This is a genomic window from Streptomyces taklimakanensis, from assembly GCF_009709575.1.
Classification (GTDB): Bacteria; Actinomycetota; Actinomycetes; order Streptomycetales; family Streptomycetaceae; genus Streptomyces; species Streptomyces taklimakanensis.
In genome coordinates this window covers 5,203,304-5,260,244 of record NZ_WIXO01000001.1, presented here as the reverse complement: position 1 = coordinate 5,260,244, position 56,941 = coordinate 5,203,304, and the positions used below count along the sequence as shown (strand labels likewise).

Annotated in this window: 51 protein-coding genes and 2 pseudogenes; 33 read left to right on the top strand and 20 right to left on the bottom strand. The window is 72.5% G+C overall.

Annotation, left to right across the window (positions count from 1 at the left end):
• Positions 1-178: 178 nt before the first annotated feature.
• Positions 179-499: an L-rhamnose mutarotase gene (locus tag F0L17_RS23140; RefSeq protein WP_162466598.1), complete on the bottom strand. Its 321-nt coding sequence runs from the start codon at positions 497-499 to the stop codon at positions 179-181.
• A 243-nt stretch (positions 500-742) separates the two neighbouring features.
• Here F0L17_RS23140 and rhaI point away from each other — a divergent pair, with 243 nt between their 5' ends.
• The 7 genes from rhaI (at position 743) to F0L17_RS23105 (ending at position 9,923) form a co-directional block, all read left to right on the top strand.
• Positions 743-1,906, top strand: a complete 1,164-nt coding sequence (gene rhaI / locus F0L17_RS23135) for an L-rhamnose isomerase (RefSeq protein ID WP_155072557.1) — start codon at positions 743-745, stop codon at positions 1,904-1,906.
• An 8-nt stretch (positions 1,907-1,914) separates the two neighbouring features.
• Positions 1,915-3,957 (top strand): bifunctional aldolase/short-chain dehydrogenase, encoded by a 2,043-nt coding sequence (locus F0L17_RS23130; RefSeq protein WP_155072556.1) that lies wholly within the window; start codon positions 1,915-1,917, stop codon positions 3,955-3,957.
• A gap of 115 nt (positions 3,958-4,072) precedes the next feature.
• Positions 4,073-5,590, top strand: a complete 1,518-nt coding sequence (locus F0L17_RS23125) for a rhamnulokinase (RefSeq protein WP_338018185.1) — start codon at positions 4,073-4,075, stop codon at positions 5,588-5,590.
• A complete protein-coding gene (locus F0L17_RS23120) occupies positions 5,581-6,357 on the top strand; it encodes a (Fe-S)-binding protein (protein ID WP_155072555.1) in 777 nt (258 codons plus the stop codon). Before F0L17_RS23125 ends, F0L17_RS23120 begins: the two co-directional genes overlap by 10 nt.
• Positions 6,354-7,850, top strand: coding sequence for a lactate utilization protein B (locus tag F0L17_RS23115; protein ID WP_155072554.1), 1,497 nt, complete (start codon positions 6,354-6,356; stop codon positions 7,848-7,850). Before F0L17_RS23120 ends, F0L17_RS23115 begins: the two co-directional genes overlap by 4 nt.
• Positions 7,847-8,503, top strand: coding sequence for a LutC/YkgG family protein (locus F0L17_RS23110; RefSeq protein WP_155072553.1), 657 nt, complete (start codon positions 7,847-7,849; stop codon positions 8,501-8,503). The genes F0L17_RS23115 and F0L17_RS23110 overlap by 4 nt, the downstream gene beginning before the upstream one ends.
• A gap of 115 nt (positions 8,504-8,618) precedes the next feature.
• Positions 8,619-9,923, top strand: a complete 1,305-nt coding sequence (locus F0L17_RS23105; protein ID WP_155072552.1) for an exo-beta-N-acetylmuramidase NamZ family protein — start codon at positions 8,619-8,621, stop codon at positions 9,921-9,923.
• A gap of 51 nt (positions 9,924-9,974) precedes the next feature.
• Here the strand turns inward: F0L17_RS23105 and F0L17_RS23100 are convergent, their stop codons facing one another.
• The 4 genes from F0L17_RS23100 to F0L17_RS23085 form a co-directional block, all read right to left on the bottom strand.
• On the bottom strand, positions 9,975-12,077 hold the full coding sequence (locus F0L17_RS23100; protein ID WP_155072551.1) for a hypothetical protein: 2,103 nt from the start codon (positions 12,075-12,077) through the stop codon (positions 9,975-9,977).
• Between the two features lie 39 nt (positions 12,078-12,116).
• Positions 12,117-12,674 carry a hypothetical protein gene (locus tag F0L17_RS23095; protein WP_162466597.1) on the bottom strand — a complete coding sequence of 186 codons (558 nt, stop codon included), beginning with the start codon at positions 12,672-12,674 and terminating at the stop codon, positions 12,117-12,119.
• Positions 12,675-12,858: 184 nt separating this feature from the next.
• Positions 12,859-13,374 (bottom strand): O-acetyl-ADP-ribose deacetylase, encoded by a 516-nt coding sequence (locus F0L17_RS23090; RefSeq protein WP_155072549.1) that lies wholly within the window; start codon positions 13,372-13,374, stop codon positions 12,859-12,861.
• 68 nt (positions 13,375-13,442) lie between these two features.
• A complete protein-coding gene (locus F0L17_RS23085; RefSeq protein WP_155072548.1) occupies positions 13,443-14,153 on the bottom strand; it encodes a ThuA domain-containing protein in 711 nt (236 codons plus the stop codon).
• An 87-nt stretch (positions 14,154-14,240) separates the two neighbouring features.
• Between F0L17_RS23085 and F0L17_RS23080 the strand changes: the two genes are divergently transcribed.
• Together F0L17_RS23080 and F0L17_RS23075 are read left to right on the top strand one after the other, a co-directional pair.
• Positions 14,241-14,630: a VOC family protein gene (locus F0L17_RS23080; protein ID WP_155072547.1), complete on the top strand. Its 390-nt coding sequence runs from the start codon at positions 14,241-14,243 to the stop codon at positions 14,628-14,630.
• Positions 14,627-15,061: an NUDIX domain-containing protein gene (locus F0L17_RS23075; protein ID WP_162466596.1), complete on the top strand. Its 435-nt coding sequence runs from the start codon at positions 14,627-14,629 to the stop codon at positions 15,059-15,061. The genes F0L17_RS23080 and F0L17_RS23075 overlap by 4 nt, the downstream gene beginning before the upstream one ends.
• A gap of 52 nt (positions 15,062-15,113) precedes the next feature.
• On the opposite strand, the gene F0L17_RS23070 is transcribed toward F0L17_RS23075, so the two are convergent.
• Positions 15,114-16,970 (bottom strand): ABC transporter ATP-binding protein, encoded by a 1,857-nt coding sequence (locus F0L17_RS23070; protein WP_155074069.1) that lies wholly within the window; start codon positions 16,968-16,970, stop codon positions 15,114-15,116.
• 298 nt (positions 16,971-17,268) lie between these two features.
• Here F0L17_RS23070 and F0L17_RS23065 point away from each other — a divergent pair, with 298 nt between their 5' ends.
• Complete coding sequence (locus F0L17_RS23065; protein ID WP_155072546.1) at positions 17,269-19,131, top strand: ABC transporter transmembrane domain-containing protein; 1,863 nt, start codon at positions 17,269-17,271, stop codon at positions 19,129-19,131.
• Positions 19,128-20,909 carry an ABC transporter transmembrane domain-containing protein gene (locus F0L17_RS23060; RefSeq protein ID WP_162466595.1) on the top strand — a complete coding sequence of 594 codons (1,782 nt, stop codon included), beginning with the start codon at positions 19,128-19,130 and terminating at the stop codon, positions 20,907-20,909. Before F0L17_RS23065 ends, F0L17_RS23060 begins: the two co-directional genes overlap by 4 nt.
• A 71-nt stretch (positions 20,910-20,980) precedes the next feature.
• On the opposite strand, the gene F0L17_RS23055 is transcribed toward F0L17_RS23060, so the two are convergent.
• Positions 20,981-21,775 (bottom strand): metal-dependent hydrolase, encoded by a 795-nt coding sequence (locus F0L17_RS23055; protein WP_155072545.1) that lies wholly within the window; start codon positions 21,773-21,775, stop codon positions 20,981-20,983.
• A 121-nt stretch (positions 21,776-21,896) separates the two neighbouring features.
• Between F0L17_RS23055 and F0L17_RS23050 the strand changes: the two genes are divergently transcribed.
• Both F0L17_RS23050 and F0L17_RS23045 read left to right on the top strand, forming a co-directional pair.
• Positions 21,897-24,410, top strand: coding sequence for a DUF3516 domain-containing protein (locus F0L17_RS23050; RefSeq protein ID WP_162466594.1), 2,514 nt, complete (start codon positions 21,897-21,899; stop codon positions 24,408-24,410).
• A 34-nt stretch (positions 24,411-24,444) separates the two neighbouring features.
• The gene (locus F0L17_RS23045) at positions 24,445-25,350 is read left to right on the top strand and encodes an acyl-CoA thioesterase (RefSeq protein WP_155072543.1); all 906 of its coding nucleotides are present in this window, start codon (positions 24,445-24,447) and stop codon (positions 25,348-25,350) included.
• Here the strand turns inward: F0L17_RS23045 and F0L17_RS23040 are convergent.
• Both F0L17_RS23040 and F0L17_RS23035 read right to left on the bottom strand, forming a co-directional pair.
• Positions 25,284-26,228, bottom strand: coding sequence for a DUF6397 family protein (locus F0L17_RS23040; protein WP_155072542.1), 945 nt, complete (start codon positions 26,226-26,228; stop codon positions 25,284-25,286). The two genes, F0L17_RS23045 and F0L17_RS23040, sit on opposite strands and share 67 nt — an antisense overlap.
• Positions 26,229-26,370: 142 nt before the next feature.
• Entirely contained in the window at positions 26,371-26,763 is a 393-nt protein-coding gene (locus F0L17_RS23035) for a roadblock/LC7 domain-containing protein (protein ID WP_155072541.1), read from the bottom strand.
• Positions 26,764-27,049: 286 nt separating this feature from the next.
• Between F0L17_RS23035 and F0L17_RS23030 the strand changes: the two genes are divergently transcribed.
• On the top strand, positions 27,050-27,859 hold the full coding sequence (locus F0L17_RS23030; RefSeq protein ID WP_338018184.1) for a hypothetical protein: 810 nt from the start codon (positions 27,050-27,052) through the stop codon (positions 27,857-27,859).
• Between the two features lie 39 nt (positions 27,860-27,898).
• On the opposite strand, the gene F0L17_RS23025 is transcribed toward F0L17_RS23030, so the two are convergent.
• From F0L17_RS23025 to F0L17_RS23010, 4 genes are all read right to left on the bottom strand, one after another.
• Positions 27,899-28,084: a hypothetical protein gene (locus F0L17_RS23025; protein WP_155072540.1), complete on the bottom strand. Its 186-nt coding sequence runs from the start codon at positions 28,082-28,084 to the stop codon at positions 27,899-27,901.
• 554 nt (positions 28,085-28,638) lie between these two features.
• On the bottom strand, positions 28,639-29,445 hold the full coding sequence (locus F0L17_RS23020; RefSeq protein WP_155072539.1) for an SGNH/GDSL hydrolase family protein: 807 nt from the start codon (positions 29,443-29,445) through the stop codon (positions 28,639-28,641).
• Positions 29,446-29,830: 385 nt separating this feature from the next.
• Entirely contained in the window at positions 29,831-30,865 is a 1,035-nt protein-coding gene (locus F0L17_RS23015; protein WP_155074065.1) for a DUF6745 domain-containing protein, read from the bottom strand.
• A gap of 57 nt (positions 30,866-30,922) precedes the next feature.
• Positions 30,923-31,249 (bottom strand): hypothetical protein, encoded by a 327-nt coding sequence (locus F0L17_RS23010; protein ID WP_162466593.1) that lies wholly within the window; start codon positions 31,247-31,249, stop codon positions 30,923-30,925.
• A gap of 167 nt (positions 31,250-31,416) precedes the next feature.
• Between F0L17_RS23010 and F0L17_RS23005 the strand changes: the two genes are divergently transcribed.
• The 7 genes from F0L17_RS23005 to F0L17_RS22975 all read left to right on the top strand — a co-directional run bounded on the left by F0L17_RS23005 (position 31,417) and on the right by F0L17_RS22975 (position 37,796).
• Positions 31,417-32,379, top strand: coding sequence for an STM4015 family protein (locus tag F0L17_RS23005; RefSeq protein ID WP_162466592.1), 963 nt, complete (start codon positions 31,417-31,419; stop codon positions 32,377-32,379).
• A complete protein-coding gene (locus F0L17_RS23000; RefSeq protein WP_155072538.1) occupies positions 32,360-33,535 on the top strand; it encodes an STM4014 family protein in 1,176 nt (391 codons plus the stop codon). Before F0L17_RS23005 ends, F0L17_RS23000 begins: the two co-directional genes overlap by 20 nt.
• A gap of 52 nt (positions 33,536-33,587) precedes the next feature.
• Positions 33,588-34,400 (top strand): STM4013/SEN3800 family hydrolase, encoded by an 813-nt coding sequence (locus F0L17_RS22995; protein ID WP_155074062.1) that lies wholly within the window; start codon positions 33,588-33,590, stop codon positions 34,398-34,400.
• On the top strand, positions 34,397-35,764 hold the full coding sequence (locus tag F0L17_RS22990; protein WP_155072537.1) for an STM4012 family radical SAM protein: 1,368 nt from the start codon (positions 34,397-34,399) through the stop codon (positions 35,762-35,764). Before F0L17_RS22995 ends, F0L17_RS22990 begins: the two co-directional genes overlap by 4 nt.
• A gap of 9 nt (positions 35,765-35,773) precedes the next feature.
• Positions 35,774-36,661, top strand: a complete 888-nt coding sequence (locus F0L17_RS22985; RefSeq protein ID WP_155072536.1) for an STM4011 family radical SAM protein — start codon at positions 35,774-35,776, stop codon at positions 36,659-36,661.
• 176 nt (positions 36,662-36,837) lie between these two features.
• Entirely contained in the window at positions 36,838-37,326 is a 489-nt protein-coding gene (locus F0L17_RS22980) for an ATP-binding protein (protein ID WP_162466591.1), read from the top strand.
• A 206-nt stretch (positions 37,327-37,532) separates the two neighbouring features.
• On the top strand, positions 37,533-37,796 hold the full coding sequence (locus F0L17_RS22975; protein WP_155072535.1) for an SGM_3592 family protein: 264 nt from the start codon (positions 37,533-37,535) through the stop codon (positions 37,794-37,796).
• A 135-nt stretch (positions 37,797-37,931) separates the two neighbouring features.
• Here F0L17_RS22975 and xylA read toward each other — a convergent pair whose 3' ends face one another.
• Positions 37,932-39,104 carry a xylose isomerase gene (gene xylA, locus F0L17_RS22970; protein WP_155072534.1) on the bottom strand — a complete coding sequence of 391 codons (1,173 nt, stop codon included), beginning with the start codon at positions 39,102-39,104 and terminating at the stop codon, positions 37,932-37,934.
• 77 nt (positions 39,105-39,181) lie between these two features.
• Between xylA and xylB the strand changes: the two genes are divergently transcribed.
• The 6 genes from xylB to F0L17_RS22940 all read left to right on the top strand — a co-directional run bounded on the left by xylB (position 39,182) and on the right by F0L17_RS22940 (position 46,813).
• Positions 39,182-40,609, top strand: a complete 1,428-nt coding sequence (gene xylB, locus F0L17_RS22965; protein ID WP_155072533.1) for a xylulokinase — start codon at positions 39,182-39,184, stop codon at positions 40,607-40,609.
• A gap of 101 nt (positions 40,610-40,710) precedes the next feature.
• Positions 40,711-41,931 carry an ROK family transcriptional regulator gene (locus F0L17_RS22960; protein WP_155072532.1) on the top strand — a complete coding sequence of 407 codons (1,221 nt, stop codon included), beginning with the start codon at positions 40,711-40,713 and terminating at the stop codon, positions 41,929-41,931.
• A gap of 317 nt (positions 41,932-42,248) precedes the next feature.
• Positions 42,249-43,040 carry a hypothetical protein gene (locus F0L17_RS27150; protein ID WP_202917922.1) on the top strand — a complete coding sequence of 264 codons (792 nt, stop codon included), beginning with the start codon at positions 42,249-42,251 and terminating at the stop codon, positions 43,038-43,040.
• A gap of 91 nt (positions 43,041-43,131) precedes the next feature.
• Positions 43,132-43,899 (top strand): bestrophin-like domain, encoded by a 768-nt coding sequence (locus F0L17_RS22950; protein ID WP_155072531.1) that lies wholly within the window; start codon positions 43,132-43,134, stop codon positions 43,897-43,899.
• A 90-nt stretch (positions 43,900-43,989) separates the two neighbouring features.
• The gene (locus F0L17_RS22945; protein ID WP_162466590.1) at positions 43,990-45,462 is read left to right on the top strand and encodes an AMP-binding protein; all 1,473 of its coding nucleotides are present in this window, start codon (positions 43,990-43,992) and stop codon (positions 45,460-45,462) included.
• Complete coding sequence (locus F0L17_RS22940; RefSeq protein ID WP_162466589.1) at positions 45,455-46,813, top strand: carboxyl transferase domain-containing protein; 1,359 nt, start codon at positions 45,455-45,457, stop codon at positions 46,811-46,813. The genes F0L17_RS22945 and F0L17_RS22940 overlap by 8 nt, the downstream gene beginning before the upstream one ends.
• Before the next feature lie 166 nt (positions 46,814-46,979).
• Here the strand turns inward: F0L17_RS22940 and F0L17_RS22935 are convergent, their stop codons facing one another.
• The gene (locus tag F0L17_RS22935) at positions 46,980-47,618 is read right to left on the bottom strand and encodes a recombinase family protein (protein WP_155072529.1); all 639 of its coding nucleotides are present in this window, start codon (positions 47,616-47,618) and stop codon (positions 46,980-46,982) included.
• Positions 47,619-47,978: 360 nt separating this feature from the next.
• Between F0L17_RS22935 and F0L17_RS22930 the strand changes: the two genes are divergently transcribed.
• From F0L17_RS22930 to F0L17_RS22905, 6 genes are all read left to right on the top strand, one after another.
• A complete protein-coding gene (locus F0L17_RS22930) occupies positions 47,979-48,305 on the top strand; it encodes a PadR family transcriptional regulator (protein ID WP_155072528.1) in 327 nt (108 codons plus the stop codon).
• Positions 48,302-48,658: a DUF1048 domain-containing protein gene (locus tag F0L17_RS22925; RefSeq protein WP_155072527.1), complete on the top strand. Its 357-nt coding sequence runs from the start codon at positions 48,302-48,304 to the stop codon at positions 48,656-48,658. The genes F0L17_RS22930 and F0L17_RS22925 overlap by 4 nt, the downstream gene beginning before the upstream one ends.
• A 1-nt stretch (position 48,659) precedes the next feature.
• On the top strand, positions 48,660-48,986 hold the full coding sequence (locus F0L17_RS22920) for a DUF1048 domain-containing protein (RefSeq protein WP_162466588.1): 327 nt from the start codon (positions 48,660-48,662) through the stop codon (positions 48,984-48,986).
• Between the two features lie 171 nt (positions 48,987-49,157).
• Positions 49,158-50,150, top strand: a complete 993-nt coding sequence (locus tag F0L17_RS22915; protein ID WP_202917921.1) for an ATP-binding cassette domain-containing protein — start codon at positions 49,158-49,160, stop codon at positions 50,148-50,150.
• Positions 50,147-50,932 (top strand): ABC transporter permease, encoded by a 786-nt coding sequence (locus F0L17_RS22910; protein ID WP_155072525.1) that lies wholly within the window; start codon positions 50,147-50,149, stop codon positions 50,930-50,932. The genes F0L17_RS22915 and F0L17_RS22910 overlap by 4 nt, the downstream gene beginning before the upstream one ends.
• A 60-nt stretch (positions 50,933-50,992) precedes the next feature.
• Positions 50,993-51,178, top strand: coding sequence for a hypothetical protein (locus tag F0L17_RS22905; protein WP_155072524.1), 186 nt, complete (start codon positions 50,993-50,995; stop codon positions 51,176-51,178).
• A gap of 96 nt (positions 51,179-51,274) precedes the next feature.
• On the opposite strand, the gene F0L17_RS27805 is transcribed toward F0L17_RS22905, so the two are convergent.
• From F0L17_RS27805 to F0L17_RS22890, 5 genes and pseudogenes are all read right to left on the bottom strand, one after another.
• Positions 51,275-52,141, bottom strand: a complete 867-nt coding sequence (locus F0L17_RS27805; protein ID WP_338018183.1) for a Tn3 family transposase — start codon at positions 52,139-52,141, stop codon at positions 51,275-51,277.
• 491 nt (positions 52,142-52,632) lie between these two features.
• A pseudogene (locus F0L17_RS28555) lies at positions 52,633-52,686 on the bottom strand (hypothetical protein); the annotation flags it as partial.
• Between the two features lie 58 nt (positions 52,687-52,744).
• Positions 52,745-52,927, bottom strand: a pseudogene (locus F0L17_RS28550) (DUF4158 domain-containing protein); the annotation flags it as partial.
• A gap of 138 nt (positions 52,928-53,065) precedes the next feature.
• On the bottom strand, positions 53,066-55,720 hold the full coding sequence (locus F0L17_RS22895; protein WP_202917918.1) for an NACHT domain-containing protein: 2,655 nt from the start codon (positions 55,718-55,720) through the stop codon (positions 53,066-53,068).
• Between the two features lie 154 nt (positions 55,721-55,874).
• Positions 55,875-56,909, bottom strand: a complete 1,035-nt coding sequence (locus F0L17_RS22890) for an MsnO8 family LLM class oxidoreductase (RefSeq protein ID WP_155072523.1) — start codon at positions 56,907-56,909, stop codon at positions 55,875-55,877.
• Positions 56,910-56,941 lie beyond the last annotated feature (32 nt).

Sequence of the window (56,941 nt, the reverse complement as noted above, 5' to 3'; positions counted from 1 at the left end):
GTCCCCCTGACCTCTTGTCTGCGCGGCGCCTGGCCCGGGGCCGCGCGCCCATGCTACGCATCCGATCCCGATCCGGCGGCCGTCCGCCCCGGTGGGCCCTCCGCCGGCCGCCGCCCGGAGCACCGCGCGTTCCGTCCGGTCACGCCCCTCCCCGGTGGAGGCGGTTGCCGAGCGCTCCCTAGTCGAGGTGGAAGACCTCGGTCAGGGGGCGCATGGCCTCGTCCGGCCGCTCGCCGTCCAAGGACTCGAACAGGCCCGCCATCTCCGCCTGCCAGCGGGCGTTGACCTCCGTCGCCTCCATCGCCGCCCTGGCGGCCTCGAAGTCCTCGGTCTCCAGGTAGCCGACGAGCAGGCCGTCCTCGCGCAGGAAGAGGGAGTAGTTGTGCCAACCGCTCTCGCTCAGGGCCCGCAGCATCTCCGGCCAGACGGCCGCGTGGCGTGCGCGGTACTCCTCGATCCGGTCGGCGCGGATCTTCAGCAGGAAGCAGACGCGCTGCACTGGCTCCTCCTCGTCGAAACACGGACCGCAGGGGCGTGAAAGGTTTCAAGCAGATCGCAGGGACGCTAGGGCCCTCGGACGACACCCGTCAATGCCCGGAGCGAGAAAAACCGAACCCGACCGGAAACGGCGACGGCGCCGCGGTGGCACCCCGTCCGCCCCCTTGACACCCCGTCCGGTCCCCCATAGCTTTCCCGCGATGAAACGATTCATGAAGCCGTTCGGCACCAGGAGCTCTGACGCATGACCGCCGCCGTATCCGCCGTGAAGGCGGCCCTCAGGAACCAGGCCATCGAGACCCCCTCGTGGGCCTACGGCAACTCCGGAACGCGCTTCAAGGTCTTCGCGCAGCCCGGCGTCCCGCGCACCCCGCGGGAGAAACTCGACGACGCGGCCCGGGTGCACGCGCACACCGGTGTCGCACCGTCCGTGGCACTGCACATCCCCTGGGACAGGGTCGACGACTACGCCGCCCTGGCCCGGCACGCCGAGGAGCGCGGACTGCGCATCGGCGCGATCAACGCCAACGTCTTCCAAGACGACGAGTACCGGCTCGGCAGCGTCTGCCACCCCGACGCGGCCGTGCGGCGCAAGGCGCTGGACCACCTGCTGGAGTGCGTCGACATCATGGACGCCACCGGCTCGGGCGATCTGAAGCTGTGGTTCGCCGACGGCACCAACTACCCCGGCCAGGACGACGTCCGCGCCCGCCAGGACCGGCTGGCGGAGGCCCTGGCGGCGGTGTACGAGCGCCTCGGCGAGGGGCAGCGGATGCTGCTGGAGTACAAGCTCTTCGAGCCCGCCTTCTACACCACCGACGTCCCCGACTGGGGAACCGCCTACGCCCACTGCCTCAAACTGGGCGAGAAGGCACAGGTGGTGGTGGACACCGGCCACCACGCGCCGGGCACCAACATCGAGTTCATCGTGGCCGTGCTGCTGCGCGAGGGGAAGCTGGGCGGGTTCGACTTCAACTCCCGTTTCTACGCCGACGACGACCTGATGGTCGGCGCCGCCGACCCCTTCCAGCTCTTCCGGATCATGTACGAGGTGGTGCGCGGCGGGGGCCACGAGTCACGGACCGCCTTCATGCTCGACCAGTGCCACAACATCGAGCCCAAGATCCCGGCGATCATCCGCTCGGTGATGAACGTCCAGGAGGCCACCGCCAAGGCGCTGCTGGTCGACCGGGAGGCCCTCTCCGCCGCCCAGGCCGAGGGTGACGTGCTCGCCGCCAACGCCGTGTTGATGGACGCCTACAACACCGACGTACGACCGCTGCTGGCCGAGGTCCGCGAGGAGATGGGGTTGGACCCGGATCCGATCGCGGCCTACCACCGCTCGGGCTGGGCCGAGCGGATCACCGAGGACCGCAAGGACGGCCGGCAGGCCGGCTGGGGGGCGTGAGGGACACCATGACGGATCGGAACGAAACGGTCGAGGCGCTGCTGGCGCGCTCCCACCGGTTGGGCGCCGACCCCCGCAACACCAACTACGCCGGCGGCAACACCTCCGCCAAGGGCACCGCCGTCGACCCCGTCACCGGCGGTGAGACGGAGCTGCTGTGGGTCAAGGGCTCCGGAGGCGACCTGGGCACGCTCACCGAGCGGGGACTGGCGGTGCTGCGCCTGGACCGGCTGCGCGCCCTCAAGGACGTCTATCCGGGCGTGGAGCGCGAGGACGAGATGGTCGCCGCCTTCGACCACTGCCTGCACGGCAGGGGCGGCGCGGCCCCGTCCATCGACACCGCGATGCACGGCCTGGTGGACGCCGACCACGTGGACCACCTCCACCCCGACTCCGGCATCGCGCTGGCCTGCGCGGCCGACGGGGAAAAGCTGACCGCCGAGTGCTTCGGCGACCGCGTGGTGTGGGTGCCCTGGCGCCGGCCCGGCTTCCAGCTCGGGCTGGACATCGCCGCCGTCAAGGAGACCAATCCGCAGGCGATCGGCTGCGTCCTGGGCGGACACGGCATCACCGCCTGGGGCGCCACCTCCGAGGAGTGCGAGCGCAACTCGCTGGAGATCATCCGCACCGCCGAGGCGTTCCTGACCGAGCGCGGCAGGGCCGAGCCGTTCGGCCCGGTGCTGGACGGCCACGAGCCGCTGCCGGACGCCGAGCGGCGCGCCCGCGCCGCCGCGCTCGCCCCCCATGTCCGCGCCGTCGCCTCGACCGACCGGCCGCAGGTCGGCCACTTCACCGACACCGAGGTGGTGCTGGACTTCCTCTCCCGCGCCGAACACCCGCGGCTGGCCGCCCTGGGCACCTCCTGCCCGGACCACTTCCTGCGCACCAAGGTCCGCCCCCTGGTTCTGGACCTGCCGCCGACCGCGCCCCTGGAGGAGGCCGTCGCGCGTCTGAAGGAGTTGCACGAGGAGTACCGCGCGGAGTACCGGGCCTACTACGAGCGGCACGCCACCGCGGACTCCCCGGCGATGCGCGGCGCGGACCCGGCGATCGTCCTCGTCCCCGGCGTGGGGATGTTCTCCTTCGGCAGGGACAAGCAGACCGCGCGCGTGGCGGGCGAGTTCTACGTCAACGCGATCAACGTGATGCGCGGCGCGGAGGCCGTCTCCACCTACGCCCCCATCGAGGAGTCGGAGAAGTTCCGCATCGAGTACTGGGAGCTGGAGGAGGCCAAGCTGCGCCGGATGCCGGCGCCGAAGGCGCTGGCCACCCGGATCGCGCTGGTCACCGGGGCGGGTTCCGGCATCGGGAGGGCCATCGCGCACCGACTGGCCGCCGAGGGCGCCTGCGTGGTCGTCGCGGACCTCGACGGCGGGAACGCCGAGAAGGTCGCCGAGGAGATCGGCGGGCCGGACAGGGCCGTGGCCGTGACGGTGGACGTCACCGACGAGGAAGGGATCAAGGCGGCCCTCGCCGAGGCCGTCCTCGCCTTCGGCGGTGTGGACCTGGTGGTCAACAACGCCGGCATCTCCGTCTCCAAGCCGCTGCTGGAGACCACCACCGAGGACTGGGACCGCCAACACGCCATCATGGCCCGCGGCTCCTTCCTGGTCTCCCGCGAGGCCGCCCGCGTCATGATCGAGCAGAAGCTGGGCGGCGACATCGTCTACATCTCCTCCAAGAACGGTGTCTTCGCCGGCCCCAACAACATCGCCTACGGCGCCACCAAGGCCGACCAGGCCCACCAGGTGCGGCTGCTGGCCGCGGAGCTGGGCGAGCACGGCATCCGTGTCAACGGCGTCAACCCCGACGGGGTGGTGCGCGGCTCGGGCATCTTCGCCGGCGGCTGGGGTGCCCAGCGCGCGGCCGTCTACGGCGTGCCGGAGGAGAAGCTCGGCGAGTTCTACGCCCAGCGCACCCTGCTCAAGCGCGAAGTGCTGCCCGAGCACGTCGCGAACGCGGTCTTCGCCCTGACCGGCGGCGACCTGAGCCACACCACCGGACTGCACATCCCGGTGGACGCGGGCGTCGCCGCGGCCTTCCTCCGCTGACGTCCCGGCCGGCCGTGAGGGCGCGACGCGCCCTCACGGCCGGCGGCGGGCACCGCCCCCCTTCCCCCGTTCTCCCGTCCTCCTGCCCGTTCCGTCCGCGTCCCGCGAGGTCCCCGTGTCCCCTCCCCCGACCGCCCGTTCGTCCGCCGGCCCCCCGACCGGTCCGCTCTCCTTCGCCGCCGTCGACCTGGGCGCCTCCAGCGGACGCGTCATGGTGGGCACGGTCGGCCCCGACACCCTGGAGCTGCGCGAGGCACACCGCTTCCCCAACCGCCCGGTCCGCGCCGCGGGCACCCTGTACTGGGACGTCCTGGACCTGTACCGGGGCGTGCTGGACGGGCTGCGGGCAGCCGGACGCGCCGCGCCCGACGGGCGGCTCGCGTCCGTCGGCATCGACTCCTGGGCGGTGGACCACGGGTTGCTGGACGCCTCGGGCACGCTGCTGGGCAACCCGGTGCACTACCGCGACGGCCGCACCGACGGCGCCGCCGAGCGGGCCGCGGCCGTCATGTCGCCGAAGGAGCTGTACGCCGCCACCGGCCTGCAGTACCAGCCGTTCAACACCCTTCATCAGCTGGTGGCCGCCCGCGGCTCCTCCGCACTGACCGCCGCCCGGCGCCTGCTGCTGATCCCCGACCTGGTGACGTACTGGCTGACGGGCCGGATGGGCACCGAACTGACCAACGCCTCCACCACCCAGTTGCTCGATCCGCGCACCGGTGACTGGGCCCGACCGGTGGCGGACGCCTTCGGAATCGACCTGTCGCTGTTCCCACCGCTGCGCCGCCCCGGGGACGGGGCCGGCGAGCTGCTTCCGGAGGTGCTGGAGGAGTGCGGACTCGCCGGGCCGGTGCCGGTCACGGCCGTCGGCTCGCACGACACCGCCTCCGCCGTGGCCGGAGTGCCGGCCGAGGGCGGCCGGGCGTTCGCCTACGTGGCCACCGGCACCTGGTCGCTGGCCGGGGTGGAGTTGGAGGCCCCGGTGCTCACCGAGGAGTCCCGGGCCGCCAACTTCACCAACGAGCTGGGCGTGGACGGCACGGTCCGCTACCTGCGCAACATCATGGGTCTGTGGCTCCTCCAGGAGTGCCTGCGCGACTGGGAGGCGGACGGGCTGCGGCCGGAACTGGAGACGCTGCTGCGCGAGGCGGCGAAGGCCCCCGGGCTGCGGTCGGTGGTGGACGCCTCCGATCCGGTCTTCCTGCCGCCGGGGCGGATGCCGGAGCGGATCGCCGAGGAGTGCCGCCGCACCGGGCAACCGGTCCCGCGCGACATGGCCGAGACGGTCCGCTGTGTGCTGGACTCCCTGGCCCTGGCCCACCGCAGGGCGGTCGCCGACGCCCAGCGGTTGTCGGGACACGAGGTGGAGGTGGTGCACATCGTCGGTGGCGGAGCCCGCAACGAGCTGCTCTGCCGGCTGACGGCCGACGCCTGCGGGCTGCCGGTGGTCGCCGGACCGGCGGAGGCGGCGGCCTTCGGCAACGTCCTGGTCCAGGCGCGCGCCGCCGGGGCCGTCCGCGGCGACCTGACCGCACTGCGGTCGTTGCTGCGCGCCACCCGGCCGCTGCGGCACCATGAGCCCGTGGGCGATCGGGGAGCCTGGGACCGGGCGGAGGCCGCGATATGCGGGTAGCGCTGTTCGTGACGTGCGTGACCGACACGCTCTACCCCGGCACCGGGCGGGCCACGGTCGCCCTGCTGGAGCGGTTGGGGGTGGAGGTGGACTTCCCGGCGGAGCAGAGCTGCTGCGGGCAGCCGCAGTTCAACACCGGTTACCGGCGTGAGGCCGAGCCGCTGGTGCGCCGCCACGCGGAGGCCTTCCGCGGCTATGACCACGTCGTCACTCCGTCCGGTTCGTGCGCCGCGATGGTGCGGGAGAACCATCCGCGGATCGCCGCCCGCTCCGAGGACGCCGCGTTGGAGCGGGCGGTGGCCGAGGTGGCGCCCCGGACGTACGAGCTGAGCGAGTTCCTGGTGGACGTGCTGGGCGTGACGGACGTCGGCGCCCACTACCCGCACACCGTCACCTACCACCCCACCTGCCACGGGCTGCGGACACTGGGGTTGGGCGACCGGCCCCGACGGCTGCTGGAGCGCGTGCGGGGACTGGAACTGGTGGAGCTGCCGGGCGCGGCGGAGTGCTGTGGTTTCGGCGGCACGTTCGCGGTGAAGAACGCGGCCGTCTCGGCGGCGATGGGCGCGGACAAGGCGCGCGACATCGAGGGCACCGGCGCCGAGGCGGTGTGCGCGGTCGACAACTCCTGTCTGATGCACATCGGCGGCATCCTCGCCCGGCGGGGCTCGACCGTCCGCCCCGTCCACCTCGCCGAGATCCTGGCAGCCACCGACAGCACCCACAACGCCGACGGCCCCGGCCACGACGGGAGGAGGACGCGATGAGCGGCCGTACCCACCTGGGCATGCCCGCCTTCCCCGAGGCCGCGACCTCGGCCACGCGCGACGCCCGGTTGCGCCGCAACCTGCGCCACGCCACCGGCACCATCCGCGCCAAGCGCGCCGAGGCCGTCGCCGAACTGCCCGACTGGGCGGAGCTGCGGGCCGCCGGCGCGGCGATCAAGGACCGCACCCTGCGCCACCTCGACCACTACCTGGAGCAGTTGGAGGAGGCCGTCACCGCCGCGGGCGGCACCGTCCACTGGGCGGCCGACGCCGCCGAGGCCAACCGGATCGTCACCGAACTGGTGCGCGCCACCGGCGAGACCGAGGTGGTGAAGGTCAAGTCGATGGCGACCCAGGAGATCGGCCTCAACGCGGCGTTGGAGAAGGCCGGGATCCGCGCCTACGAGACCGACCTGGCCGAGCTGATCGTCCAACTCGGCGACGACCTCCCCTCACACATCCTGGTTCCCGCCATCCACCGCAACCGCGAGGAGATCCGCGACGTCTTCCGGGGCCGGATGAGCCGTTGGGGGCGCCCGGCGCCCGAGGGCCTGACCGACGATCCGGCCGAGCTGGCCGAGGCGGCCCGGCTCCACCTGCGGGAGAAGTTCCTCCGGGCGAAGGTGGGCGTCTCCGGCGCCAACTTCATGGTGGCCGAGACCGGCACCCTGGTGGTGGTCGAGTCCGAGGGCAACGGGAGGATGTGCCTGACCCTGCCCGAGACGCTGATCTCGGTGGTCGGCATCGAGAAGGTGGTGCCCACCTGGCGGGATCTGGAGGTCTTCCTCCAGCTGCTGCCCCGGTCCTCCACCGCCGAGCGGATGAACCCCTACACCTCGATGTGGACCGGCACCACGGACTCCGAGACGGCCGACGGGCCGCGCGACTTCCACCTGGTGCTGCTGGACAACGGCCGCACCGACGCCCTCGCCGACACCGTCGGCCGCCAGGCGCTGCGCTGCATCCGGTGCTCGGCCTGTCTGAACGTCTGTCCGGTCTACGAGCGGGCGGGCGGCCACGCGTACGGCTCGGCCTACCCGGGTCCGATCGGCGCGATCCTCACCCCCCAACTGCGCGGCACCACGACGGAGCTGGACGCCTCGCTGCCGTACGCCTCCTCGCTCTGCGGCGCCTGCTACGAGGTCTGCCCGGTCGCCATCGACATCCCGCAGGTCCTGGTGTACCTGCGGGAACGCGTCGCCGAGGGCGGTGAGGTGACGGTGCGCGGACAACGGACGACCATCCGCCCCGCGCGGGGGCACGCGGCCGAACGGGCCGCGATGCGCGCCGCCCGCTGGGCCCTGGACCACCCCGGTGCGCTGCGGGCCGGGCAGCGACTGGCCGCCCGCACCCGGCGGCTGCACCCGCGCCGCCTGCCGGGTCCGGGCCGCGCCTGGACGGCGAGCCGTGACCTGCCCGCCGTCCCGGCCGAGTCCTTCCGCGACTGGTGGCGACGCACCCGGGACGACCGGGCGGAAGGAGACCGACGATGAGCAGCCGCGAGACGGTGCTGGGCCGGGTCCGCCGCGCCCTGGCCGACGTACCGCGCACGGAGGGGCCGGACGACGTTCCCGTACCCCGCCGGTACGAGCACACCCACATGCCGACCGAGGGGCCCGGGGCGACCGGAGCACCGGTCGACCTGCTGGCCGAGAACCTGATCGACTACCGCGCCGTGGTGCACCGCGCCGACGCCGACGGCCTGCCGACGCTGCTGTGCCGGCTGCTGGCCGAACGCGGCAGCACCGAGGTGTTGGTGCCGCCCGGCCTGCCGCCGTGGTGGTTGGCGGCCGCCGACCCGGTGCGGATCCACGACCGGGCGGCCTCCACACCGGACGAGCTGGACACGGTGGACAGCGTGGTGACCGGCTGCGCGGTGGCGATCGCGGAGACCGGCACGATCGTGCTGGACGGCTCTCCCGACCAGGGGCGTCGCCGCATCACCCTGATCCCGGACCACCACGTCTGCGTGGTCCGCGTTCCCGGGCAGGTGGTGGCGTCCGTCCCCGAGGCGCTGGAGCGGCTGGACCCCTCCCGCCCGCTGACGTGGATCTCCGGCCCGTCGGCCACCAGCGACATCGAGCTGAGCCGCGTCGAGGGCGTCCACGGCCCCCGCACCCTGGAGGTCGTCCTCCTGACGGAGTGAACGTTCCGCCCGACGGGGCGGAACGTTGCTCTGTCGGGGCCCGGTCATTGCTCTACACCTGTGTCACCGTGCGTGGCCCCTTGTCGCCCGCGGCGCGCACGGATAGCTTCCCGCCATGCCTTCCCGCCGATCGCTTCTCGCAGCCGGCACGGCCGCCGCGCTGGCCGGCCCGCTCGTTCCCACCACCGCCACCGCCGACGACCGGCCCGACGGCCGACCCGAAGAACGGAACCGCGGCCGTGACGTCGTTCCCGGCGCGGACGTCGCGGCCGCCCGAGGCTGGTCCGTGTTGCGCGGCCGCAGGGTGGGAGTGATCAGCAACCCCACCGGAGTCCTGCGCGACGCCACCCACATCGTGGACTCCATGGCCGCGCACGACGGGCTGGACATCGTCGGGGTGTTCGGCCCCGAACACGGCTTCCGGGGCAGCGCGCAGGCCGGCGAGTCCGAGCCGGAGTTCACCGACCCGCGCACCGGCCTGACGGTGTACGACGCCTACGGCGCGGGCGCGGCGACGATGGCCGAGCTGTTCACCAAGGCGGGGGCGGACACGATCGTCTTCGACATCCAGGACGTCGGCGTCCGCTTCTACACCTACATCTGGACCATGTACAACGCGATGGTCGCCGCCCGCTCGATCGGCGCCCGCTTCGTGGTGCTGGACCGCCCGAACCCGATCGGGCGCCGGGCCGACGGCCCGCTGATGACCGAGGAGTTCACCTCCGGCGTCGGCGCCGAGGTGATCGTGCAGCAGCACGGGATGACGGTGGGCGAACTGGCCCGCTACTTCAACGGCGAGCTGCTGCCGAAGGAGGGCGCGGGCGGGAAGGTAGCGGAGCTGGAGGTCGTGCCGGTGCGCGGCTGGGACCCGTACTCCACCGCGCACGAGAGCGGCCTGCCGTGGGTGCCGCCCTCCCCGAACATGCCGACCCCCGACACGGCCGTCGTCTACGCCGGAACCGGTTACTTCGAGGGCACCAACCTCTCGGAGGGACGCGGTACCACCCGCCCGTTCGAGTTCGTCGGCGCGCCGTACCTGGACCACCGCTACGTCGACCGGCTCAACGCCCGGAAGCTGCCGGGCGTGCGGTTCCGCGAGGGGTACTTCGTCCCCACCTTCGGCAAGCACACCGGCGTCACCTGCGCGGGCGTCCAGATCCACGTCACCGACCCGCGCCGCTACGAGCCGATCCCCACGGCGGTGGCGATGCTGGTGGAGGCGCGCCGCCACCCCGACTTCGCCTGGCGCCGGGACTCCTGGGACACCAGGCGCCCGTTCTGGATCGACAAGCTCTCCGGGTCGCCGCGGCTGCGGGAGATGATCGACGCGGGCAGGGACGCGGACGAGGTCGTGGCCGCCTGGCGGGACGAGGTCCGCGCCTTCGAACGGACGCGGCGGGCGTACCTGCTCTACCGCTGAGGACCACGCCGCGCCGCCGGCCGGATCCGGCCGGCCGAGTCCGCCGTCCGTTCAGCGGCGCGGTCGCTCACAGTCGGTTCGACCGTCCTCTTTGGCGCCCTGGCAGCGGAACACCTCCCGGGGGCGTTCGTCGACATCGGTGATGTTCTCGACCCTCATGAAGGAGATCGCCCGGCCGATCGGCTCTCCCCCGTCCCGGTGGAACTCGATCCTGCCCGTGGCCCCCCAGAAGGGGTTGTGGCCGTTCTGGTGCAGCACCTCGGTGTGGACCGCCGTCGGGGTGATCAGACGCGGGTTCCAGGAGTCGTCGGAGAGCCGAATCCGCGCGGTCAGCGTCTCGACGGCCCGCAGCAGCAGTTTGGCCGAGTCGTAGGCGAGCCCGACGCGCTCGCCCACCGGTTCGTCCGGGGCGTCGCTCCCCCCGCCCGCGCAGCGTGGTGGATCGAGGGTCCCGCCGTCCCTGTCCTCACCGATCAGACGGAGGAACGTGCCCGCCGCCCGGTCCCGCCCCTCCCGCGCCCGGGAACGCAGTTCCTCGCAGGTGGCCAGGGGCGCCTTCGAGGCGAAGACCAGCGGCAGACCGGCCGGTGCGCTTCCGCGCAGCAGGGGGTTGGCCATGTAGCGGTTGACCGAGTCGTCGGCCACCAGGTGGTGCGGCTGGTCGTCGCCACAGGACCTGTCCAACTTCCTGAGGAAGTCGGGGAACTCCGACCACCGCCCGGCGAAGAACAGCATGCCGCGGTAGCCGCACTCCCTGGTCAGCCCCCTGCCCGTGAACTCCTCGGTGTACTCGAGGTTGTCGACCTGCTTCCTCAGTTCCGCGACGAGGGTCGACACGTAGAGGTCGTCGGGGAGCTTGGACCGCTCGCCGACGGTGTAGTAGACCCGTGTGCCCGGGAGGGACAGCGCCTTCCCGTACTCGTCGACCATCCTGGCCTGTTCCCGGTTGGGAGAGGCGATCTGGAGGTAGAGGGGGGAACTCTTGTACATGCCCTCGCCGGAGAGCGTCGGGGCGACCGCGGGGATTCCCACCCGGCCCAGTCGCTCCAGCGCCTCGACCGTGCTCGTCCGGCTCTCCACCAGTCCCACGACACCCACGACGGGAGCGTCCCGCTCCTCGCGCGCCAGGTCCGCGATCATGTCGACCACCGGATCGGCGTGTTCCATCTGGAATCCGGCATTGGCGACGACGATGTGCAACAGCGGTACGTCGTAGGCGGTGCCCGACTCCTGCAGGCCGTGGTACTGGGCGATCGCCAACCCCTCCAACTCCTGCCGCTCGGCGGCGTACGCCTCCTCCTTCCGGGAGGTCTCGCGGCCCGTCAGGGTGCCCAGGTAGACGAGCGTGACGTAGGGGCGGCGCCTCTCGCTGCGCTCCCAGGCGTCACGTACCTCCCGGTTCTGGGCGAAGATCTTCTTCTGGACCTGCTGCAGCTTCTCCTGCCCGGCCTGGTCGTTGAACCTGAAGGCGTCGCTGTCGCTGTAGCCGACGCATTCGTCGGCCATACTGCGGACGGAGACCTGCCCGGAGAACGGACGGTACAGGCAGTCCGGTCCTCCCAACCGGTACCCCACCCAGCCGAGGAGGGGCACGAGAAGCGCGAGGCACGACACGACGGCGAACGCCCGGTGGGCGTACCACGGGGGCGGGGGCGCCTCGACCGGCCGGTACCGGCCGGCCTCCCCGGTGCCGCCGGTGTCGCCCGGCTCCGACAGCTCCACCGGCCGGTACCAGGCCGTGGGCGGATGCGGGGAGGGTCTCCAGTCCGGCTCGTCCTTCCCTGCCGCCCGGCCCGGCCCGGTGGTGTCCAGGTCCTCCAAGGGGAGGACCAAAGGGGCCTCGGGGCCGGCCTCGGCGATCCGCGCGGACGGCCGGGCACCGGCGTACACGACCAGCAGCGGGTCCCACTCCCCGGTCTCGACGCGCACGTCGTTGACCAGTTCGAGCAGCCGCTCCCCCGCGTCCTCGCCATCGCCGGGCGCCGCACCGTCGATCAGCGCCACGGGGTACGCCGTGCGCCGTCTGCCCCGGACGCTCCAGAACGGCCGGGCATACGCCTGGCGCAGATCCTCCAGGAAGGCGTGGACGAGGAGTTTGTCGATCTCCTCCGAACGCCCGCCGTTCCGCCCCGCGGCGACGGTCCGCTCGGCCACGGTCAGGAAGGCGCGCGGCGGGTGCGGCCCGGGGTAGCGCTAGCGGTAGGTGCGGCCGATGCCGGGGATCCGCTCGGAGAGCGCGGCACGGAACAGCATCGCGGGGATCACCCGCTGGGCCAGGAACCACAGGACGTGGTGCACCGTGCCCAGGGTGGCGAAGGGGCTGGGCTCGGCGGCGGCCTCCCCTCGGGGACGGCGGTGTTCCCGCAGCCGACGGACGAGTTCGGTGGGGACGTCGTCGACGTGCCTGCCCGCGATGTCCTGGTGGAGCAGCCACCTCAGCAGTCCGTAGTGGCGGAACCGCAGCCGGTCGGCACCAAAGCGCTGCCCCGGTAACGCGTCACAGAGCCCGGTGAGCAGGTCGAGAAGATCGGGGAGGTCGGGACCGGTCCGCCGACCCGCCGCGTCCCGGACCGGCACCCGTGCGTAGGGCACCGGGTTCCGGGCGCCGCGCAACCGGCCTCCCAGGACGTCGAGAACCGCTTCCGCCCCGTCCCCGGTGATCCGCAGCAGAGGGAGGGGGCGGTCCCTGCGGCGCTCGCGGACCACGAGCCGACGGACCAGTTCCACGAATCCCTCAGTGCCCTTCGGCACCGTGCTTCCGTCGCTCACGCCGCCCCCTCGTCTCGCCGCGCTCCCTTCCGTTCTAGCAACAACGGTGGGCGGCCGGAGGTGAATCGACGATTCCCCCTCGGCGGTGTCCCCGACACCCCTCCCCGGGAACGCTTCGGCCGCTCACGTCGGCGCCGGCGCGTTCACCGGCGGCTCCACCGTGCCCTCACAGCGCCCGGGTGAAGGCGTCGTAGGCCCCCTCCCCGAAGAGCACGAAACGGATCTCCTCGAACGCGTCGTCCCGTTCGGTCTCCTCCCGTACCGCGGCGAGCGCGACGCGGGCCCCGTCCTCCAGCGGCCAGCCGTAAACACCGGTGGAGATGGCGGGGAACGCGACGGTGCGGGCGCCCAGTTCACGTGCCACCCGCAACGACTCGCGGTAGCAGGAGGCCAGTTGGGGGGAGCGGTCCTCCGAGGCGGACCAGACCGGCCCGACCGTGTGGATCACCCACCGTGCGGGCAGCCGCCCGGCGGTGGTGGCGACCGCCTCTCCGGTGGGCAGCACCTTGCCGTACCGGGAGGCCCGCAGGGCACGACACTCGGCGAGGATCTCCGGGCCGCCCCTGCGGTGGATCGCCCCGTCGACTCCGCCGCCGCCCAGCAGCGAGGAGTTGGCGGCGTTCACCACCGCGTCGACGGACTGCTCGGTGATGTCGCCCGGGATGAGATGGATTGTGACCATACAGCCATCCTGCCACCGTGCCGGCGCGGGCCCCCTCCGGTGCGCGGCGTCCCGGCCGGCGGGCCGCCTCAGGACGACCGCGGCCCCACGGACGACGGGGAGGACGGGGACGGCAGGGGGAGCCGGGCCGCCCAGGTCAGCCCGCCCAGCAGGTGACGGCGGAAGACGGGGTCGGCGTAGGACTCCTCGGTGTGCCCCAGAGCGGTGTAGAAGACGCGGCCTCCGGCGTTCCGGTGACACCACGCCAGCGGATGGTCCTCCCCCATGCCGCCGCCCTCGTACGTGCTCTCGTCGGCGGAGAGCAGCACCCGGACCCGACCACGCGGGTTGGAGCGGAAGTCGTACCACTCGTCGGTGAACGGCCAGGAAGCGTCCAGGTGCGCGGTGGCCGGGTGATCGCGGTCCTCGACGAGGACGACGCCCGGCTGGAGCGCGGGGTGCCGGTCGAAGCGGGCGCCGAGCAGCTCGCCGTACCACGGCCAGTCCTCCTCGGTGGTGGTCGCGGCGTGGACACCGACGAAGGCCCCGCCCCCCTCGACGTACGACCGCAGGGCCCGGCGACCTTCGGCCGTGAGCACCACGCCGCTGGTGGAGAGGAAGACCACCGCCCGGCAGTCCTCCCCGCGGAGGGCGGCGACGAGTTCCTCGGGGTCCTCGGTGGCGGTGACGTCGAGTCCGACGGTCGCGGCGAGATCCCGGAAGGCGTCGACACCGTGCGGGATGGAGTCGTGTCGGTAACCGGTGGTCCGAGTGAAGACGGTGATCCTGGCTGGGTCCATGGCCCCATGGTCCCCCACCGCGCCCACCGCTGCGTACGGTCGGCGTGCCCGGGACCGCGACGGGCGGCCCCGGGCTACGCTCGACACATGCCCGCACGCATCAAGGACCTGGTCGTGGACGCGGTCGACCACCAGACGCTGGCCGACTGGTGGTGCACCGCGCTGGGATACGAGCGTCGGAGGCCCCTGGGCTACCCTCCTCCACCGCCCGAGTGGCCCGTGGCCATCCACCACCCGCACGACGCCGGCCCGGTGATCTGGTTCACCCCCGTGCCCGAGGTGGAGGGCGGACGGAACCGGGTGCGTTTCGAGGTCTGGGGCGACACCGACGAACTCCTCGCGCTGGGCGCCACCCTGGTGCGGCGGCGCGACCGGGACAAGGAGTGGGACGTCCTGGCCGACCCGGAGGGCAACGAGTTCGGCGTGTTCACCCCGCGCAGATCGGTGCCGGCCTTCGGAGGGGACGGGGCTCGGTGACGACCTCCGCGAGGGACACGGCCGGCGGTGGGCCGGACCTCATCGACACGGTGGCGTGGGTGTACCTGCGCGACGGGCTGATCCTGGGGGCCCGGACGCGCGGCAGGGACCTGTTCTACATCCCCGGCGGCAAGCGCCACGAGGGCGAGAGCGACGAGCAGACGCTGTTGCGGGAGGTCGAGGAGGAGCTGACGGTGGCGATCCTGCCCGACAGCATCGCCCACGTCGGCACCTACGAGGCGCCGGTCGAAGCGCACGCGTCGGCCCCGGTGGTCCGGATGGCGTGCTACACCGGCGACTACCGGGGCGCACTCGCCGCCGCCGGCGAGATCGAGGAGATCGCCTGGCTGTCGTACGCCGACCTCGGCCGAGTGCCGCCGGTGGACCGGTTGGTCTTCGACGAGCTGCACGCCGACGGGCGACTCGTGTGAGCGCCGCCCCGACCGGCCCCGCGTCCCCGGGACGGCCCTCGTCCTCGACCGTTCAGGTGGAGGCCGTCTCCACCGCTCCGGGGTCCGCCGTCCCGGTCCCGGCTCCGGGTGGCAGGACGGTGTCGCGCCGCAGCAGGGCCGCGTAGCGCCCGCCGTGGGCCAGCAGTTCCTCGTGGGTACCTCGCTCGGCGATCCGGCCGCCGTCGAGGACGACGATCTGGTCGGCGTCGCGGACGGTGGAGAGCCGGTGGGCGATCGTCAGGGTGGTGCGTCCTTCGGCCAGGGTGTCGATGGCCCGCTGGACGGCCTGCTCGGTACGGGTGTCCAGGGCGCTGGTGGCCTCGTCCAGCACGAGGACGGGCGGGTCGCGCAGGATCGTGCGGGCCAGGGCCAGTCGTTGCTTCTCACCACCGGAGAAGCGGTAGCCGCGCTCGCCCACGAGGGTGTCGTACCCCTGCGGCAGGGAGACGATGTGGTCGTGGATCTGAGCGGCGCGGGCCGCCTCCCTGATCTCGGCGTCCGTGGCGTCGGGCCGCGCGAAGCGGAGGTTGTCGGCGACGGACGCGTGGAAGAGGTAGGTCTCCTGGGACACCACGCCCACCGTTCGGGCCAGGGAGTCGAAGTCCAGGTCGCGCACGTCGATCCCGTCGATGGTGACCCGTCCCGCGGTGACGTCGTACAGCCGGGGCACCAGGTAGCCGAGTGTGCTCTTGCCCGATCCGGTCGCGCCGACGATGGCGAGGCTGCTGCCCGCGGGAACGGTCAGGTCGATGCCGTCGAGGGTGGGGGTGGTGCTGTCCGGGTCGTAGGAGAAGGCGACACCCTCGAAGCGGACCTCGCCTCGGGCACGCTCCAGCCGCACCGGACGGGCCGGTTCGGTGATGTCCACCGGCAGGTCCAGGTATTCGAAGATGCGCTGGAAGAGGGCGAGGGAGGTCTGCATCTGCACGCCGGTGCTCAACAGGGAGACGGTGGGGCGCAACAGGCCCTGCTGGAGGGTGACGAAGGCGACCAGGGTGCCGAGTGAGAAGGCCGGCCCGCCCATGTGCAGGAGCAGACCGGCGGTCCAGTAGAGCAGGGCCGGAATGGCCGCCATGACGATGCCGATGACCGACATCCGCCAGCGGCCGGCCATGTTGGAGCGGACCTCCAGGTCCACCAGGCGTTCGGACTCCTCGGTGAAGGAGCGGGTGAGGGAGTCGGCACGACCCATGGTGCGGCCCAGCAGGATGCCGCTGACCGACAGCGACTCGGTCACCATCGCCGACATCACGGCCATCTGTTTCTGACGCCGCGTGGCGATCTTCTTGCGCTCGTTGCCGACCCGTCGACTGATCCATACGAACAGCGGCAACAGGACCAGGGAGACGATCGTGAGCCGCCAGTCCAGCACCAGCATGGCCACCACCGTCGCCACCACGCTGGTGAGGTTGGAGACCAGGGAGGTCGCGGTGGAGGTGACGGTGGCCTGCATGCCGCCGATGTCGTTGGCGATGCGGGACTGGACCTCGCCGGTGCGCGTGCGGGTGAAGAACGCCAGGGACATCCGCTGGAGCTTGGCGTAGACCTCGGTGCGCAGGTCGTGCATGACGCGCTGCCCGACCGTGGTGCTGATCAGTGTCTGGAGGACGTTGAAGACACTGGTGAGCACCGCCGTGGCGATCATGCCGAGAGCCAGCAGGGACAGCAGGCCGGTGCGCTGCTGGGGCAGGGCCACGTCGAGTATCTCGCGGAGCAGGAACGGCGAGGCGACCGAGACCAGCGAGGAGGCGCCCACCAGCAGCCCGACGACGGCCAGCCGTCCGCGGTAGGGACGGAAGAGGCGCAGGATGCGGCGGATCTCGGCGGGCGGCTGTGCGGGCCCCTGCTCGCGGGGCGGCGGGGTCCAGGCGGGTTCGTCGTGGTGCAACGCGCTCCTCGTCGGCGGTCGGGTTCCGTTCTCGGCCGCGTGCCCGGCACGGCCGGTGTCCGCGGCGCCGGTCACCAGCCTACGGTCGTCCGCCGGCGGGCTCGGGAGGCCAGGCTCTCCCGGTTCCCCGACACGGCTCGACCGCCTGTCCGCGTCGTCCCGCTCCCGCCGCACGTCGTCCGTGCCCGCCGACCGTGGCCGGTCGCACACGGCCGGTTGGAAAACCCTTTGCCCCCGTCGGTGGCGGAGGGGAGTCTTACACGGTCGCACCCGCCCACGAGACCGCCCTGGGACGCCCATGCAGATCCGCGACCTCCCGTATCCCGACCCCGGTGTTCCCGACGTACGGTCCGGATTCCGTCTCCTCGTCTGGCTGTGGCGCGCCCAGCTCGGCGGGCAGGCGAAGTCGTTGGCCTGGGGCACGCTCCATATGGCGGCCATCGCCTCCTTCCCCGTGGTGGTGGGCATGGCGGTGGAGGCCGCCACCACGGGTTTCGGGGAACGGCTCGTCCCGGTGGGGGCTTTGACGGCGGCGCTCGGTCTGGTGGTCATGGTCGGTGACACCATGCTGCACCGCACCGCCGTCACCAACTGGATCACCGCCGCGGCCCGGGTACAGCAACTGCTGGCGCGCCGGACCGCGGAGCTGGGCGCCACGCTGACCCGGCGGGTGGCGGCCGGTGAGGTCGTCGCCGTCTCCACCGGTGACATCGAGAAGATCGGCTGGTTCGTGGAGAGCGTCTCCCGCTTCGGGGCGGCACTGCTGAGCACGGTCGGGGTGTGCGCGGCGCTGACGGTGTACGAGCCCCTGCTGGGGGGTGTGGTGACGCTGGGCGTGGTGGTGCTGGTCCTGGCCGTGCTGCCGCTGCTCCCACCGGCCACCCGGAGGGCGGACGCGCAGCGCGCGAAGGCCGGACGCGCCACCGAACTGGCCGCGGACACGGTGGCCGGTCTGCGGGTGCTGCGTGGCATCGGTGGCGAGGAGTTGTTCCTCGACCGGTACCGGAAGGCTTCGCAGGAGACGCGCCGGGCGGCGGTGCGCACCGCCCGGATGTGGTCCCTGATCGACGCCGTGCAGGTGGTGCTGCAGGGGTTGCTGCTGCTCTCCGTGCTCTGGTTCGGCACACGGCTGGCCCTGGAGGGCCGGGTCGCGGTGGGCGAGCTGGTCACGGTGTACGGGGCCGTGACCTTCCTGCTCTTCCCACTGCGGCTCTTCCAGGAGGTCGCCATGGCGTACTCCTTCTCCAAGCCGTCGGCGAGGCGGGCGGCCCGTGTCCTGGCGCTGCGCCGGGAGGGCGCCGGACGCCACGCCGGGGGCGGCGGGGACACCGAGGAGCCCCGGGAGCCGCACGGTGACCTGTACGACCCCGCGAGTGGGCTCATCGCACCGACCGGCGCCCTGACCGCGGTGGTGTGCGGCGATCCCGACACCGCCGGGCGGCTCGCCGAGCGGCTGGGCGGGCATGCCGTCGACTCCGACCCCGAGGTGCCCTCGGCGCTGCTGGGTGGTGTCGCCCTGGACGAGTTGCCGCTGGAGACCGCCCGTGCGGCCGTACTGGTGCAGGACAAGGACCCGGTGCTGCTCTCGGGCACGCTGGGCGAACTGCTCGACGTGCCGTCGTCCGGCGCCGTCACGGCCCGGCAGGCGCTGGACGCCGCCCAGTGCGGTGACGTGCTGGACGCCCTGGCCCGGTCCACCGCCGACCCCGGAGGCGAACCGATGGAGGCCCGGATCACCGAGCGCGGTCGATCGTTGTCGGGGGGCCAACGCCAGCGGCTGGCGCTGGCGCGCTCGCTGGTGGCCGACCCACGGGTGTTGGTGCTGGACGAGCCCACCAGCGCGGTGGACTCGCACACCGAGGCCCGCATCGCCGAGGCACTGCGCCGTGTCCGCGCGGGCCGCACCACCGTGGTGTTCTCCTCCAGTCCGTTGCTGCTGGACCGGGCCGACCGGGTGGCGTTCGTGCGGGACGGCACGGTGGTGGCGACCGGCACGCACCGCGGCCTCCTCGCACGAGAACCGGAGTACCGCGCGGTGGTCACCCGCGACACCACGGACACCACGGACACCACCGGTGCCGACGGCACGGCCGAGGACGTGGCCCGGAACGCGGGAACGTGCGGGCCGCACCGGCACGAGCAGATGGAGGAAACCGCGTGATCGGCGTCGCACCGCCTTCCCATGATCCGGCCGCGTCGGAGTCGGCCACCACCCTGCCGGTGGGGGCGCCACGGACCGTGCGCGCCTACGTCGGCGAGCTGGGCCGGCGACACCGCGGCGCGTTCGCGACCCTGGTGGCGGTGAACGCCACCGCGGTGACGGCCTCCATGGCGGGCCCCTACCTGCTCGGACGTCTGGTGGAGGACCTCGCCGCGGGAGTGCGCGACCTCCACCTGGAACGCACCGCGGCACTGTTCGCCCTCGCCCTGGTCGTCCAGGCCGTCTTCACCCGGCAGGTGCGGCTTCGAGGGGCCGTGCTGGGCGAGCGGATGCTGGCCGACCTGCGCGAGGACTTCCTGGTCCGTTCGGTGCGACTGCCGCCGGGCGTGTTGGAGCGGGCCGGCACCGGGGACCTGCTCTCCCGGATCACCACCGACATCGACCGACTGGCGGGCGCGATGCGCGAGGCGGTGCCCCAACTGGCCGTCGGCGTCGTCTGGGCGGGACTGCTGCTGGGCGCGCTCACCGCCACCGCTCCCCCGCTGGCCCTGGCCGTCGTGATCGCCGCGCCGCTGCTGCTGGCGGGCGCCCGCTGGTACTACCGGCGCGCACCCGCCGCCTACCGCTCGGAAGCCGCCGGATACGCCGCCGTCGCCGCGGCGCTGGCCGAGACCGTGGACGCCGGACGGACGGTGGAGGCCCACCGGCTGGGTGCCCGCCGCGTATCCCTCTCCGAGCGCCGTATCGCGGAGTGGACGCGGTGGGAGCGGTACACGCTGTGGCTGCGGACGGTGTTCTTCCCCACCGTCAACGGCACGCACGTGCTGGTCCTGGGATCGGTGCTGGTTCTCGGGGGTCTCTTCGTGGAGCGGGGCTGGGTCTCGGTGGGCGAGTTGACCACGGGCGCGCTGCTCGCCCAGATGCTGGTCGACCCGATCGGACTGATCCTGCGCTGGTACGACGAACTCCAGGTGGCCCAGGTGTCCCTGGCCCGGCTGGTGGGGGTACGGGAGATCGAGCCGGACTCCGGTGATGCCACGACGGTGCCGAACGGCCGGGAGGTGCGCGCGGACGCGGTGCGGTTCGGTTACCGGGCGGGCGACGACGTGCTGCACGGGGTGTCGTTGAACGTGCCGCCCGGCACACGGGTGGCGCTGGTGGGCCCGTCGGGCGCGGGCAAGTCCACGCTGGGGCGCCTGCTGGCGGGCATCTACGCGCCCCGGGCGGGCGAGGTCACGCTCGGCGGGGCCGAACTGGCCCGGATGTCCGCGGAGCGGGTGCGCGAGCACGTGGCGCTGGTCAACCAGGAGCACCACGTCTTCGTCGGCACGCTCCGCGACAACCTGCTGTTGGCGAACGCCGGTGTCGGTGACGACGAGTTGTGGGGCGCCCTCGCGGCGGTGGACGCCGCCGACTGGGCGCGTTCTCTGCCCGAGGGGCTGGACAGCGAGGTCGGTTCCGGAGGAACCTCCGTCACCCCCGCCCAGGCCCAGCAGATCGCGTTGGCCCGGCTGGTGCTGGCCGACCCCCACACCCTGGTGCTGGACGAGGCGACCTCGCTGCTGGATCCGCGTGCCGCCCGCCACCTGGAACGCTCGCTCGCCCGGGTGCTGGAGGGACGCACGGTGGTGGCGATCGCGCACCGGTTGCACACCGCGCACGACGCGGACCTGATCGCGGTCGTGGAGGGCGGCCGGATCAGCGAGCTGGGCGGCCACGACGAGCTGGTCGCCGCGGACGGCGCCTACGCCGCGCTGTGGCGCTCCTGGCACGGCTGACCGCGTGACCGTCCCGCCCGTCCCCGTCTCCTCCCGGCCGGCGTACCGCCCGGCCGGGAGGGCGGGGGTCGTCAGCCGAGGTACCCCAGGGCCCACAATCCGCTCACGCCGCCGGTCAGCATGAAGCCGGGCATCAGGACCTGTACCTCCAGCCAACTGCCGGCCTTGAAACGCATGGCCTTGGGCGGGCCCACCGGGTACCAGCGCTTGCCGGCCACGGGGATCGGCCACAGGATCGGGCAACCGGAGACCGTGATGGCGTCGCCGAGGTCGTGGACCAGGGAACCGAGCACGATCGGCAGGCCCAGCCACAGATACTCCTGGCCGGCCCCGGTGAACAGCCAGTCCGCCCCGTTGCCGGGCTTGTTCAGGACGTCCGCCAGTATCCACGCGCTGGTGGCGCCGAGCAGCCACACCAGGATGTCGCTGGAGACCCGCGCGGCCCGCCACAGCAGCCCCTCGACCGCCAGCACCATGTGGACGAAGAGGATGCCCAGCACCGCCCAGCGGCCACCCGACGCCGCCAGGGCCGAGAAGCCCGCTCCCATCAGCACCGCCCACAGCCAGGTGTGGGTCAGGGTCCGGTGCCCCCCGGCGCGCCGGGGGTCGCCGGGCTTGCGGGTGGCCTTGTAGACCGCGCTCGACAGTTCCTCGATCACCATGCAGAGCCACTTGGACAGCGGTCCGAAGGCGCGGGAGATCGTCGCCGACTTGTGGTCGAGGTCGGGGGCGAGGGCCGCACCCGCGCAGATCAGCGCTCCGGTCACCAGGACCGGCCACGGCATCGGCCGGTCCAGGGCGTGCGCCACCGCTCCCACCCCCAGCCACGCTGCCGCTCCCGACAGCGAGTGTGCCGGTCCCATCATGTGTGTCCCCACCCCATCGTGCTCGTCCCGCCGTCCTGCCGGCGACACAGCGTAGCGTCGATGATCTTCGGGGCGTCGGCCGGTTCACACCGGGGAGGGGTCGGCAGGCAGTATGGAGGACGTGACCCTTATCGATCAGATGCCGAGCACCGCCGATCCCGACACTCTCTACGACGCCTTCTCCGGCTGGGCCGAGGGCAGGGGCATCACGCTCTACCCCGCCCAGGAGGAGGCCCTGATCGAAGTGGTCTCCGGGGCGAACGTCATCCTGTCCACTCCGACCGGCTCCGGCAAGAGCCTGGTGGCGGCCGGGGCCCACTTCGCCGCGCTCGCCCAGGACAAGGTCACCTTCTACACCGCCCCGATCAAGGCCCTGGTGTCGGAGAAGTTCTTCGATCTGTGCAAGCTCTTCGGTACCGAGAACGTCGGCATGCTCACCGGTGACGCCTCGGTCAACGCCGACGCGCCCATCATCTGCTGCACCGCCGAGGTGCTCGCTTCCATCGCCCTGCGCGACGGGGCGGACGCCGACATCGGCCAGGTCGTGATGGACGAGTTCCACTTCTACGCCGAGCCGGACCGGGGCTGGGCGTGGCAGATCCCGCTGTTGGAACTGCCGCAGGCACAGTTCGTCCTGATGTCGGCCACGCTCGGTGATGTGAGCCGGTTCGAGGAGGACCTGACCCGGCGCACCGGGCGCCCGACCACCGTGGTGCGCTCGGCCACCCGGCCGGTTCCGCTGAGCTACGAGTACCGCACCACGCCACTGACCGAGACGCTGACGGAGCTGCTCCAGACCCACCAGGCTCCGGTGTACATCGTGCACTTCACCCAGGCGCAGGCGGTGGAGAGGGCCCAGGCGCTGATGAGCATCAACATGTGCTCGCGCGCCGAGAAGGACGAGATCGCCAAGCTCATCGGCGACTTCCGTTTCACCACCCGGTTCGGTCGGAACCTCTCCCGCTACGTCCGGCACGGCATCGGGGTGCACCACGCCGGGATGCTGCCGAAGTACCGACGGTTGGTGGAGAGGCTGGCCCAGGCCGGTCTGCTGAAGGTGATCTGCGGCACCGACACCCTGGGGGTGGGCGTCAACGTCCCCATCCGTACGGTGCTGTTCACCGCGTTGGCCAAGTACGACGGCAACCGGGTGCGGGTGCTGCGGGCGCGGGAGTTCCACCAGATCGCCGGGCGGGCCGGGCGGGCCGGTTTCGACACGGCCGGCCTGGTCGTCGCGCAGGCCCCCGAGCACGTGATCGAGAACGAGAAGGCCCTGGCCAAGGCCGGTGACGATCCGAAGAAGCGCCGCAAGGTGGTGCGGAAGAAGGCTCCGGAGGGCTTCGTCAACTGGAGCGAGAAGACCTTCGAGAAACTGATCGCCTCCGAGCCGGAACCGCTCACCTCCCGATTCAGGGTGACCCACGCGATGCTGCTGTCCGTCATCGCCCGACCCGGCGACGCCTTCCGGGCGATGCGCAAGCTGCTGGAGGACAACCACGAGGACCGGCGCAGCCAGCTGCGTCACATCCGGCGGGCGATCGCCATCTACCGTTCGCTGCTGGACGGCGGAATCGTCGAGCGACTCGACGCCCCGGACGCCGAGGGGCGCACCATCCGGCTGACCGTCGACCTCCAGCAGGACTTCGCCCTCAACCAGCCGCTGTCCACCTTCGCGCTGGCGGCCTTCGAGCTGTTGGACCCCGAATCGCCCTCCTACGCCCTGGACATGGTCTCCGTCGTCGAGTCGACCCTGGACGATCCGCGGCAGATCCTCGCGGCCCAGCAGAACAAGGCCAGGGGCGAGGCCGTCGCGCAGATGAAGGCGGACGGTGTCGAGTACGAGGAGCGCATGGAGCGGTTGGCGGACATCGGCCACCCCAAACCACTGGAGGAACTGCTCTTCCACGCCTACGGCCTCTACCGCAAGAGCCACCCGTGGGTCGGCGACCATCCGCTGTCCCCGAAGTCGGTCGTCCGCGACATGTACGAGCGAGCGATGACCTTCGGGGAGTTCGTCTCCCACTACGAGCTGGCCCGCACCGAGGGCATCGTGCTGCGGTACCTGGCCGGCGCCTACAAGGCGTTGGAGCACACCGTGCCGGACGACCTGAAGTCCGAGGACTTCCAGGACATCGTCGAGTGGCTCGGCGAGATGGTCCGCCAGGTGGACTCCAGCCTGCTGGACGAGTGGGAGCAGCTGGCCCATCCCGAGGACGAGACGGCCGAGGAGGCCCAGGACCGCGCCGACCAGGTCAAGCCCGTCACCGCCAACGCCCGGGCCTTCCGCGTGCTGGTGCGCAACGCGATGTTCCGGCGGGTGGAGCTGGCGGCGTTGGACAAGGTCGAGGAGCTGGGCGAACTGGACGGCGAGGCCGGCTGGGACGCCGACGCCTGGGCCGAGGCCATGGACGGCTACTGGGAGGAGTACGACGACCTGGGCACCGGGCCGAACGCCCGCGGTCCGAAGTTGCTGCGGATCGAGGAGCGCCCCGAGGACGGCCTGTGGCGGGTCCGGCAGACCTTCGACGACCCGAACGGCGACCACGACTGGGGGATCTCCGCCGAGGTGGACCTCACGGCCTCCGACGCGGAGGGTCGCGCGGTGGTCAAGGTCGTCGATGTCGGCCGGTTGTGACGGCGGCCCGGGAGAACGTGAAGGAGCACGGACGATGAGCGAGACCCCGGGGCCGGACCGGTCCGGCCCGACGGCTCCGGCCGACGCGGCCGAGCGGCTGGTCGACCTCCTCGACCTGGAGCGGATCGAGGAGAACATCTTCCGCGGGCACAGCCCCGACGAGTCGCTGCAGCGCGTCTTCGGCGGCCAGGTCGCCGGGCAGGCGCTGGTGGCGGCCGGGCGCACCACCGACGGGAAACGCCCGGTGCACTCGCTGCACGCGTACTTCCTGCGCCCGGGGGTTCCCGGGGTGCCGATCGTGTACCAGGTCGAGCGGGTGCGGGACGGGCGTTCCTTCACCACCCGCCGTGTGGTGGCCGTGCAGCAGGGCCGTACGATCTTCAACCTGACCGCTTCCTTCCATCGTGGTGAGCCGGGTTTCGAGCACCAGTTGCCGATGCCCGGGGTGCCGGACCCCGAGTCGCTGCCGAAGCTGGCCGACGAGCTCCGCGAGCATCTGGGGTCGCTGCCCGAACCGCTGGAGCGCATGGCGCGTCGGCAACCGTTCGACATCCGGTACGTGGAGCGGCTGCGCTGGTCCCGGGAGGAGCTGCGGGGAGTGGATCCGCGCAGCGCGGTGTGGATGAGGGCGGTGGGGCCGCTGGGCGACGATCCCCTCGTCCACACCTGTGCCGTCACCTACGCCAGCGACATGACGTTGCTCGACGCGGTGCGCCTGCCGGTCGAACCGCTGTGGGGGCCGCGCGGCTTCGACATGGCCTCTCTGGACCACGCGATGTGGTTCCACCGACCGTTCCGGGCCGACGAGTGGTTCCTCTACCAACAGGAGTCACCTGTGGCGACCGGTGCCCGCGGGCTCGCCCGAGGGCTGCTCTACGACCGGTGGGGACGGTTGATCGCCTCGGTGGTGCAGGAGGGGTTGTTCCGGGCGGTGGATTGAGGTGCCGACCCGCTCCCGTCCTCCGTCCGCGAGGTCAGGGGACGTGCCGACCGCGCCGTCCCCAACGCCAGCGTCAACCCCAGTCGGTGCCACAGCGTCTCCTCCTCGCCGTCGGCGGTGAGCAGGCCGCGGACGACCCGTCGGGCCTGCGGTGAGTCGGGCCGGACGGTGACCAGTTCGGGCCGCAGCTCCGCGAGCCGGGCTCGTTCGAGCGGATCCGGCACGGCCTCCGCCAACACTTTCGGCGCGAGTACGGCGGCATGGGCGGCGGCAGCGGCCCACGGGTCGGCCGTGTGACGCGTGACGTGGGCGATCCGCCGGTTGCGCCAGTGGCGCGGACGCCAGTCCTCCCCCTGCTCCACCAACCGCCGCACCCCCTCCGGCAGGGGTCCGCGGAGCAGGGCCGGCTGGTGCTCGGCGACCTCCCGCAGCTCGGTGGCGCGGTAGAACCAGATCACGGCCCGGTACCGGTTGAGGGAGAAGCGGGCGGGGCCGAAGCACCCGGCACGGGCCAGCCGCGCGAACCGCGCCCGGCTGATCCCCATCAGGTCGGCGCCCTCACCGGCACCGACCAGACGCGTCCGCTCACGCAGAGTGGCCGGAAATCCCTCCTCGGTACGGAGCCGGACCAGTTCCGCCACCGGAATCAGACGGCCACGGCGGCCGCGCACCGAGGGTGTCGGCGTCACCGCCTCGATCTCTCCGAACTCGACGGCGAGCTCCAACTCCCTGGGTTTCAGCCCCAACGCCCGACGGGCCGCCGCCATCGACACCGCCTCCCGCGGGGAGCCGGCGGGCGGTTCCCCCGCCGGCGGACTCCCCGGGACGCTCCGTGCCGCCGCTCCCGCAGCCGTCTTCCAGACCACTCCGACCGACATGCCGTTCTCCTCCGCACCGTCGCGATCACTGAGTGCGACGACGTTAGCTCGCCGTCACATCGCCCGGCGGAGGCTGTGGAAAACTCGGAGAACGCCCTGGTCGTACCGTGCTCGACGGATGGCGACAGACGGCGGCGGGCGTTCAGCGGCCGTTGCGCGTGGCCACCCCCAGGTGCTCGCCGACCCGACTCACCAGCAGGGTCGTCTCATAGGCCAGCAGGCCCATGTCGGCCTCCGGCGCGGCCAGCACGCACAGACAGCTCCCGTCTCCGGCCGCCGTCACGAAGAGGATTCCCTCGTCGAACTCGATCACGGTCTGCCGCACCCGGCCCACCCGGAAGTGCTCCCCCGTGCCTCTGGCCAGGCTGTGCAGGCCGGAGGCGACCGCGGCCAGGTGCTCGGCCTCGCTCCGCTCGAGTCCCTGGCTGGTTCCGGTGACCAGTCCGTCGTTGGAGAGCACCAACGCGTGCCGAACCGACGCCATCCGCTGCGTCAAATCGTCCAACAGCCAGTCCAGCCCACTGTTCAGAGCCATTCGCGGTCCCCCTGTCTGGTGGTCATGCCGTGCCACCCTTACCCAGGACGGCCGTCGGGGCAACCACTGTTCTCGGCCTCCCCGACGAAACCGGGAACGGAAGGCCGAGAAGACGGGAGGAGGGGCAGGGCCGAGGCCGGGACGGAGGCGGCCGCCGTCGCCCGACGCGGTCCGTACGCGTCCGGCCTCGTCCCCCGTCGGGCGTGTGTTCCCCGTCTCTCGACTCCGCCTCCTTCCCTGGCTAGGGTGCGCGCACGATGTCCGGTTGGCCCGAGAGGAGGCCGGTGTGGTGGAAACGCGGAGCGGGAGCGGCGAGGACGACGACGCCCTGTACGTACTGACCGCGGTGCTGCTCACCCCCGCGCGGTTCCCGAGCGTCCTCGGCGACGACTACCCGGAGGCGTGCGCCGCGCTCGGGTTGGAGCCGTACGCGGAAGGTTACGGCCTCGTCCTCGGCCAGGACGGCGAGGGCGCCCGCTGGACCGTCGCCACGGAGGACGTCTCCCTGGTGGCGTGTGCGGTCGCCGCCTGGGACTGCGGCATGGAGTACGACCTCTCGCCGGACGAGCGGACGGTCGCCGCGGTACTCCCCGGTTGGCCGGTGGCCGTGGCCGTGGCCGCTCCGGGTGTCCCGGCACCGCACGACCCCGAGCCCGACCCCGATCCGGGCGGCGGCCGCGCCCCCCTCGCGCCGCCCGACACCACCACCTGGGGACCGGCGCAGCGCCGACTCGGCGCGGACGAGATCGCGCTCCGGTGGGCGGAGTGGCGCGCGCAGGTCGACGCGGACGTGACCTTCGTCGACCCCGGCGAAGCCTCCGGCGGCAAGGCGCGTCGCGCCCTGGAGGAGGCACGCGGCTATGTGCGCTCCCCACCACCTCCCGGCCGCGTCCGCTCGGCGTTCGCCTCCGACGAGGCCCGGACGCTGCGTGTGGACGGCCCCGGCTGGAGCCTGGTGGCGCGGACCGACGACATCGCGTTCGTCCTGCTCGACGACGAGCCGGGCGAGGTGCTTCCGGTGGGCCGCGGTCCGGAGCTGCCGGGCCTGCTCAGGGCACTGGACGAGTTGGCGGTGCGGCCGGACGCGGTCCTCTGAGGCTTCCGCGCGCCGCTGCCCTCACACGACTCGCCCCGGTCAGCGCCCCAGTTCCTTGCGCCCGATCCGTCGCACCTTCCGGCGCTGCGAGGGGTCGAGCGCCAGATAGGCGATCGCCGGGATCCCGACGACCACCACCAGCGCTATCAGGAAACTGCCGGTCAGCGCCCACAGGAGCAGTCCCAGCGCCACTCCGCCGACGGCGACCTTCCCCTGGTTGCTCATCCTCAACGCCTCCTCGTGCGGCGGTGCGACCGCCACTTGCCTCTGGAACGTCTCCGCGGTCCGGTGTGTTCCCTTCCACGGCCTTCCCGCGGCTCCCCACCGCCCGCCCGTCCCCCTGCGCGCTTCCCGCCCCTCAGGCGCGCAGTGGTCGCGCCGACCGCGCGCCCGTGGCGGCGTCGGCGGCCCTGCCCCGCCGACCACGGCACCCGGGGGCTCGCCACCTTCCGTCCGCCGGTCCGAACACGGTCGCGGGTGCGGGTGCGGGGACGGGGATCGTTCCGGGGGTGTGGCCTCCGGTCGGCGGTTCGGACGTCGGCGTCGACCCGACCGACCACAGGGACCGGGAGGGATGCCGACCATGGCGCCGGCCCCGGCGCATGGTGTCCCGGCGCCCCCGGTGCCCTGGGGAGGTCCCCGCCCCCTCCTCGGTCGGCTCGGCGAACGGTCGGGGCTTCGGCACCCACACCGGTGGTGGCCGCCCCGGAAAGAGCGCGGCCGGTGGTGGCCCGCGGGATCCGCGGGCCACCACCGGCCGCCGTTCCACCCGAGTCGGGTCAGGCGAGTCCCTCCATCACGGGGTAGTAGCCCCCGGACTGACCGGCCGCCTTGGGGTGGTACGAGTTGGTGATGTTGAGCCAGTCGACGCTGTGCAGCCAGGAGTCACCGGAGCAGATCTCGTGACCGGTGAAGCGGCCCCGCACGTCGCCGAAGGTGAAGCCGTGGTCGGCGACGCGCTTGGCGATGACGTCGCTGAGGTGGTCGGCCGCCGCGTTGATGGCCGCGCGGGAGGTCTCGCTGAGGCCGACCCAGCAACTGCCGTTGAGCTTGTAGAAGCGGGGGTAGTTCAGCACCACGATCCGGGCGTTGGGCGCCTTGGCGCGGATGGCGTCGTAAACGGCGTCGAGCCGCCCGGGGAGAGTGTTGGCGATGTACTGGCGCGCCTGGTTGATGCGGGACACGCACGCGCTCTCACCCTGCAGCACACAGGTCGTCATGGCGTCGGCGAAGCCCGCGTCGTTGCCGCCGACGCTGATGCTGACCAGGGAGGTTCCCGAGTTCAGGGGACCGAGCTGGTTGTTGATGACGTCGGTCGTCCTGGCGCCGGAGCAGGCGGTGAAGTGGAAGGACGCGGGTGCGTTCGCGTTCTTCCACAGCACCGGGTACGCCTTGCTGCTGCGTCTGCAGGATCCGCTGTCACTGTAGTAGCTGCCGGCGCCGACTCCGGAGGAGTACGAGTCGCCGAGCGCCACGTAGGACGTGGCGGCGGCCTCTTGGGCCGATGCCACTCCCGCGCCGCCGATGCCCAGTCCGAGAACGGCGGCGAGGGTGGCCGCCACGGACGCGAGGCGGGACAACTTCATGGGACCTCCCAGGGGTGGAGGAAGGGAAAGGGGGAGCTGTGCCTACTACGTGGTAGCAGCGGAGGAGGTTTTTAGGAAGCGTTCATGTCAAAAATGATGCGGATATTCATCTGGCCGACCGGTGCGCGTACCACGGGTGACGTGCCATTTCCTGATGGATGGTCACATAGGCGCTCCCCACCAGAGGACCGTCGAAAACTTCACCCACCAGGCATTCGCATTCGGAGCACACAAACGGCCCAGGGGTGTCGAACCGGAACCGATTCGGTTTCCCCTCCCGGGGAGACGAAAGGGGAACGCGACGCGGCACGGTCAGAACCGCAGCGCATGTTTTCGAACAGTTTCGGAACCTCGTGCCCCTCCCTCCGGTGGGTCGCCCCGGCCCTCAGCTCTGAACCATCGGCTCGTACGCGTCGGGGTGCAGGCCGAACGTCCATGCGACGCCCTCACGGGCCGTCCGGGTGGTCGGCGGCACCCGCAGCCAGTACGTGCGGTACGTGCCGTCCGGCTCCGGCGTGGAGTTGACGACCTCCACCGCCACCACCGGCTCGTCGTCCTCCAGGTCGATCCGCCACAGCACGCCGGTGGAGTCCCGGTGGACCGGCCGCGCGCCGGACTCGGTGAGGTAGCGGTCGTAGCCGTGGTGTTCCAGCATCACGCGGCGCAACTCCGCGTTCTCCTCGGCGCGTATGCGCTCGGGGGTGAGGGAGCCCAGCTCGGCGAGGAAGTCCGCCGGGACCGGCATCCCCTTCCAGGCGTGGAGGGCGAAGCCGTCGGGGAAGGCCAGTGCCGGGCCGTCGCTCCGGTCGAGCCGTCCCGCCTCGTCCCGGTGGAGTTCCAGGGGACGTTCGGCGACGACCGCCACCTTCTCGTAGGGCCACCACCACCCGGCGGCGCGGGCGACCGCCGCGAGGCCGTCGAGGGGCCCGGTGCCGTCGCCCCCGCCCGCTCCCAGGGCGAACAGCCAGGGCGCGTCGTGCTGGCCGAACACCGCGTCCAGCAGGATCGACCGCACCGCGTGTCCCTGCCCGGACGAGGCCACCACCTCCTCGACGACTCCGGTGCGGACGCGTTCGACGAGGGAACGGGTCGTCTCCCACAGGGGGGCCGCCGTCCGCGCCCAGTGCTCCGACCACCCGGCCGGTCCCAGCAGCCGGTGCAGCCGCTCCCGCTCCGCCGCCCAGGGCAGGGTGCGGACCTCACGCCGTACGCTGCGGCCCACCTCCTCCCCCGCCTCCTTCATCGCCGTCACGGCGGTCACCGCCCCGCGCGGCGAGCCGGCCCACACGATCCGCTCGGGCTCGGCGAGTCCGGCCGCGCGGTACGCCCACCGCACCCCCGTCTCCGCCTCGGCCCGGTCGGCGGGGCCGGTCCGCGCCGCGACCCGGCGCCACCGCCCGAGCTCCTCCACCGCGCCCATCGGCTCCCCCACCGTCGTCCCTGCCTCCGTAGCCGCCGTCGTCACCGCTTCGCCCCCTCAGTCCGCGACGATCCGCACGGCGCCCGGGACGTACTCCCGCTGCCGCACCACCCGGTACCAGCCCCTGGGGAGCGGTATCGCGGCGTGTTCCTCGTGCACCACCCGTCCGCCGTCGGGAAGATGGAGCAGTGTCGGCCCGAACGGGCCGGACTCCCTGACCAGTTTCCCCGGGCCCACCACGGCGTGGGCGTGTCCGGTGACCTCGCCCTGGGCGAGCACCAGCCGCCCGCGGGCGTCACGGGGCAGTCCGGGCCGCCCCGTGACGTGCTCCGGCAGCGCGTCCTCCTCCACCGGCACGATCAGTACGTCTCCCTGCCGATACACGGCGCTCTCCCCTCGGTGTCCGCGCCGGTCCGTCCGGCTGCGGCGACGGTCGGAACGTTAGGGCAGGGGTCCGACAACACGTCGGCGGACGCGACCTGCACGTGTGGGTGTCGGTGGCGGTTGATAGAACGTTCCGCACCACCACCACCTGTTCAGGGGGAGCGACCGTGACCGTCAACGAGCACCTGCAGGAGCTGCGCGCCCTGCCCGCCCACGACTTCGTCCCACCGGAGCGGAGCGGTGGTGCCGCCCTGCCCGCGGCCGAATCCGTGGCCTGGCGGCTGTCCTGTGACCCCTACGACGACGACTCGGAGGACGACTTCGAGCCCCTCTGGGACCGTTTCCTGGAGGCCGTGGACACCTCGGCCGTCCGGGCGTTGATCATCGGTCAGTGGGGCGAGGTGTACGAGAGGGACTCCTCCTTCGTCGTCGAACTGCTCACCTCGAACACGGACCGCTTCCCCGCCCTGGAAGCCCTCTTCGTCGGCGACCTGGTGATGGAGGAGGCGGAGATCTCCTGGATCGAGCAGTCCGACGTCACCCCGCTCCTGGAGGCCTACCCGAAGCTGCGCGAGTTCGGGGTGCGCGGTGGCACCGGCCTGGTGTTCCGTCCGGTCCGCCACGAGCGGCTGCGCACCCTGGCGTTCGAGGCGGGCGGGTTGCCGGCCGAGGTCGTGCGCGCGGTCGCCGAGAGCGATCTGCCGACGCTGAGCCGGCTCGAACTGTGGCTGGGCGTCGACGCGTACGGTGGCGACGCCACCGTGGAGGACCTCACGCCGATCCTCGGCGGGGAGCGCCTCTCCGCCCTGCGCGAGCTGGGGCTGAGGAACAGCGAGCTCCAGGACGAGATCGCCGCGGCCGTCGCGGGCGCACCGGTGGTGGCTCGACTGCGCACGCTGGACCTGTCCATGGGCACCCTCACCGACACCGGCGCCGAGGCACTGCTGAACGGCCAGCCGCTCACCCATCTGACGCGGCTCGACCTGAGCCACCACTTCCTGAGCGACGCCATGGTGACCCGACTGCAGGAGGAGTTCGGCGACTCCGGCGTCGACGTGGACCTCTCGGGCCAGAAGAAGGCGGACGAGTTCGACGGCCGGGAGTGGCGTTATGTCGCCGTCTCCGAGTAGTCCCGGCGACCGGGGCGCCCCGGTGCCGCGGTTCGCCGTCGTCGGCAACCCCGGAAACCGCCGCGTGGAGCTGTTCGCGGCCGCCGTCACCGCCGCCGGACTGCCCGCGCCCCGAGTCCTGCCCTGGGCCGAGGTGCTCGCGCACGGTGCGCGGTTCACGGCGAACGAGACGGTGCGGATCGACTCCCCCGGCGAGGATCGGGAGGTCGAGCGGCTGCTGCGCGGGGTCTGCGACCCGACGCGGGTGGAGGGCACGGCCCGCTGGTACGCGCGCTTCACCGCCGCCGTGCGCGACGTGGCCCGCGCGGCCCGTTCGGTCGGGGCCACCCTGTTGGACGCCCCGGAGGACACGGCGGTGCTCTTCGACAAGCGGCTGTGTCACGGGGTGCTGCGCGAGGCGGGGATCCCGGTGCCGCACTCCCCGACCTCCGGCCCCCACGCCCCGCCGGTGACGGGGTGGCCGGACGTGCGCGAGGCGATGCGCGGCACGGGGATGCGTCGGGTCTTCGTCAAGCTCGCCCACGCGTCCTCCGCCTCCGGGGTGCTGGCCGTGGAGTCGGGGGGACGCGGCCGGTGGCGGGCGATCACCTCCGTGGAACGGTCCGGGGACGGCCGACTGTTCAACTCCCTGCGGGTGCGGTGCCACGAGGACGAGCGGGAGATCGCCGCCGTGGTGGACGCCCTGGCACCGGACGGGCTGCACGTCGAGCAGTGGCTGCCCAAGGCCGCCCAGGACGGCCGGACGGCCGACCTGCGGGCGGTCGTGGTGGCCGGAGAGGCGACCCACGTCCTGGTGCGCACCAGCCGCTCCCCCCTGACCAATCTGCACCTGGGCGGCGCCCGCGGCGATTGGGAACGGGCACGGGCGGCGGCGGAGGCCGCCGGGGTTCCCGGGGACGAGGTACCGGAGCTCTGCCGGCGGGTCGCGGCCTGTTTCCCCGGCACCCTGTGCGTCGGCGTGGACCTGCTGCCCGCCACCGGCTGGCGGCGGTTCGCCGTCGGTGAGGTGAACGCCTTCGGGGATCTGCTGCCGGGCCTGACGGGACTGCCCGGCGGCCGCGCCGAGGGACGGGACACCTACGCTGCCCAGGTCGCGGCCGTCCTGCGCGGAGCCGTCCCGGGAGAACGCGAGGAGCGTCACCGTGTCGCCGCCTGACCTCGACACCGCCCGGCCGCGCGGAGAGGAGCCGGGCCCGAGGCAACCGGACATGAACCGGATCGTGGGCAGTCACGACCTGCTGCTGGTCACCCTGGACACCCTGCGCTACGACGTGGCCCGCGAGTTGGCGGCGGAGGGCTCCATCCCCCACCTGGCACGGCACCTGCCGGACGGACGCTGGGAGGAACGCCATTCCCCGGCGAGTTTCACCTACGCCGCCCACCAGGCGTTCTTCGCCGGGTTCCTGCCCACTCCCGTGGCTCCGGGGCGGCATCCACGACTGTTCGCGGCGCGTTTCGAGGGCAGCGAGACCACCGCCGAGGGCACCTGGGTCTTCGACGCGCCGGACTTGGTGACGGGCCTGGCGCGGGCCGGGTACCACACGGTGTGCATCGGCGGTGTGGGGTTCTTCGCCAAGCGCGGCGCGCTCGGCTCGGTCCTGCCCGGCCTGTTCGCCGAGAGTCACTGGGAACCGGAGTTCGGTGTCGCCTCCCCCACCTCGTTCGAGGCGCAGGTGGCCCGTGCGGAGGAGGTGGTGGCCGCGCTCCCCGCCGAGCGGCGCCTGTTCCTGTTCGTCAACGTCTCGGCGCTGCACCAGCCCAACTGGTTCCACCTGCCCGGCGCCACCGCCGAGGCGGGCGACTCCCGCGCCACCCACGCCGCCGCGCTGCGCTACGTCGACCGGCACATCGGTCGCCTGTTCGCCGCCGCGCGCAGCCGCCGCCCGTGCTTCGCCGTCGTCTGCTCCGACCACGGCACGGCCTACGGCGAGGGCGGTCACATCGGGCACCGCATCGGCCACGAGGTCGTCTGGACGGTGCCGTACGCCCACTTCCTCCTCGACCCCTGCGAGGGACCATGAACACAGCGACCGTCGCCACCGCGTCGGCTCCGCCGACGGGTCGGCTCCCGAGTCCGTACCAGTCCTACGTCTACGCCTACCCGCACAAGACCGCCTACCGTCCGCTGCCGGAGCGGCCGGCGCTGCGCGAGGTGTGGGCCGGCGAGAAGGTCGACGCGCTCTCGCTCTACCTGCACGTCCCGTTCTGCGAGGTGCGCTGCGGCTTCTGCAACCTGTTCACCCGCGTCGGCGCACCCGACGGGCTGACCGGCGCCTACCTCGACGCGTTGGAGCGCCAGGCCGGTCCGGTGCGCGAGGCACTGGGCGAGGACGCCCGGTTCGCGGCGGCGGCCCTCGGCGGCGGCACCCCCACCTTCCTGACCGCCGCGGAGCTGGAGCGGCTCCTCGACATCGCGGAGGAGCGCATGGGCGCGGACCTGCGCACGGTGCCGCTGTCGGTGGAGACCTCCCCCTCGACGGCCACCGCCGACCGACTGGCCGTCCTCGCCGGACGCGGCACCACGCGGCTGAGCATCGGTGTGCAGAGCTTCGTCGAGGCCGAGGCGCGTGCCGCGGTACGTCCCCAGCGGCGCTCGGACGTCGAGGCGGCGCTCGCCCGGATCCGCGACAGCGGCGTCCCGGTGCTCAACATCGACCTGATCTACGGCATCGAGGGGCAGACCACCGCCACCTGGCTGCGGTCGTTGGAGGCCGCCCTGGCCTGGGAGCCGGAGGAACTGTACCTCTACCCGCTCTACGTCCGGCCGTTGACCGGCCTGGGCCGCGCGTCCACCGGCCCGGACCCGGCGTGGGACGAGCAGCGCCTCGCGCTCTACCGCCACGGCCGCGACCATCTGCTCGCCCGCGGCTACGAACAGGTGTCGATGCGGATGTTCCGCCGTGTCGGGGCACCGGACGCCGCGACGGCCGACCACGCCTGCCAGACCGACGGCATGGTGGGTCTGGGCTGCGGTGCCCGCTCCTACACCTCCGCCCTGCACTACTCCTTCGACTACGCCGTGGACATGCGGCGGATACGCGCCCTCGTCGACGCCTACGTCTCGCGGCCCGCGGCGTCCTTCGCGCACGCGGAGTTCGGCCGGTGGACGGACACCGACGAGGCCCGCCGCAGGTACCTGCTCCAATCGCTGCTCCAGGCCGAGGGGTTGGAGGTGGAGGGTTACACGGCCCGGTTCGGCGCGCCGCCCGCCGAGCACTTCCCCGCCGAGCTGGCCGCGTTCGCCGCGCGGAGTTGGCTGGACGCGGACGCGGCACCCGAGCGGCTGCGGCTGTCGGCCGACGGCCTGGCCCACTCCGACGCGGTCGGTCCCGCGTTGTTCTCCCCGGCCGTGCGCGCCGCCATGGCCGCGTACGACCTCAGGTGACGGGGCGGCATGGATCTGACATTGCTCTATCGGGGTCCCCTGGCCTCGTGCGACTACGACTGCCCGTACTGCCCGTTCGCCAAGCGGCGCGACTCGCGACAGGCGTTGGGCGCCGACCGCGAGGCGTTGGAGCGCTTCGCCGCGTGGGTCGTCTCACGGGAGGGGGAAGACCGTCTGTCGGTGCTGTTCACACCGTGGGGCGAGGGTCTGGTGCGCTCCTGGTACCGGCGCACCCTGGCCGAGCTGAGTCATCTGCCGCACGTGCGCCGGGTCGCGATCCAGACCAATCTGAGCTGCCGCACCGACTGGCTGGAGAGGGCCGATCCGTCCACTCTGGCGCTGTGGTGCACCTTCCACCCGGGCCAGACGCCCTACGAGCGGTTCACCGCCAAGTGCCGCGATCTGACGGCACTCGGCGTGCGGTACAGCGTCGGGATCGTCGGCCTGCCCGAGCACCTGCCCCACGCCCGTCGGCTCCGCGCCGAGCTGCCGGAGCACGTCTACCTGTGGGTGAACGCCGCCGAAGGCCGCGCCTACACCGACGAGGAGGCCGACCGCTGGACGGCGGTCGACCCCCTCTTCCCGTACAGCCGTCACCCCCACCGCAGTGCCGGACTCCCCTGCCGGACGGGCGAATCCGTCGTCTCCGTGGACGGCGGGGGGACAGTGCGGCGCTGCCACTTCGTGCGGGAGCCGCTGGGCAACCTCTACGACGGTTCCTGGCGCGTCGCGCTGCGCCCCCGGCCCTGCCCGCTGGCCGTGTGCGACTGCCACATCGGTTACGTGCACCTGGAGTCGCTGCCGCTGTACGACGTCTTCGCCGGCGGCGTTCTGGAGCGGATTCCGGCACGGGTGCCGCCGCGGCTCCCGGACGGGGCGCGGGCCGTTCCGGGGTGAGGTCTCCGGGGCGGGGCCCGCTCCCGCTCTCGCCGGGCTGTCCGACCGTCCGCCGACCGCCCGGAACGCGGCGGCGGTCGTCGTGCCGTCGGGGTGTTCCGGCAGGGTGGCACGGGCGTTTCTGCGAACAACAACTGATCCTTGCCAGATGTTGTCGGCGCCTCCACACTGAGGACGTGGCTCACTTTTCCGAAGTTCGCCCGTTAGAGCGCACCGGGGGTCTTGCCGATCGGAACCTGCGGGACGCGTTCCACCTCCCGGCCGTCGGCGCCTCCGTCGCCGAGGCGCGCCGGAGGGTGCTCGCCCGCCTGACGGAGTGGGACGTCGGGGCCCTGGTCCGCGACGACGCCCAACTGGTCGTCTCCGAACTCTTCACCAATGCCGTCAGGCACACCGACAGCGAGAAGGTCGACTGCGGGCTGATGGTCACCGGCCTGCGGTTGCGCCTGGAGGTCACCGACCAGGGCCGCGAAGACGCCCGGCCGCGCCGCCGACGCCCCGGCGGTGACGCCGGAGCGGACGCCGGAGCGGACGCCGACGGGGAGAACGGACGCGGCCTGCTGCTGGTCGGTGCCCTGGCCGAAGCGTGGGGGATACGTCCCGGGGAGAGCGGCGGGGGCCACATGGTCTGGGCGGAACTGGGGTGCGAGCGGTCCGCCTCGTGACGTGGTGTCGCCCGGCCTGGGCGGGGGAGGCCGGGCGACACCGACTCCACGGGCCACGGCGGGCGCCGTACGGCGGTGCCGCCGCGACGGGTGGGGGCGTCACCTCGTGGCTCCGACGCGCGTCGTCGAGGCCCTGCCGGCGTCGTGGCGCGCACCGCGTGGAACCGACCGGACCGGCCGTGCGTTCTCCGATCGGGAGGTGTGCCATGGGCACAGGTCACGCGCGACGGGAGGGCGACGGGGACGACGACCGGACCGGGAAGGATCCCTGGGACGACGTCGTGCTCGACGAGACGTTCGTACGCGGCGCCGAGGTGCGCGAGCCCGCGGCACGGACGCGCATGCTGCGGGCCCGCTGGCGGAACGATCCGCCCGAGCCCCGGCCGTGGCGGGCGGACGAGCCGCCCGCGGGATGGTTCTGGAGCAAGGCCCGACGCCGAAGGCGCCGGTGGCGGCGCCGCGGGGACTGACGCGGCACCGCGTCCCGCCGCGCCGGCCGGAGGGCGGGACGGGCGCGGGAACGGCCGGGCGGGAGCACGCGCGGGTCATCCGGTCGTGCCCCCGCCCGGAGTCCTTCACCGGTCACCGGCCGTCCGCCGGTCGGTTCAGCCGCGGACGCCCAGCAGGTGGTCCATCGCCAGCTGGTCCAGCCGCTCGAAGGCCATGCCGCGCTCCGCCGCGGCCTCCGCGTCGAACTCCTCGAAGGCGCTCCGGTCGGCCAGCAGGTCGGCGGCGGTCTCGCCCTCGTTCAGGGTCGGCTTCGCCAGTTCGTCCAGGCGGGAGGCGCGCAGCGCCTCCGCCACGGCCGGGTCGGCGCGGAAGGCCGCGGCCTTCTCCTTGAGGATCAGGTAGTTGCGCATGCAGCCGGCCGCCGACTCCCACACGCCGTCGAAGTCCTCGGTCCGCGGCGGCTTGAAGTCGAAGTGCCGCGGGCCCTCGTAGCCGGCCGACTCCAGCAGGTCCACCAGCCAGAACGCCTGACGCAGGTCGCCGGCGCCGAAACGGAGGTCCTGGTCGTACTTGATGCCGGACTGGCCGTTGAGGTCGATGTGGAACAGTTTGCCGTGCCACAGCGCTTGGGCGATGCCGTGCGGGAAGTTGAGTCCGGCCATCTGCTCGTGACCGACCTCGGGGTTGAGGCCCACCCGGTCGGCGTGCTCCAGCGAGTTGATGAACGCCAGGGCGTGACCGACGGTGGGCAGCAGGATGTCGCCGCGCGGCTCGTTGGGCTTGGGCTCGATGGCGAAGCGCAGGTCGTAGCCCTGGGAGACGACGTAGTCGCCGAGGAGGTCGAAGGCCTCCTTGAGGCGGTCCAGCGCCACCCGCACGTCCTTGGCCGCACCGGACTCGGCGCCCTCGCGGCCGCCCCAGGCGACGTAGGTCGTGGCGCCCAGCTCGACGGCGAGGTCGATGTTGCGCATGGTCTTGCGCAGGGCGTAGCGACGCACGTCGCGGTCGTTGGCGGTGAAGGCGCCGTCCTTGAACACCGGGTGGGTGAAGAGGTTGGTGGTGGCCATCGGCACCTTCATGCCGGTGGCGTCCAGCGCCTGGCGGAAACGCTTGACGATGCCCTCGCGCTCGCTCTCGGAGGAGCCGAAGGGGATCAGGTCGTCGTCGTGGAAGGTGACGCCGTAGGCGCCCAGCTCGGACAGGCGTCGCACGCTCTCGACCGGGTCCAGTGCGGGGCGGGTGGCGTCGCCGAAGGGGTCGCGTCCCTGCCAGCCGACCGTCCACAGGCCGAAGGTGAACTTGTGCTCGGGTGTCGGCTCGTAGCTCATGGTGTGCCTCTCGGTATTTCGTCAGGGCCGTTGACAAATTAGTATGCGCCCAGAAGCCCCAGAGAGGAAGAGGCGACATGGCCGCACCCGAAGGTCCGCTCGTTGTCGGTGTGGACAGCTCGACGCAATCCACCAAAGCACTGGTCGTCGACGCCGCCACCGGCCAGGTGGTGGCCCGCGGTCAGGCACCCCACACGGTCTCGTCCGACCACGAGAGCGATCCCGAGCAGTGGTGGGAGGCGCTGTGCCGGGCACTGGAGCAGTGCGGTCCGGCCGTCCACCGGGCCGCGGCGATCTCGGTCGGAGGGCAGCAGCACGGTCTGGTGACCCTGGACGCCCAGGGCCGCCCGGTCCGCCCGGCCCTGCTGTGGAACGACGTGCGCTCCGCGCCGCAGCGCGACCGCCTGGTGGAGGAGCTGGGCGGGCCGAAGGCCTGGGCCGAGCGCTTCGGCAGCGTTCCGGCCACCTCCTTCACCGTGACCAAGTGGCAGTGGCTGCGCGAGAACGAACCCGAGGCCGCGGCGTCCGTCCGCGCGGTGCGGCTGCCGCACGACTACCTCACCGAGCGGTTGACCGGCCAGGGCACCACCGACCGGGGCGACGCCTCGGGCACCGGCTGGTGGTCCACGGCCACCGGGGAGTACGACCCCGGGATCCTGGAGCGGGTCGGCCTCTCCCCCGACCTGCTGCCCCGCGTGCTCGGCCACGGCGAGGCCGCCGGCACCGTGCGGCACCTGGAGGGACTGCCACTGCCCCAGGGGGCGCTGGTGGCCGCCGGCACCGGGGACAACATGGCCGCCGCGCTCGGGCTGGGCCTGCGTCCGGGCCGGCCGGTGCTGAGCCTGGGCACCTCCGGCACGGTCTACGCCGTCTCCACCATCCGTCCGGCCGACCCCACCGGCACCGTCGCCGGTTTCGCCGACGCCCGCACCGACTGGCTGCCGCTGGCCTGCACCCTCAACTGCACCCTGGCCGTGGACCGCGTCGCGACCCTGTTCGGCCTGGACCGTGAGGCCGTCGAGGCGGGCGGAGGCGTCACCGTGCTGCCGTTCCTGGACGGCGAGCGCACCCCCGACCTCCCCTACGCCTCCGGGACCCTGACCGGCCTGCGCCACGACACCACCCCCGGACAGATCCTCCAGGCCACCTACGACGGGGCGGTCCACTCGCTGCTGGCCGCCCTCGACCTGGTCCTGGACGCCGACGCCGAGCCGGACGCCCCGATCCTACTGATCGGCGGGGGCGCCAAGGGCACGGCCTGGCGCGAGACCGTCCGGCGGCTGTCCGGACGCCCGGTGCAGGTGCCCCGGGCCCAGGAGCTGGTCGCGCTCGGCGCCGCGGCGCAGGCCGCCGCCCTGCTGTTGGGCGAGGACGCGGCCGCGGTGGCCCGCCGCTGGTCCACCGACGACGGCCCCGCGTACGAGGCGGTGGAGCGCGACGAGGAGACCCTGGCCCGCCTCGATGCCACCCTGAGCGGCGCGGATACGCTGCTGCGGCGGCACTGACCCGGCGCCGGGTGCCGCCGCCGTCCCCCGGCGGGGCACCCGGCGCACCGCCTGGCGCCCCACCCGGCGGACCGCCCGGACACCCGAGGAGCACACGGCCCATGGCAGCACCCGCGCCCACCACCCAGCAGGAGATGCGGCGGCGGAACCTGGCGCGCGTCCTGCACGCGGTGTCCGACGGCGGCCCCCTGTCCCGCGCCGCCGTCGCGGCGCGGATCGGGCTGACCCGCACCTCCGTCTCCACGCTCGTGGACGAGCTCCTGGGCGCCGGACTGCTGGTGGAGCTGGGTCCGGGGCGCTCCGGCACGGTGGGACGACCCGGCACCGCGCTGGCGCTCAGCGATCGCGGCCCCTGTGGGATCGGCGCCGAGATCGGCGTCGACCACCTGGCGGTGTGCGCCGTGGACCTGCGCGGCGAGGTCCGCGCCCGGATCGCGGTGGACGCGGCCAACCGCGACAGCGACCCCCGCCCGGTGCTGCGGCGGCTGTCTTCGCTGGTCCGCGAGATCGCGGAGGTGGTCGAGGGGGCGGGGCTGCGCCCGGCCGGACTCGCCGTGGCCGTGCCGGGCCTGGTGGCCCGAGGCACCACCACCGTCGTCCAGGCGCCCAACCTCGGATGGACGGGCCTCGACCTCGCCCCCCTGCTGGACGCGGACACCCCGGGCCTGGCTCCCGGGGCCGGGTTCTTCCTCGACAACGAGGCCAACCTCGGTGCCCTGGCCGAACTGTGGCTGGGCGGCCACTCGCCCGAACCCGAGGGCTTCGTGCACGTCTCGGCCGAGATCGGCATCGGTGCCGCGATCGTGGTGGACGGCGCGCTGCTGCGCGGCACGCGCGGGTTCGCCGGCGAACTGGGCCACGTCCCGGTGCGGCCGGAGGGCCGCCCGTGCGCCTGTGGGGGCATCGGCTGCCTGGAGCAGTACGCGGGTGAGGAGGCCGTCCTGCGGGCGGCCGGCTTCGACCCGCGCGTCACCGCCGAACGCCACCCCGGACCCGGTGCCCGCATCGACCTGCTCGCCGTCCGAGCGGAGGGCGGCGACCGCGCGGTGCTCAGGGCCCTGGCGGAGGCCGGCACGGCGCTGGGCACCGCGCTGACCGGCGCGGTCAACCTGCTCGACCCGCGCACGGTGGTGCTGGGCGGCGCCCTCGCCCGGTTGGCTCCCTGGCTGCTGCCGTCCCTGGAGGGCGAGCTGGGCCGTCGACTGGCCGGCCCCCCGCCGGTGGCGGTCTCCCGCCTCGGCCCGGACGGCCCGCTGCTGGGCGCGGCCCACTCCGTCGTCCGCGCCGTCCTGGACGATCCGCTGGCCCACCGGGGGGCCTGATCGACCGGCCGCGCGGTCGGAAGCCGGCTGCCGGGCTCCGCGTACGCGGGCGGCGGGTCGCGGGCCCACCGATCCCCGGCGGCGGCCCTCGCCCCCGGAAGGTCACCGGCAGCGTGCGGGTGTCGATCGGACGGGACGTCCGGAACGTCCGGAACGGCCGGGACGGTGCCACGGACCGGGGTCGGCGGGTGGACGGGCGAGGAGTGACGGGGCATCAACTCCCCCGCCACGTAGGCCTCTCAACCGAACTTCAGCACATCGGGGGAATCCGGGTCTTTTCCCGTACGGATGCCACCCCAATGGCGTAGAAAGCACCCGTGAACCGAAGGAACCGCAGGCTGGGCGTCGGCGTGGCCCTGACCGGGGCCGCCCTCGTACTCGCCGTCCCGGGCGGCGCCCGCGCCGGCGAGGCGCCCGGGGCGAAGGTCACGCTGCCCGGCGTCGAGGTCCGGACGGAAGACGGCACCGAGGTGCGGTCGACCGGCGGCGCCTCGCTGGAGCTGGAGGTGGTGACGCGTCCGAGGTGCCCGAGCCTGTCGGTGACGATCGGGAGCGGAGGGGGCCCCGGTTCACTGCTCGAAGTGGTCCTCGGACGTCCGTGCCCCACGCCCTCCCCACCGCCTCCTCCGCCGCTCCCGTCGCCCTCCCCCACACCCGAGCCGACCCCCGAGCCGACGCCCGAACCGACGCCCGAACCGACACCCGAGCCGACGCCCGAACCGACACCGCCCCCCTCCCCGTCACCCACACCCGAGCCGACACCGCCGCCCGAGCCGACAGCGCCACCCCCCTCCCCCACCCTCCCGGCCGCCCCTCCTGCCGTCCCACCCATCGACCCCGTGCCGCCCCGGCCTCCGACCGCCGCGCCGGCACCGCCGACGGTCGCCCCCGTCATCACACCGCCGCACGAGCTCCCCCCACCGGAGCGCGCCACGCCCGCGCCCACGCCGAGCACCTCCGCGACGGTCGTCTTCCGGGCCGCCGCCCCACGTCAGCGGACCGATTCGCGACTGCCCCTCATCGGGCGTGCCCTGCTGATCGTCGCCCCCGCGGTGTTGGCCGCCGCGGCGCTGCGCCCCCGTTCCGGCTCGGGCTCCCGCTCCCGCTGACCTCCCGACACTCCCCGCCCTCCCGGAGCGCCTTCCGCCCCCTCCAAACCGGCCGCCTCCGGCCCGTCGACACCACACACGAGGGACACCCATGACCGAATGGCTCTTCCTGCTGCTCGTCATCGCCGGATCCTGTGCGATCGTCGTGGTCGCCACCCTGCTGCGGCAGCGGCGGGTCGGCGAGGACGACGACCCCTCGGAGACTCCCGACGTCATCGAGTACATGACGATGATGATCGGTGTGGTCTACGCCATCGTGCTCGGCCTGGCCATCGCCGGTGTGTGGGAGGGGCGTTCGGCCGCCGAGGAGTGGGTGCGCCAGGAGGCGCAGGCCCTGCACGAGGTGCGCGAACGGGTCGGCGCCTACCCCGAGGAGGTCCGCAACCGGGTGCGCGCCGACGTCGACGCCTACGTCCACCACACGGTGACGGTGGAGTGGCCGCACATGACCGAACACGGTGAGTCGACCGGGCGGGGCGACGAACTCTTCGACCGGCTGAGGCGGGACGTCACGAGTCACGAACCGGGCAGTGTCCGCGAGGCGCAGGCGTACCAGGCGCTGGTGGACCAGGTGGCCGCGGCCGACGAGGCGCGCACCGCCCGCGAACAGGGCGCCGAGCCGACCCTGCCGGGCGTGGTGTGGTTCGGCCTGGTGGCGGGCGCGGTGATCGCCGTCGGCATGGTGTTCGCCCTGCAGATCCAGCGTTCGGGCCGGGAACTGGTGCTGGCCGGGCTGTTCACCGCGTTGATCGCCTTCCTCCTCTTCCTCGTCTGGTACTTCGACTCTCCCTTCACGCGCGGGCTGGAGGACCCGGCCGAGGCGTTCACCACGCTCTTCCCCCGGGCGACGGGCGACTGAGATCACATCGCGCGGCCCGGGCTGCGTGCGGACGGATGGGTAGGCACCCTGGAGACCGACCGCACAGCCGTACGAGACGAGGAGCCCCGGGTGCCCGCAGCACTGTTTCCGACCCTCCACCAGTCGCCGGGGAAACCGGCGCTGCGCTTCGGCGACCTGGTGATCGACTACGGCCGGCTGGCCGCTGCCGCGCACTCCCTCGCCCTGCGGATCGCCGACACCGGGCGGGTCGCGGTGTGGGCCACTCCCTCCCCGCACACCTGTGTCGGAGTGCTGGCGGCGCTGCTGGCCGGGGTGCCGGCCGTCCCCGTCAACCCGCGGATCGGAGCGGAGGAGCTGGCGCACATCGTCTCCGACAGCACGCCCGAGCGGGTGCTGGCGGCCCCCGGTGACGCGCTTCCCGAGGCACTGGACGCGCTTCCCCGCACCGATGTGGACCTGGAGCCGGAGGGCGAACCGCACCGGCCCGACGGCACCACGTCCGCGCCCGACGAGAGCGCACCGGCACTGATCGTCTACACCTCCGGCACCACCGGGCCGCCCAAGGGCGTGGTCCTGCCGCGCCGGGCGATCGCGGGCACTTTGGACGACCTGGCCGACGCCTGGGGGTGGACGGAGGACGACGTGCTGGTGCACGCCCTGCCGCTGTTCCACGTACACGGCCTGATCCTGGGCGTACTGGGCCCGCTGCGGCGCGGCGGGACCCTCCGCCACCTGGGCCGTTTCTCCCCCGAGGGCGTCGCCGGGGCACTGGAGGAGGGCGGCACCATGCTCTTCGGGGTGCCCACGATGTACCACCGGCTGGCCGACGCCCTCGACGCCGGGGAGGGAGCGGACGGCGGACGGCTGGCCGCGGCCCTGCGCGGCGCCCGGCTGTTGGTCTCCGGTTCGGCGGCCCTCCCCCTCCACGACCACGAACGGATCACCGCCGCCACCGGGCAGCGCGTCGTCGAGCGCTACGGGATGACCGAAACGCTGATGATCACCAGCGTGCGGGCGGACGGCGAGCGCCGCGCCGGCACGGTGGGTGTCCCCCTGCCCAGCGTGGACGTACGGCTGGTGGACGACGACGGCAGGCGCATCGAGGGCGGCGACGGACAGACCGTCGGTGAGGTCCAGGTGCGCGGGCCCCATCTGTTCGTCGAGTACCTGCACCGTCCCGACGCCACGGCGGAGGCCTTCGCGGGCGGCTGGTTCCGCACGGGCGACATGGCCACCCGGGACGCCGACGGCTTCTACCGGATCGTGGGGCGCAAGGCGACCGACCTGATCAAGAGCGGTGGTTACAAGATCGGTGCCGGGGAGATCGAGAACTGCCTGGTGGGCCACCCGGGAGTCGCCGAGGCCGCCGTCGTCGGCGAGCCCGACCCGGATCTGGGCGAGCGCATCGTGGCCTGGGTCGTACCGGCCGGGGGCCCGGAGCGGCCCGACGAGCGGGAACTGGCCGACCACGTCGCACAGCGGCTCGCCCCGCACAAGCGGCCGCGCGCGGTTCGGTTCGTCGACGCCCTGCCCCGCAACGACATGGGCAAGGTCGTGAAGCGGGAGTTGCTCCGTGGGTGAGCGGCTCCCGGCCCGCGCGGTGCTGGACGCGGTGGCCGACGGCTTCGCCGAGCTTCCCGACGGCGAGGCCGCCTGGGACGACGGGGCGACGGGCGGCCCCGGCGACGGTCCGATCGGTTGGGCCGGTTACGGGGCCGTCAGGGCCGGGGCGCGCGAGCGGACGGGGGAGCGCGAGTCGGTGGTGTGCGGCACCGGCACGGTCGGCGGTGTCCGTACGGTGCTGCTCGTCTTCGAGTTCGGTTTCCTCGGCGGCTCGCTGGGGCAGCGCACCGGGGACCGGATCGAGGCCGCCCACCGGTACGCCCGCGCCGAGCGGTTGCCGGTGGTGTCACTGATCGCGACGGGCGGCAGCCGTATGCAGGAGGGCATGCGCGCGCTGACCCAGCTCCAGCGCGTCGCCCGCCAGTCGGCACTGACCCGTGCGGCGGGGCTGCCGCAGATCGCCGTGGCACGGGACCCCACCACGGGCGGCGGATGGGCGACGCTGGGCGCGGGCTCGGACGTGGTGTTGGCGTTGCCGGGCGCGCAGATCGCCTTCGCCGGCTCGCGGGTCCGCCCCCCGGGGGCCGATCCGGCCGCCTACGGGGCCGAGGGGAAGCTGGCGGCCGGACAGGTGGACCGGATCGTGGCCCCGGGTGAGCTGCGGGAGGTTCTGGGAAGCTGGCTGGCGCTGCTCGCCTCCCCGACGGATGGCGACGGTCCGCCCGAGCCCCCGCGTGCGCTCGGTGCGGTGTCCGGGCCGCCCGGGACGGGCTGGGAGGCGGTGGAGCGGGCCCGTTCGCCGCGCCGCCCCCGTGCCGATGCCTACCTGGACGCGTACTTCGAGGTGCGCGAGGAGCTCTCCGGCGACCGCTGCGGCGGGACGGATCCGGGGATGCGCTGCGGTTTCGGCAGGCGGGACGGTCGTACGGTCGCCTACGCGGCCCAGTGCGGGACGCCGACGCTGCCCGCGGGCTTCCGCGCCGCCGCCCGGCTGATCCGGATGGCCGACCGGCTGGGCATACCGGTGCTGACGTTGGTGGACACCCCGGGCGCGGCCAACGACGAGGCGGCGGAACGGTCCGGTGCGGGCGCGGCCATCGCGGACGCCTTCGCGGCGATGGCCGAGGCCCGGGTGCCGGTGACGACACTGGTCGTCGGGGAGGGCGGCTCGGGGGGCGCGCTGGCGCTGGCGGCGCCCGGCAACACCTGGGTCACGCCGGACTCCTACTTCTCCGTCATCGCCCCGGAGTCGGCCGCCGCCATCCTCAAGCGCGGCCCGGAGCGGGTGCGGGAGACGGCCGACGAGCTGCGGCTGCGCCCGCAGGACCTGGTGGAGTTGGGCATCGCCCGCGGCATCGTGCCACCGTGACCGGTGCCGGGCCCGGGCCCGCCGGCCACCCGTACGGGACCGTTCCCGGAGGCGTCGCCGCCGGTCGCCGGTGCCGGGGAGCACGCCGAACGGTTCGAGGTCCCAGTAGTACTCGCCGAAAAAGCAACGGAGTAGCCCCTGACCTGCGGATACTCCCCGCTCCCCTTCAGATGTCGCTGCCAGGGGCGTTGACGCGGTTCTCGTACTCGCGGCGGGCTTTGCGCTTGGCGCCGCGGCTGACGCTGTGGTCTCGGGCGAGGGCGGCGATGGACCGGCCTTCCAGGTACGCGGTGCGCACAGTGTCGGTCTTGTCGGCGGGGACTGCGGGGCGACGCCCGCCCTTGTCGCCCTTCGCCGCCGCGGCCCGCAGCCCGTCGTACGTCAACTCGCGTTGGATGTCGCGTTGGAGTTCGCCGGCGGCGGCGAGGGTCTGCACCATGAACTTCACGGTGGACAGCAGTTCTCCAGTGCGCGGGTGGCGGGCGGTGAGGTCCATCGCGGAGAACGCGCCGTCGTGGATGCGCAGCGCGAGACGGTTGCGGTGAAGGACCTCGAGCACGTCGAGGATGTGCTGGGTGCCGCGCACGAGGCGGAACATCTCGGAGATGCGCATGGTGTCGCCCGGCCGCGCGTACGTGAGCAACTCGCCGAGCTTCGGCCGTTCCAACGGGTGGAGGCGGCTGGATGTGCCGGCCTGTTCCTCAAAGACGACCGGGTCCTCGATCCCGGCCTCGTCCAGGACGAGATTCCGACGGTCGATCGACTGCTGGTCGGTCGACACCCGTCTGTAGACCAGGTTGGCCATGCCGCTCCCCGTTGTGGTGGTCGCATCCGACCCTGGCTGTCGGCAAACCCTGTCTTCGTCCGTCATCGGACCCGATTGGATTCGCGGCGCCGCGAGGCCCCGAAACGTCCGGGTTCATTGGACGCCCGCCGTGCCTGTCCTCATTCGTTCCTTTGACGACAGGCGCGAGCTCCACGCGCCGGGGCGCCCACCGGGAATCCTGCCGATGGGCGCCCCTCGCGGCGTGCGAAATCTTCCTCCGCTTCGCGGATCACAACGTCCGGTCCGCGGTCGCTGCCCGCAGACACCTCCACTACTCAGTGGTACTCTATACCAGTACTCAGTAGCACATAGTACCGATAGGGCTGGGTGGGGCATGCGATGGACGATCTGACGGAGATGTTGAAGGGCACGCTCGAAGGGTGCGTGCTCCAGATCATCGGACGCGAGGAAACCTACGGGTACGCCATCACTCGCCAGCTGAACGAACTCGGCTTCGCCGATGTTGTCGAGGGGACGGTGTACACCATCCTGCTGCGACTGGAGCGGAACGGACTCGTTCAAGTGACGAAGCGACCATCCGAGGCCGGTCCACCGCGCAAGTTCTTCACGCTCAACGACGCCGGACGCGAGGAACTCGCGAAGTTCTGGGCGAAGTGGCAGTTCGTCTCATCACGCATCGACAAGCTCAAGGAGGGCGGGAAATGAGCTTCTGGGAGACCATCACCGGCAGCGATCTCACGCGGGAATGGAAGGCGTTCGAAGTCCGGGCCCAGGCCCTGCCGGAGGACTACCGAGCGGCGTGGGAACAGATCAAGGCCCACCTCTTCCCCCATGGGAACTTCACCGGCCGCAACCTGATGCCGATCTTCGACAACGCCCTGGGGCTGCTCGAAGAGACCGCGGCGGACGGACTGAGCGTCCGTGACGTGCTCGGCGACGACATCCGAGGATTCTGCACGGCGCTGGCCGGTGGCGAAGGGGCCCGAACCCATCGCGATCGGTGGCGCGAGCAGTTGAACAAGAACGTCGCAAGGAAACTGAAGCGGCTGGAGGGCTGACGTGAGCATCCAAGACATCATCGAGGGCAAGAAGCAGTGGCGGGCGCACATGGCCCGGGTCAAGACGCTCCCGCCGGACTACCGGATCGTCTACCAGGAGATGCAGCGGTACCTGTTCAAGGTCGGACCGACCGACCTGTCCGACGGGCAGCTGCTCCCCGGGATCGTCGACTTCTTCGAGGAGGGCGCGGCCGGAGGCAAGGGAGTCCTGGAGCTCATCGGCCCGGACGTCGCCGCGTTCTGTGACGACCTGATCAAGGACTCACGCACCTACGCGGACGTCTATCAGGACTCCCTCAACGGCAATCCCGGCGCGGCCGAGCAGTAGCACCGTCGGTTCATGCCTGCGGGCAGAGCCCGCCTGCGTGGTTCGTTCGCCTCAGCGCAGCGCGAGCAGGTGCGGACCGACCAGCGACATCACCGCGCATCAGCGCCCTACCCACCGGTCCCGGCTCCTTCGCTCCCCCTCACCATCACAGCCTTCGAAAGGGAGGGCACCATGCCTTCATCTGTCATGCCCACATCCAGGAATGGTGGCGGTGGTCCGCCCGCCATCTCCGCCGTCGGCCTGCGCAAGTCCTACGGGGGCAAGACCGTCCTCGACGGCATCGACCTGCGCGTCCCGGCCGGGTCGGTCTTCGCGCTGCTCGGCCCGAACGGCGCCGGCAAGACCACCGCCGTAAAGACCCTCTCCACGCTCATCGGTGCCGACGGCGGCCAGGCACAGGTCGCGGGCCACGACGTCGCCTCGGCTCCGGACCGGGTACGGGCCGCAATCGGTGTCACCGGCCAGTTCTCCGCCGTCGACGGCCTGATCACCGGCACGGAGAACATGCTGCTCATGGCCGACCTCAACCACCTCTCCAGGCGCGAGGGCAAGCGGGTCATCGCCGAGTTGCTGGAGCGCTTCGACCTCGGCGACGCCGCCGACAAGCCTGTGCAGAGCTACTCCGGCGGCATGAAGCGGCGCCTGGACATCGCCATGACCCTGGTGGGCAGCCCGCGCATCATCTTCCTGGACGAGCCGACCACCGGCCTCGACCCGCGAGCACGCCACAACATGTGGGGCATCGTCCGCGAGCTGGTTGCCAACGGCGTCACCGTCTTCCTCACCACCCAATATCTGGACGAGGCCGAAGAGCTCGCCGACCGTATCGCCGTCCTCGACAACGGCAAGATCGTCGCCGAGGGCAGCGCCGAGGAGCTGAAACGGATGATCCCCGGCGGGCACATCCGGCTGCGCTTCACCGATCCTTCCGCCTACCAGAGCGCCGCCTCCGCGCTGCGTGAGGTGCAGCGGGATGACGAGGCGCTGGCGCTGCAGATCCCCAGCGGCGGCAGCCAGCGCGAGCTGCGCTCTGTCCTCGACCGGCTGGACTCCGCCGGTATCGAGGCCGACGAGCTGACCGTGCACACCCCTGACCTCGACGACGTCTTTTTCGCCCTCACCGACGGCAACGTCCCAACGCAGGCCCAGGAGGCCGCCCGATGAGCTCCCTGTCCCTCGCCGTACGCGATTCCTCCACGATGCTGCGCCGCAATCTGCTGCACGCACGGCGTTACCCATCCGGAACCCTGAACCTGCTGCTGACGCCGGTCATGCTGCTGCTGCTCTTCGTCTACATCTTCGGCGACGCGATGAGCGCCGGCATCGGCGGCGCGGATCGCTCCGACTACGTCACCTACATCGTCCCGGGCATTCTGCTGATGACCGTCGGCAGCACCACGATCGGCGCCGCCGTGTACATGGCCATGGATATGACCGAGGGCATCATCGCCCGCTTCCGTACGATGCCGATCCATCGCGGATCGGTGCTCGTCGGGCACGTCGTCGGCAGCGTGCTGCAGTCGGTCATGAGCGTGGTGCTCGTCGGGGCCGTCGGCGTGGCCATCGGCTTCCGCTCCACCGACGCAAGCGTCCTGGAGTGGCTGGCCGCCTTCGGACTGGTCGCGCTGTTCTCCCTGGCCCTGACGTGGATCGCGGTCGGCATGGGCCTGTCCAGTCCGAACGCCGAGGCGGCCGGCAACAGCGCCATGCCGCTGATCCTCCTGCCGTTGATCTCGAGCGCGTTCATCCCCGCCGAGACAATGCCGGGCTGGATCCAGCCGATCGCCGAACACCAGCCCTTCACCCCGGCCATCGAGACTCTGCGCGGCCTGCTGCTCGGCAGCGAGATCGGCCACAACGGCTGGCTGGCCGTCGCCTGGTGCGTGGGCCTCACGGTTCTCGGCTACTTCTGGTCCAAGGCCCTGTTCAACCGCGACCCGAAGTAGCCGGCAGCACCACCTCGAAGCGGCAGCCCGCCCCTCGTTCCGTACCGTCGTCCGGCCCGCGTGGCCTCCGGTACCTGGGCTGACGGCGTCAAGCCGTACGACCGAGGTGAGGAGTGGCTCGACGCGCACCGCTTCGACCTCGCCACCGCGCTGCGGCCGGCTGAGGGGGCCGCTCTGCGTGTAGTCGTGAACGGGTACAGCGTCACCGGCGTGCTCGCTGCCCAGAAGGCGGATGCCGACGAGTAGCCGAGCAGTGAGCTGAGACAGGCGGTCCGGGGTCATTGCAGCCGACTCCGGACCGCCTTCGACTGTACGGCCCTGGGCTCTGCGGGCCGATTGCCGCTACAGCCCGGCTCCGGGCTCGTCGATGGCCGCGGTTCGCAGGGGCCGGTGGCCCTGCTCGTCGAGCTGGGCGAGTTCATGTTCGTAGTCGACGGTGATGGAGCCGTAGTAGTTCACGGCCGAGCTGCGGGCCGGGGAGATGTGCGCCAGGGCCTCGGCGTCCACCTCACGACCGGCGCCGCGTAGTTCGCCGACGGCCAGGCCCATGTACTCGGTGTGCCAGCAGACCACCGCGTTCGTCACGACGGTCAGGCACCACGCCTGCTCGTTCTGCTGCTCGGGCTGGCACCGGGTGATCTTGCCCTCGCGTGCGTAGTGGAGCCGGCGGCGCAGGGAGTGAAGCGACTCGCCCTTGTTCAACTGCCGGGCGATCTTCCTCCTGCAGCCCTCGTCCGACAGGTACTTGGCCGCGTGGATCGTGCGTCGGATCGCCCCGTACTCCTTCAGTGCGGCGGCCAGCGCGTTCTGCCGGGAGGACGCCGACAGCTTGCCCACGATCAGCGAGGCGGTGGCGTGCCCGTATTTCACGGATCCGGCGAGGCGGAGCAGATCGTCCCAGTGAGCCGCCACCAGGTCGAGGTTGGCCTTCTTCGCCAGCAGCGTGCCCGCCGTGGGGAAGCGCTCCTCGTAGTCGGCCTTCGCGCCCATCCGGTACAGGGTGATCTTGCCCAGGTCGCGGATGCGCGGCGAGAGCTGCTTGCCCACGGAATCGAAGAGCCCGAAGTTGACCAAGGTGACGCCGTGCGTGTCCGTGGAGTGCTCGGTGATCGGCAGGTCGGTGGCGTTGCCGAGGATCTCGCCCAGCACGTAGTGGGCCTCCCGCAGCGTCTCCTCACGGATGCACCACTCCGCAGTCCACGCCGGCACGTCGTACGGGATGCCGCACGGATGCGGTCCATCCCGACCTTCTCGCGCAGCAGCGTGCCGACGTCCTCGTCCGGGACGCCAACGTCGGCGAGCACGGGCAGGATCTCGTCCAGCAGGGCGAGCCGGTCCTCCGAGAGCTTGGCCCGCTCGGCGGGTTCATCGCGCAGCTTGATCCGGGTCCGGGATTCCGAACCCGACAGGGTCTGGTCGAAGAGCCGCACGACCGAGTCGAGGACGTCGACCGCGGACTGGGCCGGTAGCGTGAGCAGGATTGGATGGCGCCGGTTCGGCTCCCGCCGCACCAGGGCTTGCGAGGTGAGCCGACGGCCGATCTGGGCAAGGTGACGGCGCCGTTCGGCGGGCAGTGCGAACATGTCGAGCGTGTCGGCGTCCAGGCCGCGCAGGAACTTCGGCTTCTCGACCTCGCAGCCCAGGCGGAACAACAGCGACGGCGAATCATGCTCCATGGCGCGGGCCGGCAGGAACTCGTCCAACTCTTTCGACTCCAGCGACTTCGCCGGCCGCCACCCCGGATACGTCGCCACCTGCCGCAGATGATCCGTACGTGTCTGCTCCCGGGACAACGCCGTAGCCGCGCAGCACCTCCACCGGCAGGCCGAGCTGCCGGGCCAGCCGCCCCACCGCCGCAGGCGGTGCCGACGGCACTTCGTACGGCACAAAGCCCAGCCACGGCAGCGTGCACAACTGCACCGCGGCGCCGAGAACCGTCTGGGGACGCAGGAACTTCCGCAGGAACGCCTCATCGGAGAACACCCGCGTTGCCATCTGCTCGTCCCTCTCGCCGCCGGATTCACTCGTTCAGCCCAACGAGCCACCGGCTCCACAGCAACGGGCCAGGTCAGGGACTACTCCGTTGTTTTTCGGCGAGTACTACCGGGGCCTCGGTTCCCGGCACCGAACCCGTCATCCGCTCGCGGAGTACCGGGCCGCCCCGATGCGCTCCTTGACGACCCTGGTGGTGGCGGGGAGCGTTTCCGCGCCGATGACGAGGGGTTCCTCCGGGAGCCGGAGGAGCCGCAGCGACCGCACGTTCCTCAGAGTGCTCACGTCGATCTCCGGAAGGGGGATCTCCAGGGTCAGCGTGTGCAGGTTGGGGAAGAAGCCCAGCCACTCCCACGTGCAGCCCAGGTCCACTTCCACCCACAGGTGGGTGAGGCGGGCCGGTACGCACTCCCTCGTGAAGTCCTCGGGCGTGATCGGTCCCGACACCTTGATGCGGTCCCGCCCCCCGAAGGAGCGGAGGGCACGCAGCTCCCCCGGGTTGGAGACCGGGAAGTGGAGGTCCTCCCCACCGAGGTGTGCGATGACGTCCTCGGCGAAGCGTTCGGTGTCGAACCGGCTCCACACCCGGGCCAGTTCGGAGCGCACCCGCAGGTCCTGGAGCCCTCGGTACCGGGCGAGTATGGGGATCGCGGCGTCGGTGCCGATGCGGGTCGCCGAGAGCACGGTGTAGTAGGCCTCGTCGTCGGAGAGCTCGTCCGGGCCGGGCAGCAACTCCAGGACGACCGGCCCGACGTCGGCCAACGCGCGTGCCTGGTCGGCCGACCGGGGCGGGATCAGGTCCGCGGCCCGCCGCTGCACCTCGGCCCTCACCTCGGGGGCCAACTCCGTCGCGTGCTCCAGGCAGGCGGCCGCCAACAGGTGGAGTCGGTGGGGGTCGCTGCGCGAGGCGTCGCCCCGTTCGATCAGTCCGGCGAGCAGCCGGGTGCGCTCCATCGGGCGCGCGTGGGCGACGGACATCCGGATGACGTCCTCCCACTGGTCGAGGTGGGCGTGTGCGATGAGGAAGTCGAAGTCGAGGTCCTCGACCGCGGCCTTGGCCCCCAGGTAGTCCTGGAAGGTCCGGTGGATGAAGTCCACCGAGCCGACGCCGGGTTCGCGCAGCAGACCGCTGCGGACCAGCAGGTGGCGGTAGATCTCCTCCACGGTCCCCTGCTCGGCGACCTGCGGCATCGACGGCAGGGTCTTCCCCAGGAGGTCGACGGCGTCGGATCGGTCCATCTCCGAACGGCCGTTCCGGATCATCCAGTAGGCGAGCTTCTGGAGCAGTTGGACCTGATGGGCCTGGCCGATGCGGATCGTTCCCGGCTTGTGGATCCCGCGTTCGCGGTCGCGCCGGGAGAGCAGCATGGAGAGGGCCGCGTCGTAGACCTCCTTGCGGCTGTCGGGGAGGTAGCCGCGGCGGTCCTGGTGGAGCGCGCAGATCAGAGCGCACATGAGGGGGTTGGTGGCGAGCCGGCCCAGATCCTGTTTGGCGCGGACGGCCTGCACCAGTTCCGTGGCGTACTGGTCGCCGATGCCGGCGGCCCGGTGCCACCGCCTGACGAACTCGATCACGTTGTCCCTGCTCATGGGGGCCAGGTCGAGTTCGGTGAAGCCGTCCCCCACCAGCCAGTCCTCCCGCACCGCCGACGGTCGAGAGGTGACCAGCCACCTGTTGTCGGGGTAGGAGCCGATCAGGTCCTGCAGCCAGCGGCGCGCCTCTTGGCGCTCGCTCTCGGGGACCTCGTCGATCCCGTCGATCAGGATCAGTCCGCGCCCCGACCTCAGCACCCTGTCGAGCCAGCCCGTGGGCTGGACGTCGGCCAGGGGACAGCCCACGGCCGACAGGAAGCCGTCGGGGGTGGGGAGGGCGGCGCCGCCCCGGGTCAGCGTGCGCAGCGGGAGCACGAACGGCACCAGACCGTAGAGGTACAGCAGGCGCTCGTCGAGCTGCCTGCGTGCCGTGGACACCGCCAGCCACTGCACGAGTGTCGTCTTCCCGGAACCGGCGACGCCGCGCAGGAGCACGCGGTCGCGCCCCGCCGGCAGGTGGTCGGCGGGCAGCAGTACGGGGACGGCGTCCGTACCGCCGCTCGTCGCGTCCAGGCTCAGGTAGGCGGCGTCCAGTGGCCATTCCTCGGGCGACCCGGAGAGGTCGACTCCGAAGATGGTCAACCTGCCGTGCTTCGTCGCGATGTAGTGGGCGTAGCGCTCCTCGAAGGGGGCGTCGGCCGGTGACGGGGTGCGCGCGATGAGGGTGTCGATCCTGTTCGACAGCTCCTCGATCCTGCGGCTCTGCTCCAGCAGGGTGCGCGGCACGAACGACGAGCGCTGGGTGAAGAAGTGCAGGATGTGCAGGCAGGCGGTGTCCACCACGCTCGCGTGGAGCGCCACCGCGTCGCCGGACAACCCGAGCGTGGCCGCGCGGTTCTGGGACCTCAGGTGCTGGGAGAGGGCCAGGTGCCCCAGTCGCACCGCCTGTACGTCGTCCATGTCGAGGTCGCCGACGGAGCGCAGCGAGTCGGCCACCGCGTGGATCACGGCGCGCCGTTCGTAGGACGGCAGCCGCTCCTCCATCCCCGTCGACTGCGTGGCGCGTCCGACCAGTTCCTCGGCGATCCCGTACAGGTCCTTGTCGGTCAGCGTGCGTCTCTCGCCCTTGAACGACACCAGTCCGGGGACGTGTGCCGGCCTGTCGACCAGGTCCGCCCCGACGCCGTCGCGCCTGAACAGCCTCTTGACCAACGGGGCGACCACGGCCGAGGCGAGGCGAGCGCCGATGGCGACGGGTTCCATCCATCCCCCGGGGTGTGTTCGTTCGACGACCGACCGTCATGCTCAGCGTAGGTCACGGACCGACGGCGTGGGAGGACATCGCCCGACGGGGACCGGAGGGGGCGAACCGGCCGTGGGCCCGGCCGTCGCGGCCCGCTCGCCGCGCGGGCGGCCGTCAGGCGGTGGGGGACAGACCGGCCAGCCGGGCCAGTCTCCGGTAGGAGTCCAGGCGCAGGCCGTGGTCGTGGGCGTTGAGGGTGAGCAGCAACTCGTCGGCACCGCTGCGCCGCGCCAGTGCGCCGAGCGCGGCCGCCACCTCCTCCCCCGTTCCGTGCACCTGGGAGGCCCGGGCCTCGGCGAACAGCGCGCGTTCCCGCTCGGTCGCCTCCCGCGCGAGCACCTCCCGGGGCGGAAGCAGCGGCGGGAAGACGCCCCGGGTGCGGGAGACGACCGTCGCCCACGCCTCCGATGCCTGCATCGTCTCCGCCTCCTCGGCCGTGGCGCCGGCCGCCGCGCTCACCGAGACGACCACGTACGGCCTTCGGTACGGCTCCGGGGCCACGGCGGAGGGGCGGAAGGCCGCGCGGTACTCCTCGATCGCGCGCAGCATCCGCTCCTCGCCGCGGGCCGGTGCGGTGACCAGCGGCAGCCCTCGCTCGGCGGCGAGCCGTGCCCCCGAGCCGGTGGCCAGCACGAACACCGGCACCCGCAGCCCCTCGGAGGGCACGGCGCGCACCCGCGGCGTACTCCGGGCGCCGTCGCCGGAGAACCAGCCCAGCAGCTCGGCCAGGTCGTCGCCGAACCGCTCGGCGTCCTCCTTCCCGGCTCCCAGGGCCCGCCGCACGGCGTCGGTGAAGCCGACCGAGCGGCCCAGGCCCATGTCGATCCGGCCGGGGAAGAGCGACTCCAGCACCCCGAACTGCTCGGCGACCACCAACGGCCGGTGGTTGGGCAGCATCACCCCGCCCGTGCCGACCCGGACGCGGGTGGTGGCCGAGGCGACGGCCGCGGCGAGCACCGTCGGCGCGGAACCGGCGACACCGGGCACGCCGTGGTGTTCGGAGACCCAGAAGCGGTGGTATCCCAGCGCATCGATCTCCCGGGCGAAGCGCACGGTGGCGCGCAGGGCCTCGTCCGCGCCCTCCCCGCGTCGGATCAGGGAGCGGTCGAGGACCGACAGTCGGACAGTGCGCAGCGTGTCGTCGGTCATGTCCGTTCCAACAACCGCGACCGTACGGGATT

Bases quoted from the DNA above. Each gene is read 5' to 3' on its own strand.
- rhaI (WP_155072557.1), top strand. From the start codon at position 743: ATGACCGCCGCCGTATCCGCCGTGAAGGCGGCCCTCAGGAACCAGGCC.
- F0L17_RS23130 (WP_155072556.1), top strand. From the start codon at position 1,915: ATGACGGATCGGAACGAAACGGTCGAGGCGCTGCTGGCGCGCTCCCAC.
- F0L17_RS23120 (WP_155072555.1), top strand. From the start codon at position 5,581: ATGCGGGTAGCGCTGTTCGTGACGTGCGTGACCGACACGCTCTACCCC.
- F0L17_RS23115 (WP_155072554.1), top strand. From the start codon at position 6,354: ATGAGCGGCCGTACCCACCTGGGCATGCCCGCCTTCCCCGAGGCCGCG.
- F0L17_RS23110 (WP_155072553.1), top strand. From the start codon at position 7,847: ATGAGCAGCCGCGAGACGGTGCTGGGCCGGGTCCGCCGCGCCCTGGCC.
- F0L17_RS23105 (WP_155072552.1), top strand. From the start codon at position 8,619: ATGCCTTCCCGCCGATCGCTTCTCGCAGCCGGCACGGCCGCCGCGCTG.
- F0L17_RS23090 (WP_155072549.1), bottom strand. From the start codon at position 13,374: ATGGTCACAATCCATCTCATCCCGGGCGACATCACCGAGCAGTCCGTC.
- F0L17_RS23085 (WP_155072548.1), bottom strand. From the start codon at position 14,153: ATGGACCCAGCCAGGATCACCGTCTTCACTCGGACCACCGGTTACCGA.
- F0L17_RS23080 (WP_155072547.1), top strand. From the start codon at position 14,241: ATGCCCGCACGCATCAAGGACCTGGTCGTGGACGCGGTCGACCACCAG.
- F0L17_RS23065 (WP_155072546.1), top strand. From the start codon at position 17,269: ATGCAGATCCGCGACCTCCCGTATCCCGACCCCGGTGTTCCCGACGTA.
- F0L17_RS23055 (WP_155072545.1), bottom strand. From the start codon at position 21,775: ATGATGGGACCGGCACACTCGCTGTCGGGAGCGGCAGCGTGGCTGGGG.
- F0L17_RS23045 (WP_155072543.1), top strand. From the start codon at position 24,445: ATGAGCGAGACCCCGGGGCCGGACCGGTCCGGCCCGACGGCTCCGGCC.
- F0L17_RS23040 (WP_155072542.1), bottom strand. From the start codon at position 26,228: ATGTCGGTCGGAGTGGTCTGGAAGACGGCTGCGGGAGCGGCGGCACGG.
- F0L17_RS23035 (WP_155072541.1), bottom strand. From the start codon at position 26,763: ATGGCTCTGAACAGTGGGCTGGACTGGCTGTTGGACGATTTGACGCAG.
- F0L17_RS23025 (WP_155072540.1), bottom strand. From the start codon at position 28,084: ATGAGCAACCAGGGGAAGGTCGCCGTCGGCGGAGTGGCGCTGGGACTG.
- F0L17_RS23020 (WP_155072539.1), bottom strand. From the start codon at position 29,445: ATGAAGTTGTCCCGCCTCGCGTCCGTGGCGGCCACCCTCGCCGCCGTT.
- F0L17_RS23015 (WP_155074065.1), bottom strand. From the start codon at position 30,865: ATGGGCGCGGTGGAGGAGCTCGGGCGGTGGCGCCGGGTCGCGGCGCGG.
- F0L17_RS23000 (WP_155072538.1), top strand. From the start codon at position 32,360: ATGTCGCCGTCTCCGAGTAGTCCCGGCGACCGGGGCGCCCCGGTGCCG.
- F0L17_RS22995 (WP_155074062.1), top strand. From the start codon at position 33,588: ATGAACCGGATCGTGGGCAGTCACGACCTGCTGCTGGTCACCCTGGAC.
- F0L17_RS22990 (WP_155072537.1), top strand. From the start codon at position 34,397: ATGAACACAGCGACCGTCGCCACCGCGTCGGCTCCGCCGACGGGTCGG.
- F0L17_RS22985 (WP_155072536.1), top strand. From the start codon at position 35,774: ATGGATCTGACATTGCTCTATCGGGGTCCCCTGGCCTCGTGCGACTAC.
- F0L17_RS22975 (WP_155072535.1), top strand. From the start codon at position 37,533: ATGGGCACAGGTCACGCGCGACGGGAGGGCGACGGGGACGACGACCGG.
- xylA (WP_155072534.1), bottom strand. From the start codon at position 39,104: ATGAGCTACGAGCCGACACCCGAGCACAAGTTCACCTTCGGCCTGTGG.
- xylB (WP_155072533.1), top strand. From the start codon at position 39,182: ATGGCCGCACCCGAAGGTCCGCTCGTTGTCGGTGTGGACAGCTCGACG.
- F0L17_RS22960 (WP_155072532.1), top strand. From the start codon at position 40,711: ATGGCAGCACCCGCGCCCACCACCCAGCAGGAGATGCGGCGGCGGAAC.
- F0L17_RS22950 (WP_155072531.1), top strand. From the start codon at position 43,132: ATGACCGAATGGCTCTTCCTGCTGCTCGTCATCGCCGGATCCTGTGCG.
- F0L17_RS22935 (WP_155072529.1), bottom strand. From the start codon at position 47,618: ATGGCCAACCTGGTCTACAGACGGGTGTCGACCGACCAGCAGTCGATC.
- F0L17_RS22930 (WP_155072528.1), top strand. From the start codon at position 47,979: ATGGACGATCTGACGGAGATGTTGAAGGGCACGCTCGAAGGGTGCGTG.
- F0L17_RS22925 (WP_155072527.1), top strand. From the start codon at position 48,302: ATGAGCTTCTGGGAGACCATCACCGGCAGCGATCTCACGCGGGAATGG.
- F0L17_RS22915 (WP_202917921.1), top strand. From the start codon at position 49,158: ATGCCTTCATCTGTCATGCCCACATCCAGGAATGGTGGCGGTGGTCCG.
- F0L17_RS22910 (WP_155072525.1), top strand. From the start codon at position 50,147: ATGAGCTCCCTGTCCCTCGCCGTACGCGATTCCTCCACGATGCTGCGC.
- F0L17_RS22895 (WP_202917918.1), bottom strand. From the start codon at position 55,720: ATGGAACCCGTCGCCATCGGCGCTCGCCTCGCCTCGGCCGTGGTCGCC.
- F0L17_RS22890 (WP_155072523.1), bottom strand. From the start codon at position 56,909: ATGACCGACGACACGCTGCGCACTGTCCGACTGTCGGTCCTCGACCGC.